The organism is Philodulcilactobacillus myokonensis, assembly GCF_027923585.1.
In the GTDB taxonomy this organism is placed as follows: domain Bacteria; phylum Bacillota; class Bacilli; order Lactobacillales; family Lactobacillaceae; genus Philodulcilactobacillus; species Philodulcilactobacillus myokonensis.
The window spans coordinates 288356-346026 of record NZ_BRPL01000002.1; the positions used below are offsets into that span (position 1 = coordinate 288356).

At 33.7% G+C, this 57671-nt stretch carries 56 protein-coding genes (2 of these 56 running past the window's edge); 37 read left to right on the top strand and 19 right to left on the bottom strand.

Annotation, left to right across the window (positions count from 1 at the left end):
* The 5 genes from WR164_RS01480 to WR164_RS01500 all read left to right on the top strand — a co-directional run.
* A protein-coding gene (locus WR164_RS01480; RefSeq protein ID WP_286135780.1) for a glycosyltransferase crosses the window boundary here: on the top strand, nucleotides 1-867 show its 3' portion. Its footprint begins 762 nt before the window's first position; the window shows 867 of its 1629 coding nt (coding positions 763-1629); the start codon falls outside the window, past its left edge; its stop codon occupies nucleotides 865-867.
* A 4-nt stretch (nucleotides 868-871) separates the two neighbouring features.
* The gene (locus WR164_RS01485; protein ID WP_286135781.1) at nucleotides 872-2398 is read left to right on the top strand and encodes a glycosyltransferase; all 1527 of its coding nucleotides are present in this window, start codon (nucleotides 872-874) and stop codon (nucleotides 2396-2398) included.
* A gap of 146 nt (nucleotides 2399-2544) precedes the next feature.
* Nucleotides 2545-4761, top strand: coding sequence for a bacteriocin-associated integral membrane family protein (locus WR164_RS01490; protein ID WP_286135782.1), 2217 nt, complete (start codon nucleotides 2545-2547; stop codon nucleotides 4759-4761).
* Between the two features lie 5 nt (nucleotides 4762-4766).
* Nucleotides 4767-5420, top strand: a complete 654-nt coding sequence (locus tag WR164_RS01495) for an ABC transporter ATP-binding protein (RefSeq protein ID WP_286135783.1) — start codon at nucleotides 4767-4769, stop codon at nucleotides 5418-5420.
* Nucleotides 5421-5548: 128 nt separating this feature from the next.
* On the top strand, nucleotides 5549-5977 hold the full coding sequence (locus tag WR164_RS01500; RefSeq protein ID WP_286135784.1) for a hypothetical protein: 429 nt from the start codon (nucleotides 5549-5551) through the stop codon (nucleotides 5975-5977).
* On the opposite strand, the gene WR164_RS01505 is transcribed toward WR164_RS01500, so the two are convergent.
* The 3 genes from WR164_RS01505 to WR164_RS01515 form a co-directional block, all read right to left on the bottom strand.
* Nucleotides 5940-7238 carry a pectate lyase family protein gene (locus WR164_RS01505; RefSeq protein ID WP_286135785.1) on the bottom strand — a complete coding sequence of 433 codons (1299 nt, stop codon included), beginning with the start codon at nucleotides 7236-7238 and terminating at the stop codon, nucleotides 5940-5942. The two genes, WR164_RS01500 and WR164_RS01505, sit on opposite strands and share 38 nt — an antisense overlap.
* A gap of 24 nt (nucleotides 7239-7262) precedes the next feature.
* A complete protein-coding gene (locus WR164_RS01510) occupies nucleotides 7263-7439 on the bottom strand; it encodes a hypothetical protein (RefSeq protein ID WP_286135787.1) in 177 nt (58 codons plus the stop codon).
* A 63-nt stretch (nucleotides 7440-7502) separates the two neighbouring features.
* Nucleotides 7503-7910 carry a hypothetical protein gene (locus WR164_RS01515; protein ID WP_286135788.1) on the bottom strand — a complete coding sequence of 136 codons (408 nt, stop codon included), beginning with the start codon at nucleotides 7908-7910 and terminating at the stop codon, nucleotides 7503-7505.
* 96 nt (nucleotides 7911-8006) lie between these two features.
* Between WR164_RS01515 and WR164_RS01520 the strand changes: the two genes are divergently transcribed.
* Nucleotides 8007-8594: a hypothetical protein gene (locus WR164_RS01520; RefSeq protein WP_286135789.1), complete on the top strand. Its 588-nt coding sequence runs from the start codon at nucleotides 8007-8009 to the stop codon at nucleotides 8592-8594.
* 524 nt (nucleotides 8595-9118) lie between these two features.
* On the opposite strand, the gene WR164_RS01525 is transcribed toward WR164_RS01520, so the two are convergent.
* Nucleotides 9119-9766, bottom strand: a complete 648-nt coding sequence (locus WR164_RS01525; protein WP_286135790.1) for a nitroreductase — start codon at nucleotides 9764-9766, stop codon at nucleotides 9119-9121.
* A gap of 171 nt (nucleotides 9767-9937) precedes the next feature.
* Here WR164_RS01525 and WR164_RS01530 point away from each other — a divergent pair, with 171 nt between their 5' ends.
* Together WR164_RS01530 and WR164_RS01535 are read left to right on the top strand one after the other, a co-directional pair.
* Nucleotides 9938-12199: an ATP-binding cassette domain-containing protein gene (locus WR164_RS01530; RefSeq protein WP_286135792.1), complete on the top strand. Its 2262-nt coding sequence runs from the start codon at nucleotides 9938-9940 to the stop codon at nucleotides 12197-12199.
* 40 nt (nucleotides 12200-12239) lie between these two features.
* Nucleotides 12240-12881, top strand: a complete 642-nt coding sequence (locus WR164_RS01535; RefSeq protein WP_286135793.1) for an HAD family hydrolase — start codon at nucleotides 12240-12242, stop codon at nucleotides 12879-12881.
* Nucleotides 12882-12943: 62 nt separating this feature from the next.
* On the opposite strand, the gene WR164_RS01540 is transcribed toward WR164_RS01535, so the two are convergent.
* Both WR164_RS01540 and WR164_RS01545 read right to left on the bottom strand, forming a co-directional pair.
* On the bottom strand, nucleotides 12944-13654 hold the full coding sequence (locus tag WR164_RS01540) for a GH25 family lysozyme (protein WP_286135794.1): 711 nt from the start codon (nucleotides 13652-13654) through the stop codon (nucleotides 12944-12946).
* Nucleotides 13655-13859: 205 nt separating this feature from the next.
* Nucleotides 13860-15233 carry an NAD-dependent succinate-semialdehyde dehydrogenase gene (locus tag WR164_RS01545; protein WP_286135795.1) on the bottom strand — a complete coding sequence of 458 codons (1374 nt, stop codon included), beginning with the start codon at nucleotides 15231-15233 and terminating at the stop codon, nucleotides 13860-13862.
* Nucleotides 15234-15429: 196 nt separating this feature from the next.
* Between WR164_RS01545 and WR164_RS01550 the strand changes: the two genes are divergently transcribed.
* The 3 genes from WR164_RS01550 to WR164_RS01560 are packed head-to-tail and all read left to right on the top strand — an operon-like array spanning nucleotide 15430 to nucleotide 17325.
* Nucleotides 15430-15750, top strand: coding sequence for a PadR family transcriptional regulator (locus tag WR164_RS01550; RefSeq protein ID WP_286135796.1), 321 nt, complete (start codon nucleotides 15430-15432; stop codon nucleotides 15748-15750).
* On the top strand, nucleotides 15743-16336 hold the full coding sequence (locus WR164_RS01555; RefSeq protein ID WP_286135797.1) for a DUF1700 domain-containing protein: 594 nt from the start codon (nucleotides 15743-15745) through the stop codon (nucleotides 16334-16336). Before WR164_RS01550 ends, WR164_RS01555 begins: the two co-directional genes overlap by 8 nt.
* Nucleotides 16336-17325, top strand: a complete 990-nt coding sequence (locus WR164_RS01560; RefSeq protein ID WP_286135798.1) for a DUF4097 family beta strand repeat-containing protein — start codon at nucleotides 16336-16338, stop codon at nucleotides 17323-17325. Before WR164_RS01555 ends, WR164_RS01560 begins: the two co-directional genes overlap by 1 nt.
* 158 nt (nucleotides 17326-17483) lie before the next feature.
* Here the strand turns inward: WR164_RS01560 and WR164_RS01565 are convergent, their stop codons facing one another.
* On the bottom strand, nucleotides 17484-18404 hold the full coding sequence (locus WR164_RS01565) for a DMT family transporter (protein ID WP_286135799.1): 921 nt from the start codon (nucleotides 18402-18404) through the stop codon (nucleotides 17484-17486).
* A 180-nt stretch (nucleotides 18405-18584) separates the two neighbouring features.
* Between WR164_RS01565 and WR164_RS01570 the strand changes: the two genes are divergently transcribed.
* The 5 genes from WR164_RS01570 to WR164_RS01590 all read left to right on the top strand — a co-directional run bounded on the left by WR164_RS01570 (nucleotide 18585) and on the right by WR164_RS01590 (nucleotide 24383).
* Nucleotides 18585-20066: a nicotinate phosphoribosyltransferase gene (locus WR164_RS01570; RefSeq protein ID WP_286135800.1), complete on the top strand. Its 1482-nt coding sequence runs from the start codon at nucleotides 18585-18587 to the stop codon at nucleotides 20064-20066.
* Nucleotides 20067-20194: 128 nt separating this feature from the next.
* Entirely contained in the window at nucleotides 20195-21046 is an 852-nt protein-coding gene (locus WR164_RS01575) for an SDR family NAD(P)-dependent oxidoreductase (protein WP_286135802.1), read from the top strand.
* Between the two features lie 180 nt (nucleotides 21047-21226).
* The gene (locus WR164_RS01580; protein WP_286135804.1) at nucleotides 21227-22063 is read left to right on the top strand and encodes an SDR family NAD(P)-dependent oxidoreductase; all 837 of its coding nucleotides are present in this window, start codon (nucleotides 21227-21229) and stop codon (nucleotides 22061-22063) included.
* 88 nt (nucleotides 22064-22151) lie between these two features.
* Nucleotides 22152-22910, top strand: coding sequence for a sulfite exporter TauE/SafE family protein (locus WR164_RS01585; RefSeq protein WP_286135805.1), 759 nt, complete (start codon nucleotides 22152-22154; stop codon nucleotides 22908-22910).
* A gap of 111 nt (nucleotides 22911-23021) precedes the next feature.
* Nucleotides 23022-24383: an FAD-dependent oxidoreductase gene (locus WR164_RS01590; RefSeq protein WP_286135806.1), complete on the top strand. Its 1362-nt coding sequence runs from the start codon at nucleotides 23022-23024 to the stop codon at nucleotides 24381-24383.
* Between the two features lie 80 nt (nucleotides 24384-24463).
* Here WR164_RS01590 and WR164_RS01595 read toward each other — a convergent pair whose 3' ends face one another.
* Genes WR164_RS01595 through WR164_RS01605 form a run of 3 tightly spaced genes read right to left on the bottom strand, consistent with a single transcriptional unit; the run spans nucleotide 24464 to nucleotide 26412 of the window.
* The gene (locus tag WR164_RS01595) at nucleotides 24464-25105 is read right to left on the bottom strand and encodes an ABC transporter ATP-binding protein (RefSeq protein ID WP_286135807.1); all 642 of its coding nucleotides are present in this window, start codon (nucleotides 25103-25105) and stop codon (nucleotides 24464-24466) included.
* A gap of 10 nt (nucleotides 25106-25115) precedes the next feature.
* Nucleotides 25116-25925, bottom strand: a complete 810-nt coding sequence (locus tag WR164_RS01600; protein ID WP_286135808.1) for a hypothetical protein — start codon at nucleotides 25923-25925, stop codon at nucleotides 25116-25118.
* A complete protein-coding gene (locus WR164_RS01605) occupies nucleotides 25918-26412 on the bottom strand; it encodes a hypothetical protein (protein WP_286135809.1) in 495 nt (164 codons plus the stop codon). Before WR164_RS01605 ends, WR164_RS01600 begins: the two co-directional genes overlap by 8 nt.
* 535 nt (nucleotides 26413-26947) lie before the next feature.
* Here WR164_RS01605 and WR164_RS01610 point away from each other — a divergent pair.
* Nucleotides 26948-27319: a hypothetical protein gene (locus WR164_RS01610; RefSeq protein WP_286135810.1), complete on the top strand. Its 372-nt coding sequence runs from the start codon at nucleotides 26948-26950 to the stop codon at nucleotides 27317-27319.
* Between the two features lie 356 nt (nucleotides 27320-27675).
* Here the strand turns inward: WR164_RS01610 and WR164_RS01615 are convergent, their stop codons facing one another.
* From WR164_RS01615 to abc-f, 3 genes are all read right to left on the bottom strand, one after another.
* Nucleotides 27676-28365, bottom strand: coding sequence for a hypothetical protein (locus WR164_RS01615; RefSeq protein WP_286135811.1), 690 nt, complete (start codon nucleotides 28363-28365; stop codon nucleotides 27676-27678).
* A 166-nt stretch (nucleotides 28366-28531) separates the two neighbouring features.
* A complete protein-coding gene (locus tag WR164_RS01620) occupies nucleotides 28532-29374 on the bottom strand; it encodes a YdcF family protein (RefSeq protein WP_286135813.1) in 843 nt (280 codons plus the stop codon).
* An 86-nt stretch (nucleotides 29375-29460) separates the two neighbouring features.
* Complete coding sequence (gene abc-f / locus WR164_RS01625) at nucleotides 29461-30993, bottom strand: ribosomal protection-like ABC-F family protein (protein ID WP_286135814.1); 1533 nt, start codon at nucleotides 30991-30993, stop codon at nucleotides 29461-29463.
* A 488-nt stretch (nucleotides 30994-31481) separates the two neighbouring features.
* Here abc-f and WR164_RS01630 point away from each other — a divergent pair, with 488 nt between their 5' ends.
* Nucleotides 31482-32303: an SPFH domain-containing protein gene (locus WR164_RS01630; protein WP_286135815.1), complete on the top strand. Its 822-nt coding sequence runs from the start codon at nucleotides 31482-31484 to the stop codon at nucleotides 32301-32303.
* Between the two features lie 356 nt (nucleotides 32304-32659).
* A complete protein-coding gene (locus tag WR164_RS01635) occupies nucleotides 32660-33256 on the top strand; it encodes a hypothetical protein (protein WP_286135816.1) in 597 nt (198 codons plus the stop codon).
* Nucleotides 33257-33343: 87 nt separating this feature from the next.
* On the opposite strand, the gene WR164_RS01640 is transcribed toward WR164_RS01635, so the two are convergent.
* From WR164_RS01640 to WR164_RS01650, 3 genes are all read right to left on the bottom strand, one after another.
* Nucleotides 33344-34267, bottom strand: coding sequence for a magnesium transporter CorA family protein (locus tag WR164_RS01640; RefSeq protein ID WP_286135817.1), 924 nt, complete (start codon nucleotides 34265-34267; stop codon nucleotides 33344-33346).
* A 122-nt stretch (nucleotides 34268-34389) separates the two neighbouring features.
* The gene (locus WR164_RS01645; RefSeq protein ID WP_286135818.1) at nucleotides 34390-35334 is read right to left on the bottom strand and encodes an LCP family glycopolymer transferase; all 945 of its coding nucleotides are present in this window, start codon (nucleotides 35332-35334) and stop codon (nucleotides 34390-34392) included.
* A gap of 264 nt (nucleotides 35335-35598) precedes the next feature.
* Nucleotides 35599-35952 carry a hypothetical protein gene (locus tag WR164_RS01650; RefSeq protein ID WP_286135819.1) on the bottom strand — a complete coding sequence of 118 codons (354 nt, stop codon included), beginning with the start codon at nucleotides 35950-35952 and terminating at the stop codon, nucleotides 35599-35601.
* Between the two features lie 873 nt (nucleotides 35953-36825).
* Here WR164_RS01650 and WR164_RS01655 point away from each other — a divergent pair.
* The gene (locus tag WR164_RS01655) at nucleotides 36826-37155 is read left to right on the top strand and encodes a hypothetical protein (RefSeq protein ID WP_286135820.1); all 330 of its coding nucleotides are present in this window, start codon (nucleotides 36826-36828) and stop codon (nucleotides 37153-37155) included.
* 128 nt (nucleotides 37156-37283) lie between these two features.
* Here the strand turns inward: WR164_RS01655 and WR164_RS01660 are convergent, their stop codons facing one another.
* Together WR164_RS01660 and WR164_RS01665 are read right to left on the bottom strand one after the other, a co-directional pair.
* Nucleotides 37284-38852, bottom strand: a complete 1569-nt coding sequence (locus WR164_RS01660) for a putative glycosyltransferase family protein (protein ID WP_286135821.1) — start codon at nucleotides 38850-38852, stop codon at nucleotides 37284-37286.
* A gap of 379 nt (nucleotides 38853-39231) precedes the next feature.
* Nucleotides 39232-40389, bottom strand: a complete 1158-nt coding sequence (locus WR164_RS01665) for a glycosyltransferase family 2 protein (protein WP_309297712.1) — start codon at nucleotides 40387-40389, stop codon at nucleotides 39232-39234.
* Nucleotides 40390-40711: 322 nt separating this feature from the next.
* Between WR164_RS01665 and WR164_RS01670 the strand changes: the two genes are divergently transcribed.
* From WR164_RS01670 to WR164_RS01690, 5 genes are all read left to right on the top strand, one after another.
* Nucleotides 40712-40966 (top strand): VanZ family protein, encoded by a 255-nt coding sequence (locus WR164_RS01670; RefSeq protein ID WP_507763362.1) that lies wholly within the window; start codon nucleotides 40712-40714, stop codon nucleotides 40964-40966.
* A 426-nt stretch (nucleotides 40967-41392) separates the two neighbouring features.
* Nucleotides 41393-42490, top strand: a complete 1098-nt coding sequence (locus WR164_RS01675) for a hypothetical protein (protein ID WP_286135822.1) — start codon at nucleotides 41393-41395, stop codon at nucleotides 42488-42490.
* Between the two features lie 1055 nt (nucleotides 42491-43545).
* Nucleotides 43546-43743: a hypothetical protein gene (locus tag WR164_RS01680; protein WP_286135824.1), complete on the top strand. Its 198-nt coding sequence runs from the start codon at nucleotides 43546-43548 to the stop codon at nucleotides 43741-43743.
* A gap of 417 nt (nucleotides 43744-44160) precedes the next feature.
* Complete coding sequence (locus WR164_RS01685) at nucleotides 44161-45081, top strand: replication initiator protein A (RefSeq protein WP_286135825.1); 921 nt, start codon at nucleotides 44161-44163, stop codon at nucleotides 45079-45081.
* Between the two features lie 630 nt (nucleotides 45082-45711).
* The gene (locus tag WR164_RS01690) at nucleotides 45712-46248 is read left to right on the top strand and encodes a DUF2335 domain-containing protein (RefSeq protein WP_286135827.1); all 537 of its coding nucleotides are present in this window, start codon (nucleotides 45712-45714) and stop codon (nucleotides 46246-46248) included.
* A gap of 293 nt (nucleotides 46249-46541) precedes the next feature.
* Here the strand turns inward: WR164_RS01690 and WR164_RS01695 are convergent, their stop codons facing one another.
* Nucleotides 46542-47612: a D-alanyl-D-alanine carboxypeptidase family protein gene (locus WR164_RS01695; protein ID WP_286135828.1), complete on the bottom strand. Its 1071-nt coding sequence runs from the start codon at nucleotides 47610-47612 to the stop codon at nucleotides 46542-46544.
* A gap of 134 nt (nucleotides 47613-47746) precedes the next feature.
* Here WR164_RS01695 and WR164_RS01700 point away from each other — a divergent pair, with 134 nt between their 5' ends.
* The 12 genes from WR164_RS01700 to WR164_RS01755 form a co-directional block, all read left to right on the top strand.
* Nucleotides 47747-48265: a hypothetical protein gene (locus WR164_RS01700; protein ID WP_286135829.1), complete on the top strand. Its 519-nt coding sequence runs from the start codon at nucleotides 47747-47749 to the stop codon at nucleotides 48263-48265.
* 73 nt (nucleotides 48266-48338) lie between these two features.
* Nucleotides 48339-49820, top strand: coding sequence for a collagen binding domain-containing protein (locus WR164_RS01705; RefSeq protein WP_286135830.1), 1482 nt, complete (start codon nucleotides 48339-48341; stop codon nucleotides 49818-49820).
* Nucleotides 49821-49872: 52 nt separating this feature from the next.
* A complete protein-coding gene (locus WR164_RS01710) occupies nucleotides 49873-50535 on the top strand; it encodes a class A sortase (RefSeq protein ID WP_286135831.1) in 663 nt (220 codons plus the stop codon).
* Between the two features lie 85 nt (nucleotides 50536-50620).
* On the top strand, nucleotides 50621-51082 hold the full coding sequence (locus WR164_RS01715; RefSeq protein WP_286135832.1) for a hypothetical protein: 462 nt from the start codon (nucleotides 50621-50623) through the stop codon (nucleotides 51080-51082).
* 11 nt (nucleotides 51083-51093) lie between these two features.
* Nucleotides 51094-51432 (top strand): hypothetical protein, encoded by a 339-nt coding sequence (locus WR164_RS01720; RefSeq protein ID WP_286135833.1) that lies wholly within the window; start codon nucleotides 51094-51096, stop codon nucleotides 51430-51432.
* 75 nt (nucleotides 51433-51507) lie between these two features.
* Complete coding sequence (locus WR164_RS01725; protein ID WP_286136877.1) at nucleotides 51508-52623, top strand: M24 family metallopeptidase; 1116 nt, start codon at nucleotides 51508-51510, stop codon at nucleotides 52621-52623.
* Nucleotides 52624-52639: 16 nt separating this feature from the next.
* Nucleotides 52640-53431, top strand: a complete 792-nt coding sequence (locus tag WR164_RS01730; RefSeq protein WP_286135835.1) for a LiaF transmembrane domain-containing protein — start codon at nucleotides 52640-52642, stop codon at nucleotides 53429-53431.
* A gap of 130 nt (nucleotides 53432-53561) precedes the next feature.
* Complete coding sequence (locus WR164_RS01735; RefSeq protein WP_286136878.1) at nucleotides 53562-54197, top strand: MgtC/SapB family protein; 636 nt, start codon at nucleotides 53562-53564, stop codon at nucleotides 54195-54197.
* Between the two features lie 12 nt (nucleotides 54198-54209).
* Nucleotides 54210-54704, top strand: coding sequence for an O-acetyl-ADP-ribose deacetylase (locus WR164_RS01740; RefSeq protein WP_286135836.1), 495 nt, complete (start codon nucleotides 54210-54212; stop codon nucleotides 54702-54704).
* Between the two features lie 103 nt (nucleotides 54705-54807).
* Nucleotides 54808-55842, top strand: coding sequence for an oxidoreductase (locus WR164_RS01745; RefSeq protein WP_286135837.1), 1035 nt, complete (start codon nucleotides 54808-54810; stop codon nucleotides 55840-55842).
* A gap of 96 nt (nucleotides 55843-55938) precedes the next feature.
* Nucleotides 55939-56451, top strand: coding sequence for a type 1 glutamine amidotransferase domain-containing protein (locus tag WR164_RS01750; protein WP_286135838.1), 513 nt, complete (start codon nucleotides 55939-55941; stop codon nucleotides 56449-56451).
* Nucleotides 56452-56579: 128 nt separating this feature from the next.
* Nucleotides 56580-57671, top strand: partial view of a metal-dependent hydrolase family protein gene (locus tag WR164_RS01755; RefSeq protein WP_286135839.1) — the 5' portion only. It continues 108 nt past the right edge of the window; 1092 of the gene's 1200 nt are visible here — the first part of the coding sequence; it begins with the start codon at nucleotides 56580-56582; its stop codon lies off the right edge, out of view.

A 57671-nucleotide genomic window follows, 5' to 3' on the forward strand; every position in this document is an offset into this window, starting at 1 on the left:
CATCTTCATAATTCACATGCCGGAAATGCTCAAAAGCCAAATACTTCCATCATGAATGATAATTATGAATACAGTTTGATTAATGGTGACCGCTACGATGCCATTATTTCAGCTACCCATAAACAAACCCATGATGTGAAATACCGTTTTGACCCGAAGTGTGATTTATACACGATTCCAGTTGGTGTCATTCCAGATGCCAAGTTTAAGCAGAAACGGATTCCAATGTCGGACCGTGATCCATACAGTATCGTTGCGACCGCCCGAATTGCCCCCGAAAAGCAATTTGATCAAGTTATTCGTGCGATGGGATATGCTAAGAAACAAGTGCCGAAGATTCATTTGGATCTTTACGGATACGTTGACCATTCCCATCATGATACGGCGATGAAACGGATTAAAAAAGCCGAAAAGGATACTGGTTTAACCGACCAAGTCCACATTCATGGGTATACCCAAGACGTTGCCGATGTTCAAAGAAAAGCCCAACTTTATGGTTTAGCATCCGTCATGGAAGGATTTAACTTAGCCATGATGGAAGCTCAATCAGAAGGGGACGTTGGTGTTACCTACGATGTTAACTATGGACCGAATGAATTAGTTCAAAATAATCAAAATGGATACGTTGTTAAGTATGGCGATGAAAAAGCACTTGGTGCCAAAATGGCATACCTCTTTACCCATCCCAAAGAACTTCAGAAAATGTCTGATCAAGCCTACGAATTATCGAACCGTTATTCCGAAAAGAACGTTTGGAAAGATTGGAAGAAATTATTAGATGGTGCCGATCAAAAATGGGCTCACAAGATCAAACTTTACCAACCTGAAATTACAAAGGGAATCGAACAAATGGATGAAGGAGTTTAATTAAATGAATAACAACATGTATTATTTTGTGAACGAAAACATTTTTACCTTTAACTCTGGAACTGAATTTTCTGCCATGAACCGCCAGAAATTATTTAATAAGTATGATGTTAATTCTAAAATCATGACAAGGAATTACAACCAGGGATTACACCAAGAAATTAGAAAAAACGGCCTTGGTGACGATGATATTATTAATATGTATGATTATTTCCAGCATGTCACTAAGGTACCTTATCACCACGTAAAATTACGTTATTCTAAGATGATTGATAAACGTTACTACAAGATTCGTGGAATTGATAACAATAAGTCGATGATTTTGCTTCATGGCCATAAGGTTGCGACCGTCCAAATTTTCCCATCGACCGTGGGTGAAATTGGGAACGTCATTTACTATGATGATTTTGGTAATGTTACTAGCAAGGATATTTGGGATGCACGTGGCTTTAAATCCAAGACTCAATACATGCATCCGGATGGCCAGCTCGGTCATGAATTAGTCTATGATTACCATGGCAAACCAGTCATGGAAATTGCCCACATGAATATTAATGGTAAGTTATCACCAACTATGTATAAATTGTTGGATTACAATGGTCATAACTTGCGATTCAATACCGAAGATGATTTATTTGTGTTCTTCATGCAGGAAATTTTGAAGAAACATCCTGGTGTCTTGATCAACGACCGTCCAACTTTGACCGAACCGGTTGCTAAGGTTAACAATGCTGAAAAACGTTATCAATTACTACATAACGTTCAGACGACCGATGCTAAATTATCTGGCAGTCCCAAGGGAAAGTTGTTCCCAATTTTAGAACAATTCTTCCATAAGGATATGAATAAATATGATGGCATCATCGTTTCAACCGAAGACCAAAAGCGTGACTTTAATAAATTATTCCCATCCCTCCGTTGTTACGCGATTCCTGATGTGGCACTCTTTAAGGATCACGAAAAGGAAATTCAAAAGGGCTTGAAACCGGTTGATAATGATAATTTGATTTACATTGGCCGAATTGCGGAAGATAAGCACATCGATCATTTGATTCAAATTGCTAGTTTCGTTAAGAACAAGATTAGCGATGTGAAATTAAATATTGTGGGTTACTTCTCATCACCAAAGTATCAAAAACAGCTTGAAAATCAGGTTAAAAAGTTGAATTTGAACGATGTCGTTAAATTCAAGAATTATTCAATTGGAAAACAAAAGGCAAAGCTTTTAAGTAATTCTAAGTTGATGCTCCAGACTTCCTTTGGTGAAGGTTTGAGTATGAATTTGGTTGAAGGGCTTGAATACGGCTTGCCAGAAGTGGCTTACGATGTTCACTATGGACCTAACCGGATCATTAAAAACGATGTCAACGGTTATCTGATTCCACAGGGTAACATGCAAGAAGCTGCTAATAAGATTGTCCGCATCCTAAGTGATGATGATTTGTACAAACAATTTTCGAAGAATTCTTTGGAACATGCGAAGGACTTCTCGGCTGATAATGTCATGAGCCAGTGGAAAAAGTTAGGATAAATGATAAAATTTAAGATAATAATGAAAAGCCACCATCCAGTGTTAGGACTGGGTGATGGCTTTTTTAAATAAATTTTATATTGACATTTAGTCTGATTTTCTATTTAATACATATAAGAGATATTTATTTTTTGGAGGTTGAACATTTGAAATATAAAAGTAAAATATTGAATGGACATATTCGATTGATTGGGTATGTCCTTATTTTAATCCAAAGTATCTGTCTTGTATTATTTGCAACTGCAATGCTTGGCAACCGGTATCAAGATGATTGGAATACTTATTTAACAAGTGCAACGAATCATAATTTTTATTTAAATAATGTTTCGTCTAAGAAAACGTCCCAATTTATAGATTATACATCTCGAATTACTCGTCAACATCATTTACTAATTTTAAGAAAAGATAATCAGAATTATGCTGATGATCAGAATAACTTGAATATTGGAATGATTGGAAATTCTGAAAATAAAAATGTTGACTTTGCATATTTAAATCATAATATTATTAATCAAAATGATGTTAATAAATTATTAAATGATTCAAATCAGAATGCCACCCTCGGTTTAGGGAAAGGCTCCATTAATCAAATTAAAAATATTTATCAGTTCCCGTTTTCTGATCCAGTTACAATCTATCAGTTGGGGACTTTAATAAAACAAAGCAATACAATTAATGGAAATTATGAAATTGTCGGAATTCATAATAATGCTGAATATAATCAAATTATAAAACAAATTTCAGAGATTACTGGACAAAAGCAATCTAATTTAAAAACGCCTAAAGTTGGAATGGCTTTAGAAAATAGCCTCGCAATTCCGATTTTAATGGTAGCAATAATAGTCTGTTTCTTAGCATTACTTAGCCTCTTCTTAATTATGTTTGTTCAATCTTCCAAACGGATTGGAACACTTATTTTATTAGGATGGTCTAAATCTGAAATTCTATTTAAATTTTTATCACCATTCTTAATGTTTAATTTTCTGTGTTTACTGATTTTATCATTACTAGGTGCATTAATAATTGATTATGGTGCCTTTTTTATGACATTATTGCAATTTTACATTTTTATAAATATTGTTAATATCATCATGACTTTGATTGCATTTATATTATCTTCATTTGTGATGATTTTAATTAAAAACATTGATCTAATTAAAGGAAAATTTTCAAAAAAAGTATTATATACTTTTGCAATGTCATTATATGTTTTTATTAGTATTGGAGTTGTGGTAGTTAGTTATATCACTGATCGTCCGATGGATAGCATTATTAATAATCAGCAAATCGCAAGAAATTGGTCAAATGTTTCTCAAATGAACGTGTTGAGTAAAATTGAAAATAATGGTGATATTCAATCAAACCAGTTAGATCAAAATATTTATAATTTCTATAAGAGTATTAGTGATCATAATGGTGTTTATATCATTAATACTTCTTATTTATCCGAACATTGGATTAATAATATGAAAAATGCTGGTACTTATAAATCGCTTCCTAATCGCCCATTTTGGCAATTTGATTTTTCGCCAAATTATGCTCAAAAAGTCGGAATTAAATTAACTGCAGATGAATTACAAGCTGCTAAACAAGGGCAGAGATTGTATTTAATACCTGATTCTTTATCAAATCAAGACTTTAAAGCTGATACCAATTTCTTAAAGGAAGATGCACTCTTAGATATTGGCGGAAATGATGTACAAACACCATTTTTAAAACAGAAGAAATTTAAGTTTGTTAAATATAAATTCAATTCAGATCATTCATTTTTTACCTGGGACGATTCAGGGAAGAATGTAGATTCAACATCGCAGCCAGTTATTATGATTGCAACACCTGCTAACATGACCTACGTTGAGATCGGTGGCTTGTATGCAAACGGATTAGATGGTTATTTAAAATTTGATAATCAAAAAATAATGAAACAAAATATAAATAACAATAATTTGAAAAAGTATAATTTAATTAATGATCATTTACAATTTGCGTCGGTTAAACAATATATTGATGGTCTTCAAAAGGACTTAATGCAGACACTTCAATTATTCTTGGTTGTTTTTGCTATTTTAATTATGCTACTAGTAATCCTGTTATTGATTATTATCACAGTATTCAATACCGCCAATGAGAAAAAAATTGCTGTGAAAAAATTTCTTGGCTTTTCATTCTTTAATCTTTACCGCTTGCCATTAATAGTTGTAGCTTTAACGACATTGTTGCAATTACTAGCAGTTACAATAATGAAGTCTAGAATTGGCTTTGTTCTAATTTTAATCAGTTTTATTATTCAAATTTTAGTATTTATATCATATGTAAACAGGAATCAGTTTAAACAGATTATTAAATTATTTAAGGGGAAGTGATAATTGTGGATGCGATTACTGTAAAGAATATTTCAAAAAAATATGGTCATCGAACCATTTTAAACTCAGTTAATTTTTCCGTTAAGGAAAAGGAATTTGTTGCCATTGTTGGACCATCAGGTGCTGGAAAATCAACGTTACTAAATATCTTAGGATTGTTAGAGACACCATCTTCTGGATCAGCATTCCTATTTGGAAAATTAATTCCTAAAATTAACAGTAAGAAAGCAACGATGATTAGAAGAAATGATGTGAATTATCTTTTTCAATCCTTTGCATTAATTGATGATATGACCGTTTTTCAAAATTTATTGCTAGCAATGCATTTTACTGATTATCATTCCCGTGATAAACGTAAATTAATTGACCAAACTGTTCAAGAATTGGATTTAAAACAACTAGAAAATGCAAAAATCAATACGCTTTCTGGTGGTGAGCAGCAGCGGGTTGCGCTAGCAAGAATTATATTAAAACCGGGAAAGTTAGTTTTTGCTGATGAACCAACCGGTGCATTGGATGAAGAACATGCTGATGAGGCCTTTAACCAAATTGAAAAATTAAGATCTAAGTATGGAAAAACAATTATTATGGTGACCCATAATATTGAAGAAGCTCAAAAGACCGATCGAATTATTAATATAAATGATATTCAGAAATAAAATAATTGAAAAAAAAAAGTTACTAGGCTTAATGCCAATAACTTGTCATTTATAAAGATTTAAAAGCGAGAATTCATTCTCGCTTTTTTATTTATAATTATTATTTTTTCACAAAAATGATCGTATATATGACAAATAGAACGGGGGATGCCATTAAAAGCATCATATACAAGAAAACGGTTAAATTATTTGGAAATATAAATACAGGTGTGATGATGCAAAATCCAATTCCAATCATTAAATTGATCCACTTTCTTGTGGGAACAAAGAAAAGAACGGTTTCTAAGATTAATAGGAATAAAATAATTAAACCGTATATATTTTCCTTCGATGAATCATCGTTAAATGAAAGAATCATGGGTAAAGCAATATTATTGAAAATAATAAGATCAAATGCGATTGCAAATCCCCTCATAATTGCTTTTAGGTTGTTATTAATAGATATTTCACTGCTTTTTTGTCCAAAATTAAAAGGAAAGTCACAGCTTAAAACTGCAGACTTGCTTTTAATTTTATTTTTTAACGATTGCCCGCATTTTTTACAACGTGGGCTTTAACTTGATTGGTTGGTAAAATATTCTTAATTGATTTCATGTGGTTAGATGGTAATTTAGCTATTTGATTCAAGTTTTTAATGGCTTTGCCATTTAAAACATTGCCAGATGCACGAAATGATTTGCCACCTAATTTACTGATTAAATGATTGGGCTTAGCATCAACATTTAGAACGTTATTTTGAATATTGACTTTGGAATTCTTGCCAATTCCCCATGCATAGCTAAATTGATAGGCACCTTTGGACTGATTATCATAATAATTATTGATAACGTTCACGGTTCCATAACGGACGCGGGGCGTTCGCTGGACAGTATTCTTAAACTCGTTGCCAATAATATTAACGTGTAATTGATTGGCATCACTATGCTTACTGTCACTACTTCCAATTAAAATGGTTTTATCATGATTTTGGTAGACATTATTGGAGAGGGTGACGTTGTTAGCACCATCGGTAATATCGGTCATCCCATCATGATGCTGGTAGTCACGACCAAAGTATGTGCCTTCATTGGCATCTGAATATGGTTGATCGTTAAAGGTATTATGGTCGATCCAGACATTGCTAGCACCCTTTACTGAAATGCAATCGTACTGTGAATTCCAGTTGCCAGTACTGCCATCGGTTGGATCCCACTGTGGAAAATCATCAACGGGGGATTGGAAATTTAAATTCTTGATAATCACATTATTGTTTTCAACCATTAAATTGGCGTTCTTTAGATGGGCGTTTTTTAATCCAATGATGGACGTATTGGCAGGGACATGGATTTCCACGTCCTTAGCTTGTTGTTCCTGAGCTTTATGACGGGCTTTTTCCTGGACACCAGATACTTCCTGTCTGCCATAGGTATCAGGATTATACTCATCTAGATACTGTTGAAAATCGTATCCGGTATTTTGGGCATAATCATCAGCAGTTTTGCCATCCTGCATGTCAATCGTCCCTTTAATATAAACGGTTCTTGATTGAACGTTTGCTTTGATGGCTTTTCTTAATTGAACAGCTGAAGTTACAGTAAATTTCTTGCTACCTTTTTGATTACCGCCAGTAGTTTTAAAGCTGGGTTGGTTAAACAATGTTTGTGAAACTTGCTTACGGTTATTTTTCCGATGGAACTTAGTTCGACGCTTGGAACGTTTAATTACTCGTTTGATAGCGTGTTCTTGATGATGAACTTTAGCGTTAGCGGAAACGGAACTCACCATCATTCCTGATAATACTGCCAGTGAAGCTAAAAAGATAACGTTAGTTTTTTTCAAAAAATAAATCCTCCCTGAAGTTGATTATTTCTTTAATTTGTTGTCTGATGATAAGCCCTTGTTATGAAGTCTGTACCAAGGGTCATTTTGGTCGTAATTATCGTCAGAACTAACTTTTTTCCACCATTCGTGGGGATCAGAATAAGTCTTTAAGTGTTCCTTTTGTTCTAAATTTTGGCCTTTTTGATTTTCGTTTGCCATATTAAAAGATCTCCTTTTTAAAAATTGATAACTACTAAATCATATCATTATTTTATGAGAATGCTAAATGAGGTGATTTAAGTCTAAATAGTGATTGAAAAACGGTGGGATCAGCGAATCCTCAAGCACAATCGAGATTTCCATGAATTGAAAATGCTCTGAAAAAATATAGATTAAAAGCGAAATTACAATCACACTAACGACTTCGTACATGAATTTACGTTGGCCTAAATTCTTGGAATTAACTTTTGTAAAATTAAACCTGATCGCACCCACCAATAATCTTAGCGTAATCAAAGTGTATATAATTAGCCAGGTAATTAATAAAAAGCGACCAAATGGCTGTGAAAAAAATTTGCCATATTTGGAAATTAAATAATTACTTGCAATGACGTTAAAAATCGGTAAGGCTGCAATCACAATTACCGTGATGGTGATGGGAATTTCAGAGAATAATTTTTTGAATTTCATAGTCTAAAAAGCTCCTTATTAAATGATACTCAATTTCGTTTTTGAAACATTATATGTTATTTTAAACCCATGCGATTGACAAGGGGAGATAATTGAATGAAAATAAATCAAATTGTACGAAGAATTATGGTGGGAGTGGCAGCATTATCAGTTGGTGGCCTAATGACCAGTAATGTTTCTGCCCATTCACATTATCATCATAAACGAACTCATCGTTCATATAAAAAAATTAGGCATCATAAACGCCGTTATGCTCGTAAAAAGAAATCGGCAGTTAAACATCATCAAGCCCGACTAGTAGTTAACAAATGGTATGCGGGGGTTCCGCATGACACTTTGGGGACTTGGTATCACAACGATAATGATCTTAGTAATTGTGCATACATTACATATCAAGCAAAACAGACGTCCGGTAATTATGTTGTTGATGATAATGGAAAATCACAATTGAATGCTGGCAGTGGGATATTAAATCCGAAGTATCGTTATCTCGGTGGTCATACTTACCAAATCCGGGGTGTTGAATACCAGCGGGATGCTGCTAATCCCCAAATCTTATCTGAACACATGTATTATTCTTACAAAGTTGACGTTTATAAGAACCGGCTTCATTTCCATTTAGGCCACGGTATTAGAGATTATGTTAAAAATCCCAATTCAACGATTAAAAATTTTGAAAAGTAAAAATAAAACTCAAGATGTAAAATCTTGAGTTTTTTTGATCTAATTTAGATAACTCTGTTTTTATTTTTTAAATATGATATATTATTTTAAACCGATGTGATTAGCAAAAAGAGTGTACTTAAACAGGGGTAAAACAAAAAATACGAACAGCTGTAATTAAATATCTGCTCATATTTATTGGTATTATTAATTGAAAATTTTGTACAATAAAAGGACTAGCAAAATCAACCAGCCCTAAAATAACCTTAAAACAATTTAACATAAGTGACCGGACTTATGTTTTAAAAACAGTATAACAGGTGACCAAACCTGAAAATTAGAGTATCAACAATGTTTCTACTTTTTAACTATTATCAGATTTAATTTTACATTTAATGTTAATGTATCATTATCATTTGCAATCAGTATTGCTATGACCATGACAATCAAATTTGCATTTCACATGATATTCGATTTCTTCAAAAATCATAAACATTAAATGTTAAACAGGCACTTATTTGTGCCTGTTTTTTGTTACTAATGATTTATTTTTTAAAATGAAGGATATCGTTAACATCCATTCTCGGTGAATCAACGTTATTGATATCAGCGTTTGGGTCTTCATAACCTAAGCCAAGTCCCATGACAACTTCTTCATTATCTTTGATATTTAGATTCTTACCCAAGTGCTTTGGATATTTAACGAATTCAAATGCCGGCATTGAATCGATTCCCTTGTCGTATGCGGCGACCATAATGTTTTGGGCTAATAAACCTAAATCAAAAACGGACCATTCTGAATGATGCTTTGGTAATGTCAAATAAACGACATTTGGTGCGTAGAATAAGTTGTCTGATTCATCACCATGACCATTCGGCCCAATGTGTTTGTGCTGGACTTTTTGGAACCCACTCATGTTATCTTGCGATGTTTGATCCCACTTGCTGACTGGAAGTAGTGGAATCACAGCGTTACCATTAACGTTTACGTCATGGTTTAATTGGGCGTGTTCCTTCCTAATCTTTGCTAATGTATCACCACTAGCTGCGTAGACCCGAGCTTCTTGAGCATCAATCCATGAAGGAGCCTGTTGGGCAGTATGAATAATGTCTTTAATGTCATCGTCACTAATCGGTTCATCTTTAAAGTGACGAACGGCATGACGACCAAAAATTGCTTTCTTAGTTTCCAATCCTTTCACTTCCTTTTAGTAAGAATATTCTAAAAATATCATAACAAGCATTGATCAAAAATTGAAGAATTTGGCTTGGTAAATTAATGCCTCATAGTTTGTATTATTCAATATGTATAGTAGAATTGTTTTATCGGACTTAATTCGAATCTATCAAACGGGGGAATATAAATGACAGAGAGTAATACTATTGATGTCTACGATGCCCACCAAAATAATTTAAAGAATCTTAATTTAAAAATTCATAAACACGCAATTACTGTTTTCACCGGTTTATCCGGTGCTGGTAAATCTTCATTAGTCTTTGATACAATTGCCGCTAATTCAAGACGGGAATTAAATGAAACTTTTCCAAGTTTTACCCAACAGTATTTACCTAAATACGGTGCACCTGAAGTGGGCCACATTGATAACTTACCGGTTGCCATTGTGATTCAGCAGAAAAAGATCGGGAAGAACCCACGTTCAACGCTAGCAACTTATACCGGCATTTATTCACTAATGCGGTTATTATTTTCTAGAGCTGGAAAACCATGGGTTGGTTATTCTGATACCTTTTCATTTAACTTGCCACAGGGAATGTGTAAGAATTGCCAGGGATTAGGCTATGTTGATAACATTAATCCTGATAAGATTGTTGATTATAATAAATCATTAAATGAAGGGGCCATTACTTTCGTTAGTTTTGGACCCCACACTTGGCGTTGGAATCGTTATGCTCATAGTGGTTTATTTGATAATGACAAACCATTAAAAGATTATACCAAAGAAGAATTGCATACCTTATTATATGCACCTCAGCATCATTTGAAACACGCACCCAAAATTTGGCGCAAATCAATTTTATATGAAGGTTTGATTCCAAGAATCAAACGGTCCATTATCGAAAGTCGCGAAGGGCAGCATCATAAGCAAGCCATCGCTGAAATTGTTGATCGCGAAGTCTGCCCAGTTTGTCATGGTGCTAAATTAAGACAGCCGGTTCTAAAATGCAAAATTAACGGCAAGAACATTGCTGACGTTTTGCAAATGGATCTAGTCCACGCTTTAAAGTTCTTGAAGGATATTAAAACACCGTTAGTTCAAAACTTGTTGCGTGAATTAGATACTAAAATTGAATCACTGATTGATTTAGGATTAGGCTATCTTACCTTGGATCGAAATACCGAAACGATGTCTGGTGGTGAAACCCAACGCATTAAAATCGCTAAATTCATGAACAGTTCATTGGTCGATATGGTCTATATCCTAGATGAACCCAGTGTGGGCTTACACCCAAACGATATTCAGTTGATCAAGAACGCTTTAGTTAAATTGAAAGATAAGGGTAATACCGTTTTAATTGTTGAACATAATCCTGAATTGATTCCAATTGCTGATTACGTTGTTGAAGTAGGACCCAAAGCCGGTAAAGGTGGAGGTCACATTACCTTTAACGGTACCTATGATGAAATGCTGTATTCAAATACGATTACAAGTCGTTACTTGAAAGCTAAATTATCATTTGATCATAATCGGCCGGTAAAATCAACACTAGATTTGAATGATGTTAGCAACCATAACCTAAAAAATGTTAGCGTTAAGATTCCGATGGGTGTTGAAACGGTTATTTCTGGGGTTGCTGGCTCTGGAAAGAGTTCTTTGATTGATGCCGTTAAAAGCAAATTAACCCAGCCATACATTGATTTATCACAGGATGCAGTCGGTGCTAACATTCGTTCCACGCCGGCGACCTATTTAGATATTTTAACTGAAATCAGAAAACTATTTGGAAAAGCCAATCATGTTTCACGGGCTTTATTTAGTTATAACGGCAAGGGCCGTTGTCCTAAATGTAAGGGGCGTGGTGTCATGATTACTAATATGGCATTCATGGATCCAGTTATTCAAACTTGTGAAATGTGTCATGGTAAACGGTACAGCAAGGAAGCTTTGCAATACAAATACCATGGTAAAAACATTAGTGAAGTTTTGACCATGTTAATTCATGATGCGGTAACCTTCTTTAAGGACACTCCTGATATTCACGATAAACTATATAATATGCAACGGGTGGGTCTAGATTACCTATCACTCGGTCAATCATTGAGTACCTTATCTGGTGGTGAACTTCAACGGCTAAAATTAGCGGTTCAATTGAATCAGACCGGAACCGTTTATCTATTGGATGAGCCAACTGCTGGACTTCACATGCAAGATACTGCTAAAATGATAAAATTATTTGATGAATTGGTCGACGCTGGTAATACTTTAATTATTGTCGAACATAACTTACAAGTTATCAGTAAAGCAGACTGGATGATTGATGTTGGCCCCCATGCTGGTAATTACGGTGGTCAAATCTTATTCTCTGGCAGACCTCAAGCTGCCTTAGATGATCCAAAGTCAGTAACTGGTCAAGCATTGAAACGATATAATCAAGCAAGAAATTAATGAACTAAAAAACGTAGATTAAAATGAGAGGGGACTTTAAATGGAAAATTACATTTTTGATGTTGATTTAACACTAATTGATTCACATAAAGTAAATCTTTTATCAACCCAATCAGCATTTCGACAAATGGGTTGGCCCGCTCCTAGCAGTGCTGATATTTTGAAATATACTGGGATGTCGATTGATCGCTCATTCCCCAAAATGGCACCTGCTAACGCTAAACCGGCTGACTTTCAAAAATTGTTTCCAATTTTTGTTGATAAATATAAGAAATTAAAGAATAATAATATTAAATTGTTTGATGGAATGGCAGATATTTTAAAGACGTTGAGTGAACGTGGTAAAAATTTATTTATTGTTACCAGCAATAGCCATGCCATTGTCCTAGATAATTTTAAAATTCTAGGGATTGCCCAATACTTTAAGGAAATCGTTGGAAGTGAAGACGTTGAACATTCCAAACCATATCCAGATGGTGATTTGAAGATTGTGCATGATAATCATTTGGATCCTGATCAAACGATTATGATTGGGGATGCTACTTATGATCTCAAAATGGGAAAGAATGCAGGCGTCCATACTGCTGGCGTTACCTGGGGTGCCCATCCGAAATCATTATTAGCGAGTGTTCATCCTGATTATTTAATTGATCATCCGAAAGATCTTTTAAATATCAAGTAAATGAGAACGTAAAAAAGAGCTGACAACTAATTATTGTCAGCTCTTTTTACGTTTCAAATTAATTATTTAACGACGATGGTGTGACTCTTTTGACCAGTCCAGAATGATAATGGTTTGTTACCAACCATGACTGAAGCATCAACACTTTCTTTCAAACTTTTACTCTTATGATTGTCGGTATATTGCCAGAGGTCATATTTAAAGTTAGTTCTTGGTTTAGAACTTGAATATGAAGCTAGCCAAATGGCATTATATGATTTTTTAGCATTTCCAACGTTTTGATTGATAAAGTATAGACCACTGTATAAAACAGCTGGGCGACTGGTTAAACGATGAATTTCTTTTGCCCATGCTTTAGTAGCCGCATTGGCATGGTTATGAGCTAAGTTTTGTTCAAAATCGTTAACATAGAACTTAGCTTTAGGAGCACGATGGTATAAAGTCTTGGCTTCATTTCTAGCACTTGCTGAAGAAGTATATTGACTATAACTGTAAACACCATAAGGAATATGGTATTTCTCCATCATTTTAGAATTATGCTTGAAGGTTCGGTCTTGGTAACTACTACCAAATTGACCCCTTAAAATCACAAAACCAACTTCATGCTTTAATTTTTTAGCTTTTGAACTGCTAATGTTTGATTGCCATTCTGATAAATCATAGGCTTGGTGGCTGCTAGCACTTGCAACGTTATGATTAGCAAAACCAGCAAATAAGCCAATTCCTAAGCACGCAACCGCAATTAAAATAATTTTTTGATAAAATTTTTTCATTGATTAATTTAACTCCCTTTGCTTAGATTTTTCCTAAATTTTTATTCGTAATTATTTATCCGTATTAATCATTCTTTGTAAGTATATAATATAAAGAGCAAAATGTACGCAACTTAACCGAATCTTAATCAAATGTAAAATTGATGTAATAAAAAAGCCCCACAAAGTTGATTGTGAGACTTTTAAAGGGAAAATTATCGATGAATTATTCTTTGGTGATGCTGACTAATTTCTGATTTACGAATGATTTAATTCCGTTAGGGCCTAATTCTCTACCATAGCCAGAACGTTTGATTCCACCAAATGGTAATTCAGGATAAGCAACTTGAGTCATACCGTTAATAAAGATCATGCCAGTGTCAATCTTGGATGCCATCTTAGCACCACGTTTGTGGTCACCAGTTAAGATGGAACCACCTAAACCGTAGTTAGAATCATTTGCGATTCTAATGGCATCGTCGTCATTTTTAGCAACGTAGAATTGAGCAACTGGGCCAAAGAATTCTTGGTAATATGCAGGGTTCTTTTGAGAAATATTAGATAGGATGGTTGGGTTATAGAAATCACCTTTAAGATCAGGAATGCCACCACCATATTCTAACTTAGCACCATTCTTGACAGCGTCCTTGACTTGTTGATCTAATTTTTCTTGAGCACCTTTAGATGATAATGGAGCAAGGGTGGTGTTCTTGTCCATTGGGTCGCCTGGTTTGTATTTAGCAAATTCAGCTTTCAATGCTTTCATGAAAGCAGGGGCGATACTTTGTTCAACAATGTATCGTTTAGCAGAAACACAAACTTGACCAGCATTCCATAGACGAGCATAAGCAGCTAATTTAGCGGCTTTTTTAATGTCAACGTCATCTAAGACAACCATGACATCATTTCCACCAAGTTCCATGGTGCTCTTCTTCAAGTTTTGACCAGCTTCGGCAGCAATGTGGGTACCAGCTTTTTCAGAACCAGTCAAAGCAACACCTTGAACTCTTTTATCAGCAATAATCTTTGCAATTTGATCATGGCTGACAAATAAGTTTTGGTAAGCAGCTTCTGGTGCGCCGGCTTCTCTAATAATGCTTTGGAATGCTAGTGCACAACCTGGACAATTACTTGCATGTTTGATCATGACTGGGTTACCAACCATGAAGTTCGGTGCAAAGACTCTCATTAATTGATAATATGGGAAGTTCCAAGGTTCAACTCCCATTACGATGCCGACCGGGTCATTTTCAACCCATGAATTACCAGCACTGGTTAGTAATGGGGTTGGTGCTAAAAATCTTTCACCATTGTCAGCATAGTACTTAGCAATGGCAGCACTTAATTGAACTTCGGCGATGGCTTCTGGATATAATTTACCCATGTCATGGACAATTGTCGTTGCCAATTTATCCTGGTTTTTAAGCATCAATTGTGAAACCCGTTCTAAAATTGGTTTCCTAGATGCAACAGCATTGTTTTTCCATGATTGATATAGTTGACCAGCTTTATCGATAGCTTTATCAACATCTTCATCACTCATTGGATCATATTTTCTTAAAACTTCATTTGTGTATGGATAGGTAGTAACATATGCCATTATTCAGACCCCCAGAATTAAATTATCATGCTCGTGAAATCGCTTTCACTCACTTGACAACTATATAGTAATGTAATCGTTTTCAAATTACAAGATATATGACCAATGTTTTTACTTTTTTTGACAAATTAGAAAATATAAGCTATATTATTTCTATAAGTATATTATACGTCATATAACATATGGAGATGATCATATGGCAATTAAGATGAGTTCTGAATTGCTAGATGGGTGTGTTCTAGGAATTTTAGAGCATCAAGATTACTACGGCTACGCTTTGACTCAGCGGGTTCAAGAGTCAGCGGATGTATCAAAATCGACGATGTATCCGGTTTTAAGAAGATTAAAAAAGAATCAATGGTTGACGACTTATGATAAACCGTATCATGGGCGGAATCGTCGTTATTACCGCATTACCCAGTCCGGCAAGGATAAATTAGTTGGGATTAAAAAGGAATGGAATCAATTTCAAGCGGGGATTAATAATATGTTAGGAAGTGGCGAGCAAGATGAATAATTACATTGATGAATTATCAAAAGATCTGAAAGCGTTAAATGAACAGGATCGCCAGGATATTATTGAATTCTATACTGAGTACCTTGAAGATGGCGGTTTTAAAACTTACGATGCCTGTCTACAAGAACTAGGTTCACCAAGAAAGGTTGCCTTGAAGGCAATGGCCGACCGATCGACTAGAGCTAGTGATGAAACGGGTCCAGTCAACAATAATTACCGGGGCAATTCTAAGACGGATGCCAAAGTAATTTGGATTGTGTTATTGGCAATTTTGTCATCACCGGTAACAATACCACTAGCTTTATGCATAATTTTATTCTTGGTTTTTATTCCAGCAGTAGTCGTTTTGTCGATATTGTGTGCGTTAGCAATTTCAATCTTTTTTATTTTTGCTAGTGCAATCAATTTAATATCAATTAGTTTTATTTCTGGATTGACGATGTTAGGAATTGGATTCGTATTTATTGGTATCCTGCTATTATTTATCGCGTTAATTCAATTGATTATTCATTGGATTCGAATTTTTGTTAGTTGGATTTATCGAAAATCGACTTCCAAAGGTAAGACAGAGGGAGGTAATGATTAATGAATAAAATAATGAAATTTTTATTATATTCCGGATTAGGCTTTTTAGTTGTCGGCCTGGTACTCATGTTTATTGGTAAGGTAGGACATGGTTACCAAGGCTTAAATCGACTTTCGAATTATGAATACGTTCCGTCAGTTTCTAATCCATCCAAAGGAAAAACAACTTTTGATAATGTTAATGCATTTAATATCAATGCTGGTATTCCAGTCACAATTCAATCGGGAAACGTTAAAAAGACTGAAGTGGTTGTTAATTCTAGCCAAAAGAATAGTGGTGTTCAGCTGAAACGTGACGGTCAGAAACTAAATATTATGACAAAAAAGTCTAAACTCAGAAATGATGTCCACATTTCATTCCATAACTTTTTGATTGGAAGTGGTAGTGGAAGTGGCAATGGTTATCCAACCAATTCTAAAGTAACTATAACCGTTCCCAAAAATGAAACGATTAAAAGTGTAAACCAAGTTAAACGTGGTGGTGCCCTTCATTTAAGTAACGTTCATATTGGTGCCATTAATTCTAATGGAATTAGTGATGATAATAACTTTGATAATGTAACTTCAAATCATCCCATTAAATTACGCGAAGTTAAGCGAATTAATAAAGTTACCGCACCAAGTCTTGATATTGATGATTATAAAAATGATTTTAATATTACTAACAGTTCGTTTACCAAACAAGCTAGTACAATTAATGTTCACAGTGATGACGTTGATTTGAAACATAATCGTTGGAACAACCTAATGTTGATTAGTAATGATGGTTATGTTTACTTTAATGATCAAACGACTGAAAATAATTTAACAATTCAAAATAATAGTGGTGACATTACAGGTCATATAAAACCATCTAAACACAATATTATTAACACCAGTACTAAGAGCGGTGATAATAACGTTTATAGTCACAATGATTTTGTGAATGTGAAACCAAGTTATCATTATAATTTCTCAACTAATGGTGGAGATATCAATATTAAAAAATAATTTCCAAAACCAAAATAAAAATGCGAACGGCAAGATACCGTTCGCATTTTTTAATCGTAAAGAGAAATAAAATTATTGAAATGAATTTCCTAGGCTCAGATAGCTTAGATAATACTTTTCAATTCCATTATAAACTAAAAATCTTAATTGATAAGCTTTTAAAACAATTTTATTGCAGCTACGCCGATAACCATAACAATTAATCCAATGTATTGATGCGGATCGACCGCCCGTTTAGGTGCATTCCAAATTCCAAAACGATTGATGATGATACTACCAATGATATTCCCTAACAGTACTAAAATAACGGTTGTTCCAGTTCCAATTAGTGGTGATAGGAATAAATTCCCTAAGACTAAGAGGCCACCTAAGACCCCGCCAAGCCAAATCCAAAGGTGGTTATGACGATTAAAGGCTAATTTAATATTGCTAGGATGCTGTCTGCCCATCAAAGTTCCAATCGTAATGACAATTGCACCAGTAAAGAATGAAATAAAGGATGCGTGAATCGGAGCGTTTAAAACTTTGCCAAGGTGACCATTAATTGCCGTTTGCGCAGCTAATGACATTCCAGATGCAACGCCAAATAGTTGCCAGAAAATTTGACCACCTTTTTTCATTTTAAAGGCACCTGGTTGATAAATAATCATTAAAATTCCAACTAGTAGGACGATAATGCCAATTAATCGAAGGAACGTGAAGGGATGGGTCGGAAGGTCAAACCAGCCAAAGTTATCGACCAGCATACTAAAAATAATTTGACCAACAATTGGCATGATGACAGTCTGAATGGCACCTAAATGTGGAAACAATAAAATGTTTGAAGTTCCAGCAATTAAGCCGAGAACCCCGCCAATCCAGATCCATGCGGGTTGTGATTGGATTAACGACATTGGTACACCAAGTGGCTGACCACTAATTAACGTTACAATTCCTAGAAAAATGGTCCCGATGATAAACGCAATCATTGCCGCTAAGTATGGGGACTTAACTTTAAATCGTAATCCAGAATTGGAAGATGTTTGAAGTGGCAAAGCAATGCCAACTAAAATACCAATAATAATGTATATAATTTCCAAATTATCCCTCCGTTTAAAAATGTGTGAGCTTTTCTTACAATTTTACTTACTAATTGTTATAATCATCTTGAGCTTTTAGGAAACTCATGAATTTGTGCTGTTAATAGTCTATAATGATTAGTATTATATCTATTTTATCCGATATAATACTGATAGTTAAGTATACAGGAGGAAATGAAATTGCCAACACGAAATAAACCTGATTTAACTTTGCATACTGACTTCTATGAATTGAACATGATGCAGACTTATATTAGTCAGGGACGTCAGAATCAAAAAGCAGTTTTTGAAATGTTCTTCAGAAAAATGCCTTTTGGTAATGGATATGCAATTTTTGCTGGATTACAACAAGTAATTGACTATATTCAAAATTTACGCTTTACAGATAGCGATATTAAGTATCTAGAAAGCTTGCATGATTTCACACCTGAATTTATCGACTATTTAAAGCACTTTAAATTTAGGGGAACCATTCGTTCAGCCGTTGAGGGTGACTTAGTCTTTAACCATGAACCAATCTTACAAATTGAAGGAACATTGCCAGAATGTACCCTAGTTGAAACGGCAATCCTAAACATGGTTAATTATTCGATTTTAATTGCCACTAAAGCATCTCGAATCAGATTGGCCGCTGATGATCAACCGATTATGGAATTTGGTTCTAGAAGGGCTCAGGATGTTGATGCAGCTATTTGGGGAACTAGAGCTGCTTATATTGGCGGTTTTGATTCCACTTCCAATGTTTTGGCTGGTAAGAAATTTGGGATTCCAGTTGCCGGAACGATTGCCCATTCATTAATTGAAGCTTATGGAAATGAATACGAAGCCTTTATGGCCTACGCATCTACCCATAAGAACTGCATTTTCTTAGTTGATACTTTTGATACGATTCATAGTGGAATTCCGAATGCTATTAAGGTTGCTAAAAAGATGGGCAATAAGATTAATTTTGTTGGAATTCGACTGGATTCTGGTGATATGGCTTACCTATCTAAGAAAGCCCGTAAAATGTTAGATGATGCCGGTTTTCCAAATGCTAAAATCACCGCTTCGAATGGTTTGGATGAACATTTAATCTTAAGTCTAAAGATGCAAAAAGCCCGCATTGATTCATGGGGTGTCGGAACTAAATTGATTACTGCTTATGATCAACCATCATTAGGTGGTGTTTATAAGTTAGTCGCCGTCGAAGATCCAAAGACCCATCAATTACGTGACAGTATGAAAGTTTCCGATAACGTTGAAAAGATTACTACTCCGGGATTGAAACAAGTTTGGCGCATTACTGAACGGAAAGATGGTAAATCCGAAGGTGATTATGTCACCACCATTGATGAAGATCCTAGGAAGCAGGATCATGTTTACATGTTCCATCCACAATTTACCTATATTAATAAGACAATTGATGATTTTTATGCCAAACCGGTTTTAAAGACCATTTTTAAGGATGGTAAATTGGTTTATCATCAACCGAATATTAAAGACATTCGAAAACATGCCCAAAATTCAGTATCATTATTATGGCCTGAATATAGCCGTTTGATGAATCCACAGACTTACCCAGTCGATTTATCGAAGAAGTTATGGACGAGAAAACAGAATCTTTTGAAGCATATTCATGATAATGTTGAAAAAATGCAAAAAAATAGCAACGAAGAATAATTAATAAAATTAAAGCACTGAACTTTCATTGAAGTTTAGTGTTTTTCTTTTAATGGGCAAAATATTTTTAATCATCAGGATTAAGTGATAATTTTAAAACTAGTGATAAATTTAAAGGAGTGATTGTAATGAGTAAGACATGGTTAGTAACTGGAACTTCAACTGGTTTTGGACGTAGTTTAGCCCGCTTTTTAGCCAACCAAAAGAACGTTAATTTGGTGGCTACCGCCCGCAATACTGATAAATTAAGTTATTTAGATCAATATGACCACGGCCAAATTTTGAAAGCTAAGTTAGATGTTACCAATAAGGATGAAATTAAACAGGTCGTTAAAGCTGCTGTTGATAAGTTTGGCGGCATCGATGTCTTAGATAACAACGCCGGTCTCGGTTACATTTCATCATTTGAAGAAGCTGATGATAAGGATGCCAAGTACATGTTTGACGTCAACGTCTGGGGATTAGTCCACATGACCCAAGCTGTATTGCCTGTGATGCGAAAACAACATAGTGGCACCGTTGTTAATATGTCATCATTGGCCGGAATTCACGGTGCCCCAGCATTATCATTCTATAATGCTACTAAGTACGCAGTTGAAGGCCTAATGGATTCTTTCAATAAAGAAGTTCAAGGGACTGGCATTAAAGTAATGCTTGTTGAACCCAGTGGTTTCAGAACCGACTGGGGTGGCAGATCATCCAAAAAGAAACCATCTAAGGTCAACTTCTATTCCAACGTAAATGAAAATATGCGTGGGATTGAACAAACAGCCGGTCACGAAGCCGGGAATCCCGATACTGCCGCTCAAATTGTTTACAATCAAGTTACCTATCACTTTGCGGATTTACCATTGCACTTACCAATTGGTAAATCATGTGTTGAAAATGCCATTAAGCATTACTCTGATCTAGCTGATCATTATAAGAAGATGACCTATCTAGCAATTTCTGCTGATAATCAAGCTCCATTAAAGAAATAATGAATTTATGATTTTGAAGAATGCCGAATTCACGGTATAATACAATATGCCTAATTAAATAGGCGACATCAATAATATCATTACACTAAAAGACAATTTTGATTTCAAAATTGTCTTTTTTATTATTCTCATTCGCTTTATAATAAAGTTATTATCGTTATAAAATTAAGGAGAATTAATATGAAAACATGGTTGATTACTGGTGGTGCCAATGGTTTAGGTAAAAGTATGGCAACGTTACTTGCTAAAAAGGGCAACGTTAATCTTGCTGTAACTTCACTTAAAATCCATAATATTGATTTTTTAGATCAATATAATCATGGGCAAATTTTAAAATTACAATTAGACGTTACCGACAAAAATGCCATTCAAGATGTTGTTAGTAAGGTTCAATCTAAATTCGGTCAGATCGATGTTTTAGATAATACTGCCGATGTTGGTTACTTCTCTTCATTTGAAGAAGCCGATGAAGATAAAGTCCGTCGGATGTTCGACATTAACGTCTGGGGAACGGTCGACATGAGTCGGGCTGTCTTGCCGATGATGCGGAAACAACGTTCGGGCTTGATCATGGCTTCATCATCGTTAGCCGGCATTATTTCGGATGCTTCACTGTCATTTTATGATGGAACTAAGCATGCTCTAATTGGAATGATGGGCGCGCTAGCACAGGAAGTTGATCAGATTGGTATTAAAGTCATGATTGTTGAACCTAGTCTGTTCAGGACCGATTGGGACGACCGCAAGTCGCATAAAAAGGAAACGCAGATTTCTGATTACCAAGTTGTTGATGATCACATTGCAGCCATCGAAGATTATGACGGGAACGAACCGGGAAATCCAGATAAAGCCGCTCAAATCGTTTTAGAACTAATTCGAAAGCATTACAATGAACTACCGCTGCACTTGCCACTTGGAAAGGCCACCGTTGACCGTGGTATTAATTATTACGATCGAATGAAGGATCATTTCAGACGCTATCGCAATATTGCAAAATCAGCTGATTATCGTAAATAAATTATTAGACTCAATTTCACATTAACAGGCGTTAATTTTGAAATTGGGCTTTTCTTTTGATAAATTCTACATGGAAGGATCGGATAAATTGTCGAATTTAATCTTTTTAATCGTTGGAATTGTCGCTGGAATCTTGGGCACCGTTGTCGGAGTTGCTTCATTAGCATCATATCCGGCATTATTAATGGCCGGGATTCCACCTGTCTATGCCGACGTGACGAATTTAACTTCTCAAATTGGGATTGGTATTGGTTCGTTCTTTTCATCATTGCGTGAATTAAAGCATCATGGTAAAGAGACGTTCATCTATTTCGTCTTAATGTTCTTTGGTGGTTGGATTGGTAGCAGTATCGTTGCCGTTGAATCCAATGCTTCATTTTCCAAAATCGTTCCATTTTTCATTTTAGTTTCCGCCATTTTAATTTTATTGCCAAAGAAAAGGCGGCAGATTGGAATGAAATTGGGTGCTAAACGCGATCGTCTGATTCAATTTGGTCTGTACATATTTGTCCTGCTATTAGGAATCTATTGTGGATACTTTGGTGCAGCATCTGGCGTTTTATTTATCGCTGTGTTCTCACATTTCAGTGAGGATTCGTTCCCAGTCTACAATGCGATTCGAAACGTTGCGATTCCAGGTGCCAGCGTGATTTCAATTATCGTCTTTCTGCAGCACTTTAGCGTTGATTGGAAGGTCATGGTGCCGCTTGCTATCGGGATGTTGATCGGCGGATATATCGGTCCGATTATTGTTCGACATATCAATGAAAAAGTGTTGAAAGTCTTTATTGGCTTGTGTGCGATTGCGCTATCCGTTGGTTTATTTATCAAGGCTTATCACATTTAATCCTATTTAGATTAGTTTTTAGATTGTAATGATTATAAAATGTGATATAATGACCAATGTAGAAATCAAATTGTGAATCATTTATAAAACTTATAGGAGGCATTCGGTACAATGAAATATATTGTCGTTGGATCTTCACATGGTGGTTACGAATCAGTTCGTGGAATCTTAAAGGAAGACCCGAAAGCTGAAATTCAATGGTATGAAATGGGTGACTTTATCTCATTCCTATCATGTGGAATGCAATTGTATTTAGAAGGCGTTGTTAAAGACGTTAACAACGTTAGTTATGCAACTCCAGAAGGTGCTAAAAAGGCTGGCGTCCATGTTTTTGAAAAGTCAGAAATTAATCACGTTGACCCTGACAAACACACCGTTCACGTTTTAGACCATAATAATGGTTCTGAACGTGACGAACACTATGATAAGTTATTCTTATCAGTTGGTGCCGTTCCAAATCACTTACCAGTTAAGGGTAACGATTTGAAGAATGTCTACGCAATGCGTGGTCGTGACTGGGCCATTAGATTGAAGGCAAAGACCGTTGATCCAGACGTTAAGAACGTTGTCGTTGTTGGCTCTGGCTACATTGGTTTAGAAGCTGCTGAAGTCTTTGCTAAGGCTGGTAAACACGTTACCATGATTGACTTGAACAAACGCGTTCTTGGTAACTACTTAGATTCAGAATTTACTGACGTTTTAAGTAAAGTCATCGAAGACAACCACGTTACCTTAGCCATGGGTGCTCCTGCCGGTGAATACGTTGATAACGGCAAGGGTTACGTTAAGGGTGTTACCGCTAATGGTAAAGAATACCCAGCTGACTTAGTCGTTGAAACTGCCGGTGTTAAACCCGCAACTAGCTTCTTAAAGGGTGCTGTTGACTTAGACGGCCACGGTTTGATCAAAGTTAATAAGTACATGGAAACTAGTGCAAAAGATATTTATGCTGCTGGTGATTCCATCGAAGTTCCATTTGCACCAACTGGCAAGACTTCATACATTGCATTAGCTTCTAATGCTCGTCGTGAAGGTCGTACCGCTGCTTTGAATGCATTTGGTCACCACGTACCAATGACTCCTGTATCTGGTTCATCTGCACTATCCATCTTTGGTTACAAATTTGCTTCCACTGGTATCAAAGAAGGCACTGCTTCTAAATTTGGTTTAAAGACTGAATCAGTGGTTGTTACCGATACTAAGCGTCCAAAGTTTGTTCCTGATAAAGATGGCAATGCTAAAGTTTGGTTCAAATTAACATTTGATCCAAAAGATGGCCGCGTTCTTGGCGCTCAAATCATGTCTAAAGAAGACGTTACTGCTAACATCAATACCATTTCATTAGCCATCCAAGCTGGCTTGAAGGTTAACGATTTAGCATATGCTGACTTCTTCTTCCAACCTGGTTTCGACCGTCCATGGAACATCATGAACGTTGCTGCACAAAAAGCAGTTGATAAATTAAACAAATAATATAGTAATTTATTAATTATTTTATCCATTACGCAAAATAGCCTCCAGACTGGGTCTGGGGGCTATTTTTTGTATTTTATTTAAAGTGATACTGGATTCAATTTAAAATGATTAATTTTATAAACTTTATCGCATAATAAATTAATATCATGCATATTATGACTGGCAATGAGGATTGTAGAATGATTAACATTAGCCAATTTTAATAGTATCTTTCTGATATTATTAACGCTCTCTTCATCCAAGGCGTTCATTGGTTCATCTAATATAATTACTTTGGGATTTTCCATTATTGATTGCGCAATCCCTAATTTCTTCTTCATGCCTAATGAATAATTTTTAACTTTCTTTTTTCGATCTTTCCATAAACCGACTTTTTTAAGTGCTTGATTGATTTTATCTTTATTAATAATATTTTTGATACTTGCTAACATATCTAAATTATCAAAACCGGATAATCTGGGTATGAATCCCGGTTCTTCTATTAGTGCACCTAAATCATTGGCAAATTGGCCGTTCTTCAAACTTTTTCCATTAATAATAATTGAGCCACTTTGTGGAATGATTAATCCTGATATGATTTTAAATAACATGCTTTTTCCAATTCCATTAGGTCCAATAATTCCAACAATCGATCCATAGTCAGTCTTTAATGATAAATGATGGAACAGCATCTGATGATTAATTTTGAAGTTTAAATTTTGAATGTTCATACTTTGCATTTTATTACTCCTATTTAAATTGTTTTCGCCGATAAATTATCATTAGTATAATGGAACTAATCGAAATAAGAATTACCCAATATAAAATATCAATCCAGAATTTTTGATAAATATTAGTTAAATGGAAAATATCGCTTGAAATATCTGAGTATAAAAGAAAATAGTTTTCAGGGAGTATTTTTACTAAATAATCAGGAAATCCTGGAATCGTATTAACTTTACCCTGGAAGATTAATAAAAATGTGACTATGAAGATAGGGGTCGCTTTATTTTTAAACATACTGGTCAAGATTTGATTCACTATTCCCCAAAAGAGTAGAAAAAGTGAAAACAATACAATCGACATCAAAACTTGAACGATTGGGATGCTATGAAATGGTGAAAGTCCGTTAAAAGAAGATTGAAACGAATTGATACTACTTGAATTCCAATTAGTTTGAATATTCATAATCGAAAATGATAATAGCAATATTATTAACGTCATCGTTATGATAAAATTAATTGTATTTAACAAGATGACTGATATATTTACTTTCCAAATATTAAAACGATTCGATAATCTAATTGTGATTTCATCATTGATCAATAATTTAGACAGTAAAGTACTCGTTGTTATAATAAAAAGAATTGGAATGACAAAATTAGCAGTTAGAGGTTGGTTCAATGCATAAATGATCCAATTCCAAAAGAATTTCTTACCGATAAAATCCGTTCGGTAATTATATAGATTGATAAACATAAATAATCCAATGAGTAAGTATATATACAAGTACATTTCTTGGTATGATTTCAATATAAAATAATTTAAATTCTTAATCATTAATCTTTAATAACCTCTTCATTTTTAAATATCCAACGATAATCGAAAGAACTAATATAGTGAAAAATTCTAGATTTATTTTTAACGGGGTGGTTAAATTATTCTCGGAATAAAGGAATAAATTAGTAAATCCTAAGCTCCCAAGATTAATGATAGATAGCAGTGGTTCTGAAAAAAGGTAAACGATTAATGTCACAATCGTTGGTGCATATTTGTTGTTCCAGAATAAGGTTGTTACCATTCCCAAGATTGAAAAAACAAATCCAAAAATAAAACTATTGATGATGAAAATGATTGAATATAATATTTTATGATTGGGATAAATTGAAGAAAACGCTCCTGAAATCATATTATTTAAAATGCTTTTTGGTAACTTTCCGAAGTGAAGCGAAATGAGTAATAATAAAAGTAGTAGGAATGATAGAATTAAACCACCTAAAAATCCGGTTGATAATGTTCTGGTAATAAAATATTTTTTGATGCTCATTCTTGTTAAAATATTTTTTAAATAATTATGATTATAATCGTCATAAAAAAGCAATGAAGAAGGCAAGATGGCAATGAAAATCGCCGAAATTGTTAATATTCCTGATCCTGTAATTCCATTTAAGAAGAGAAAAACATTTGAATTATCAGTATTATCAAATCTTAAATTTAAATAAACACTGATAATAAAAATACAGGTTGCGAAAAAAATGTTTTTTAAGTTTATATATTTAAAAGTCGTTTTAAGAAAATACATCATGATTTAGTTATCATTGCTCCATTTATTAATGATTATTAGATTTTTCAATTAAAAATAATCCCTAGATAAGATTCTAGAGGCTATTTATTAATAATACTTTTCATGTTATCAAAATTAAATATGCAACGCAAAGAGCAATTGTTCTATATAATAATACAAAATCATCGTAATTTATTAATTATTTTAGGATTAAGATTAATTTGAAATGTATGATTGAAACGTTTAAAATTTATGATAATTATTAAATGAAGATTGAGAGAAATGAGTGAGCATATAAATGTTTAGAAAAATCATTCATCAAATATTTATCATAGTTTCCATATTATTTGTAATGTTATTATTTTTTGTGATTCAAACTGGGTCAGATTTATATGAAGATTTTCAATCTGAACAAAAATTCGAATTAAATATAATGAACAAATTTTATAAGAATATTAACGATAATTATAGTTTGAAAAAAATATCTAGCAATAGAGAAACATATCAATATGTTAGAAATAATCGAAAAAAGAAAATGTTTCAAATGACAGATGATCAAGGATCTGAAGATCTATTTTATTACTCAGGTTTCTTAGGCAAAAAAACGGTGGGAATTGAAGGAATTACAAGAAACGGAAATAATAAAATAACTAAAATATTTCTAAATTGATGTATTAATTGAAAAGATACAAAAAAACCATCAAGGCCGACAAACGTTGATGGATTAATTAGATAAATTATTTAATTCAGCAAGGCGAATTGGCTTACGCTAATTTCCTTGGAAAGGGGATACCAATGACGGTTGGTATCCTTTTCTTATACATTTATTATATATAATTTTGATTAAATGTAAATAAATATTTATGAAACAAAAAAGACTGGCAAAAATGCCAGTCTAAGATGTGAAGATACAACAAAGCAATTAACCAATATTGTTAACTTCAGAGCATTTGCATGCTTTTTTAATCACTAATTTCATAATATCACAATTTTTATATTCAATTTTATTTTAAATGTAAAATGGTATTATTTAATGCTTTTAATAATTTTATTCACTTTAGTTAAATTCCAATCATTTTCTCTTGGACCTTGATTATTTCCTGAATAGTCAGGAATTCTAGTTATTAAATAATGGTTATTATTATCATTGAATTCAAATTGACGATCGCTAATTACATTAATTTTATTATTATGATTATGATTTTTTAATTCATTAAAATAATCCTTAAATGTATTAAAAGCATCGTTCCCAATGGCAATGAATTTGATATCATCATTATTATTAGTAGTAATATTTAATTGTTTTAAACGATCAAATAAATGTTCGACATCTAATATTTTTGCTTTAACATTTGAACTATTACTATTATATTCGTGATTTAAATCAGTCATAAAAGCTCCCCAAAAATTGGTATTGTATAGTGCAGCTGCTAAACTTGCATCATTACTTTTACCTTGGATATGAAATGCTAATAAAGTATGATTATCTATATCTTTACCTTTGTCTCCAGGGTTTTTTCCAACGATTATTCGATCTTTTTTCATTCCATGAATCATTGTTTTTATAGATGATCCATCTAACTTTTTTACAGTATTTTTTGTTTTAAAGCATTTAACTTTTTCTTCATCATTCAAATTGTCAAAATTATTTACGCTATTCTGTGGTTCCCATATAGCAACACTATCAAAATTAGTAAAATCATTTTTAGTTAGCATGATTATTGACTCCTTATTTTAATATTATCAATAAAACATCAATCAACTTAATAATATCATTATTAGTAAAAGTATGAAATGCTTTAATGATGGTGACATTGATTAACCACTTTGCCACTACATCACATTTGGAGCTGACGTAATGCCAGTCTTTTTTGTTTCTCAATTAAAAATAAAACACCATAATATTCGTAATTATAATTAAAACCCCAATCAATACTTGAATCCACGGATGAAGCAGCATTATTGCAATCCACTCACGGATGGTGGCGTAAGGCATGAAATACCGGTTTGTTTTGGATCCGATGCCGTAAATCTTTAAGCCAACTTTGCTAGCATCAATTCCAGCCCTTAGAATGTGGTAGTTGCTGGAAACATAAATGCCTTGATTTAAACTCAAATGGTGTTGCTCAATGATTTTTTTCGAATATTGCATATTTTGGAATGTGTTTAGAGAGTTAGTTTCTGCAACGATATCATTAGCTTCAACGCCATGTTCGATTGCGTATTGTTTCATAACCAAACCTTCAGGAACACTTTCATCGCTACCTTGTCCGCCAGAACAGATGATTAAGGGATGGTGATGCTGTTGATAAAATTTGATTCCAGTATCGATACGACTAGCTAGTAATCTTGAAATATGGTCGCCACGGATCAATCCAGCACCTAGAATAATAATAAACTGGGGTCGGATTCGAATTGGCTTGCGGTTTAATAACCAAGAAGACGATGCAAACCAAATAAAGTTTAAAATGAAATAGGCAATTAATGACATGATGATTGATGCAACCAACATTTCTAAGTGATTGAGTGGCTGCCTAAAAAACACATTGAATATGATTGGAAATAACACAATGATGGCTGCAATGATGACCAATGGTTTCGCAATCCAATGCTGTTCAATCCACCATTTTAAAAGGGCGCGCCAAATGCCACGCCAGTAGTAGATGAATAGTGTAAATAGTGCAATCACAATTGCAAAAATAATGGTGAATAATAATGCTGACAAAAACATCATTACCCCCTCCTTAAATTGAATAACCACTATCATAAACGCAAAACGGCCGAAATGAAATACTTCCGGTCGCTTTTTTATTATAGTTTCTTTATCCTCTGACTGATTTTCTTAAAAGCCTGGTTTAAATGCGGATTATGTGGATCCTCGCTAAGTTCGTTAATTAATGATGATTGGCGATTCTTAAGCAACATTAACCATTCCTTTTGATCATCATGATTGTGACTGCTCTGGTTTTGATACCGTTCATCAATCAAGCGATGATTTTGAATTGTAACCTTCCTAGTTGCAACCTGGTTTAAGAAATACCGGTCATGTGAAACGAACAGCACCGTTCCAGGATAATTCGCCAGTAATTTCTGAAGGGCGTTCATCGCACTGATGTCTAGGAAATTAGTCGGTTCATCTAACATTAATAAATTAGCATCGCTCAAGAAGATCTTCGCTAAACTAACTTTGACGCGTTCGCCACCACTTAACGTCGCAACACGTTGATTAATCATATTAGATTTGAATCCTAGTCTTGCAAGAACAGTTCTGACCATTTCATTATCTTGAAAACTGGTGGAAGTTACGTTCTGCATGATAGTCTGATGAACATTTAAATCTTCTAGTTGTTGTTTAAAGTAGCCAATTTTAACCTTAGAATGAATTGCTATTTTTGAATCATTATGTTCATCAATCACATTTAAAAGGGTGGTTTTGCCACTGCCATTGGATCCCATGAGGGCGACCTTGTCACCACCATTAATCTTGAAATTAATATCCTTGATTAATAATTTGTGATTACGTTTTAAATTCAAATGATTAATGGTTAGGATACTGCCCTTATTAATTGCATCTTCCTGGTTTACGCTCATTTTAATGGGCTTTTCAATCTGCGGACGATTGACTTGGGGCATTTTATTCAACCTAGTCTTCATCGCATTTACCTTGTGCTGCATCCGACCTTGTTTTTGATTGTAATATCCCTTCTCTCGTCCGGATTCATTATTGCCCACTTTTTGGCGCGGTACCTTAGTGGAACGATTAGTTTGAATTTCTTGGACAACCGTGGCATGTTCAAGCTGTTTGCGTTTAATCTGGTCTTGATAATAATTCTTCCATGCCAATTCATTTTTATGTTTCTTAGCATTTCGATAATAACTGTAATTGCCATGATAAACATTTAGATGATGGTCTTGAAGTTCCCAAATGGTATTAATCGTATGGTCTAAAAACGTTCGATCATGTGAAATCACAATAATGGTTCCCTGATAGTGTTTTAATTGATTCTCTAAAAATTCAATATTGTGAATATCTAAATCCACTGTGGGTTCATCTAAGAAAATAATGTCCGCATTGCTGGCAAAGGTTTGGTCTAGATATTTTCTGACAATTTGACCACCGCTTAAGTTTAGATTCGGTTTGATTTGTGGTAATAAAAATTTTTTAGCATCTGGGGTTAACGGACTATGATCTGATGATAATAATTTTAACAATAGGGTTTTACCAACGCCATTGTTACCGATTAAACCAATCCGGTCATTCTGATGGAATCCTAAATGCTTAATTTTAAAAATGTTGCTTGCACCGATATTTTTAGTAAGGTTATTTGCTTGATAGTATGTCATAAAAAATCACCTGTCTTAAGAGCGTAAATAAACTAGCTAATATTAATTAGTTGTTTAGTAATTATTAACGTCTATTTTTAAAACAGATTAGTTCTTCATGGTTATCTTTAAAATTCCTCTTACTTTCGTTAAATTAAATTTAGAAAATTCCTCTTACTTTCGTTAAATTAAATTTAGAATAGTGGATAATTAAAAATAAGTCAAATTGGGGTTGATTTTCCACCACTTAAGCATATAATGAGGCTCTATTATTTGCGAAGGAAGGTTGTGATATTCTGGATAGTCTAGAGCACCGCCAGTTTTTAGGTAAAGTCATCAATGGAAGTGAAATTGATGTTAAACACGGGTTAGTGGACGTCTCCGGCATCTTTTATCATTATCAGATTAAGGATAATGAACCGGTCAAGGCCTATGCTAAATACAAGATCGTGCAAATCAACGGCAATCAATTTCAATTAAAATTAATTCAATAGGAAGAAGTGGTTTGAATGTTAGGGGTAAAATTCGTTAAACAAAATACCAAGGGGTTAGTGGAAACTTTCGGTAAATATAGTCATAGTGTGAATTCTGGAATACATATGTATATTCCGTTCTTTCAGAAAATCAGGATTGTGTCGTTAGCCATGGCACCGGTATCACTGCAGCGTTACTCATTGATTACCCGTGATAACGCCGAAGTTAAGGCTAGCGTGACTTTGAACTACCACGTCACTGACGCGGTTAAATATTCGTATGATAATACTGATTCGGTGAAATCAATGGAACAGCTAGTTCGTGGTCATTTGCGGGATATCATCGGAAAGATGACGTTGAACGAAGCGTTAGGATCAACCAAACAAATTAATTTAGATCTAGCGGATGCCATCGGTGATCTAACGAACGTTTATGGAATCAACGTCGATCGGGTCAACATCGATGAATTGATTCCATCACCGGACATTCAAAAGGCAATGGAACAGCAGTTAACTGCTGACCGGAAGAAACAGGCTGCTATTTCCCAAGCAGAAGGGGAATCTAAGTCGATTGAGTTAACGACGAAAGCTAAGAATGAAGCTATGATTGCGACTGCCAAAGCCAAGGCTCAATCAACGAAAACGGAAGCCGACGCCGAAAAGTACCGGATCGATACGATTCAGTCCGCTTTAGGGGAAGTTAATGACAAATACTTCCAGAACCAGTCCATCAATGCCTACAAATCATTGGCAGATTCCGATACCAACTTGGTGGTCGTCCCATCCGATCAAGCTAACCAGTACGGTCAGGTACCAGTCATGAAGAAAATGTTGGAACAGGGAAAAGATAATAAATAATAAAAATGTGCTCACGGATTTGATCTGCGAGCACATTTTTAGTCTAATTTTGGAATAAAAAATCGGCTGCCTAAAGTGGCAAGCAAAGTGAACCTCTAAAGTTGGACAATAAAAATTGTATACTTTGGTGGTTCACTTCAATTACTGTTTTTACTTTATAGCTAAATTTTACTTCTATAATTTTAAATTTCTGTGATTTGAATTTATAGCTTATTTTTTACAGAAGAGGCTCTACATCAACATCAGCGCGTGTGCGAGCAGATGTAATGTATAAATGTAAATTAAAAGTACATCTAGTCATGATCTTCAATATAAAATATGCTAAACATATATTATATTGAGGGAGTTAATTAATTATGAAAAAGTTCAATGTAAAGAAATTATCCAAGAAAATCGTATTAGGGGCTGCAGGGGTTGCACTCTTCGCACCGATGGTTATTGGTTCTATCCAAGCTCATGCTGACATGTCTTTACCAAGCCAAGCAGAAATTGATAAAGAAAATAAGGAATCCGCCGCTAATGACAAAGCTGCTGAAGCTTGGGGTAAAAAACATGCTCACTACACTGGTGAAGATGATAGTGGCCACGATGTTGACATTAACAGCTCTGGCGATATTAAAGGAGCATATGACCACAGTGATACTAACTCTACGCCTACTGTTCATCATCATGCTAAGAAACATGCAGTCAAAAAACACGTTAGTAGAAAGCGTAAGGCCCGTAAGAGCAAACGTCATACTAGAAGATTAAGTAGAGCTCAAAAGAATGCGCAACGCTTAAATAAGTTAGCAAGATACTTGAAAAAATGGCAAAAGAAAGACATTCACAAATTAACCCGCAAGCCGAACCGGTTACATTCTAAACGTAGTAAGAAAGCTTTACGAAGAGTAGCTAAATATACCCATAACAAGAGTTTACACAATCAATTAAATCTGATCATCAATCAATTATAAAAAAGAAGCTGTAATTTAATTTTCATTTCTAAATTGCGGTTTTTAATTATTTAAAGTTTGAAAATTATTTTTAAATTTAATGATTTTTTACAACCAATGCTTCTTGTAAATCCACCAAATCACCAAACTAATGATAACCGAAATAATGATTGTTAATTCCCACGCAATCGGTGAATTGGCGAACGGCAAATTCACGTTCTGCCCATAGAATGCAAAGATGATATTCGGAATTGTCAGTAAAATTGAAAAGACGGTCAAAATTTTCATCGTCGTATTCAAACTGCTGTCTAACAAATTGGAATAAGCATCGGCGACTTCCTGGGTCACGGTACTGGCAATCTGCGCCATCGTCAATTCCTGGTTGTTCTCGACCAGAATATCGTCGACCCGTTCCAATTGGGTTTCGTTCAATTGATCCTTGAACTGGCGCTTGATGTTCGTCAATAATTCGCGGTTCGAAGTCAATGAAGTTAGGTAGTAGACAATCCGGGTCTGCAAACCTAATAATTGCGTAATTTCACTGCGACTGGCTTTGCGACTCAAGTTCTGTTGAATGTTGGTCCGCATCGCGTTGATCCGGTTGATATGGTCGGAAAATGGAATCGTAAGCTGATAGAAAATTTCTAGTAGCATGTTCCAGACGTCTTCCGGTTGTGGCTCCGTTTGGTCATCATCCATCATATTCTTGATGACTTTTTTCACGATGTTATTAGTATTTTCACTCCGCGTTCTAGTGAATGTAAACAACTTCCGGTCCTTGGTGACTAGAATGCTGATCGGTTCGGCACTGAGGTCACCTGAAAAACGGGTGGTGACGGGAACGTCGTAGATAAACAAGAGGTATGATTGCTTTGGATTCGTTTCGATCCGCGGGCGTTCTTGAATATCTAGGGCGTAGTTTAAAATGCCTTTTCTAATTTTATATTGGTCATGTAGTACTTTTCTATCATCATCAGTCGGATTATGAACCTGAATCCATTCTAAGTGTTTGATTTGTTTGGGTGTTATCAAGAAATAAACTCCTTTATTAAAAAATAGTTTATCTCCCATTATACACGGCGATAAAAGAATAAAAAAATCGGCTTCTCTTAGTGAAAAGGGAAGTCGATTTTTATTGGTTTTATTTTAAAATTTTATCTGTAATCATATTTGGTTCCAGTTTGAGCAGGCTTTAAATCTAAATTCTTTCTTACTAAATTAGTAATTCGTTGTTTTTCATTCTGAGGGACAACTTGAAAACTAACGCCGTTGATCATATCGCCATTGCCCTGAAGGTAAGTTGAATTAACGTGTTGGTTCGTATCACGGTAATTTATGGCAAGGTCAGTTAGTTTGCCAAGGTTCAAATTGGTTTGAGCTTGGGTTGATAATGAGTTAAGAAAACCACTGTTCAAAATGGATTTAATATTAACACTCTTCTTGATGAGGGCGGTCAATAACTGACGCTGACGTTCTTGGCGTCCATAGTCACCACGTGGATCCTGGTAACGCATCCTTGAGTATTGTAATGCCTTATCGCCATCGAAGTGGGTCATCTGACCTTGCTTGTAATGGTATCCAGAGTAACTAAAGGTTTGAATCGGTGCAATATCAATGCCACCCACTTCATTGATGGCTTTCTTTAAACCACCCATGTTGATTAATCCAAAGTAATCGACGGGTACATTTAACCATTGGCTGACGACGTTCATGGCTGAACTGGCACCGTTGTAAGTGTAAGCTGAATTGATCTTGACGACACCATCGCCGGGAATGTTAACGACGGCATCACGGGGGATGCTGACCATGGTAGTGGTCTTAGTCGATGGGTTCAAAGTTACGAGCATCATTGAATCGGTCCGGCCTTTATAATCACGGCCCAATGCACCAGTATCAGTCCCTAATAGTAGAATTGAGATGGGGTGCTTTTGATTGACCGCATCAGGTCTCGAATTTTTGGCAGTTGCCGGTTGATAACTATTTTTGCTAGCTTGGTGCAGATTATGCATCGCATAGCCACCCACGCCAATAATGGCGACGATGATGACGGCAAGCACGATTAAAATTGTATTTCTAATTTTATGACTTTTCTTTGGCATTTCGTAACCCTCTTAATATTATTTTTTAGCCGTACATATTGTACATATTACTAAAAACTCATTATAGCATTAATATAAAATTATTTTCATTCTTTTTATTTTAATGAATGTGTGAGGTTAATATTGTTTAATTTGAATATTATTAATACTAGATGATATAATACTTATGGTTTAGAAAAACATAGATGTTGAAATTAAATGTTATTTTAATATTTATAGAAAAAAAGGCAGAGAACCAATTTAAAATTTGATTCTCTGTCTTTTTTAATAATTTAATGTTGAATTAAATATTTTTGGCAACTTTTTTAAATTTCTTCTAGTTCTGTTTAATACTTTTCTAGCATTCTTTTTAGTTCTCTTACTGTGTGCTTTCTTTAAATTAGTTTCTGCTTTAAATAATTTTTTATAAGCATTAACTAATTTATTAGCTAATTTTTTAGCCTTACGGTTATTAGAATTTTTAGCAGCAGCTAGTGCTTCTTTAGCAAATTTATATCCACGTTTATTAGTTTTAGCTAATTTAGATACTTTAAGATCAGAATAAGCTTCCTGTCTATAAGCAGTTCTTAATGCCTTACGAGCATTTCTTCTAGCCTTATATGACTTAGCTCTTGCCAACCTTGTTTTAGCATTCTTAACATTCTTAGCGGCACTATTTTTGTTATTTACAGCTTTAGTGTAAGCACTAACTTTTTTGCTACCATGTTTTTTAACAAGAACTTTCTTGGATTTTTACAATTTATTAAATTTAATAAATGGCTGGAATTATCAATTGGAATGACATTATTAGTATTAACTCATGTTATAAGTACATTTATACTTTTCTTATTTTTTATTATATGGATTATTCTTGACTATAAATTAATTAATTTAAATAAGATAATTATTTTATTTAAAGCAGTAGTTGTTACACTGTTAAGTAGTAGTTTATATTGGCTACCTGCTATTAAATTGGTTCTTATGAATAAATTAATTAGACCATTTAATATGGGAATGCCAGGAGTTAATAGTGATATAATTTTAAAGGATAGTTTATTCCCCCTCAAATTATATTTCAGATTCTCAATTTATACACTTTACAGTAAATATTATAGCTTTAATTACAGTTTTACTGGGATTTATATTTTTTAAGAAATTAACAAAGATTAATAAGAAATTATATATATGTAGTGTTATTATTATTTTAATTTATAGCAATTTATTTCCATGGAACCTTTTTCTAATACTTTCTTGAATATTATTCAATCTCCATCTAGATTTTATATTATTCCACAATTATTATTGGACTATCTTTTTTCCTGTATCATTATAAATAATTTTAAAAAAATAAGCATTTATTTAAAATTATTTTTAATTATTGTATTTTGTTTGATTTTTCAATATAACATTCAAAGTCAATATATTAATCAAATTGTTTATAGTAATTCTAACAATAATATTAGTGTAAATAATAAAAACAGTCATATTACTAATAATAGATTTTTTAATTTAATGGGTGATAATGATTATTATCCTAAAGCAACTTTAAATGATAATATTGTACAATATATTATAAATAATAAAGAATCAAATATAAATAATGTTAATTTTAATAATTATGGAAATGGTGTTATTCATTTTGATAATCAGCAGAATAATAAGTATGTTGTTTTACCTTACCTATATTATAATGGAATTAATTATGATGTATCTATTAATAATAAGCATTATAAAATTCATCATGATCAAAATAGCCTTTTGAAAGTTCTTAACTTTCCTAAAGGAAAAGGAATTATTATTGTAAAAAGTAATATAATGTTAACTAATATTTTATGTATTTAATGACTATTGTTGAATTAATTATATATATAGCAAAATATTTCAAATATAAATTCTTTAAATAGATGCAAAAAATCCTCTAAAAGATTTGGCTTTTAGGGGATTTTATTTATAATTTGTATTTTATACGATTATTTTTCCAAATTAGCACTAGCAATGCTAATCATATTTTTACCTTTAGGTAAATTCTTTAGTGTTAAACGATAGTTATTGTATGTTAATTTCTCATTAATATGACTATCAGATAACCGGTGATGATTTAAAGTAAATTTATATTTGATTCCCTTATAGATATAAATGGGGTATTCAATATTCTGATAACCCTTATTGTTAATAATAATTCCCTGTTTAGTGGGTTGATAATTAATAATGTGATTTTGGTTATCATTCTTATCATATATCTTTGTTTTGAAATGCATATCTAAATGGAGGTTATTTTTTACAATTGGATTTGGTGCATAATCGTATGCATAATAAAAGTGTTGTAGATTTTTATAGCTGGCAGCATTAAATTTAAACTTATTATAATAGGTATCATTAGATTTGGATTCAGCATAATACATTTTGGAAACTGTATCTACTAAATATCTATTATGCATTAAAAATTGAAATCCATATTCATTGACAAATGGGATACAGATGCAAAAAGCAACAAATATATATTCAAAAGATTTAGGAAAACTGATTGCATCATTATATTTTCCCGTAATTAATTTTGTAGCTAAGAATGCTAGAAAAATATGAGCAACTAACATAAAACGAAATGCAAATTGGAATTTAGAAATAAATGGAGTATATGTTGAAAGAAAATTTCCAATATATTTAATATTAATAACAAAACAAATAATTCCAATAAACCAGCTTATTAAATCTAATTTAGTATAATTTTTGCTTTTAATAAATAAGATGCTTGCAAAACCAATAATTTCAGTAATTCCATAAACATAATTAGCCGGCTTTCCTATATATTCATAGATGCCATCAAGTATATGGCCAAAATTACTTGGTAAATTAATGTTATTTAAATGAGATAGTTCAAACATTGGATACCAAAAAATGCTGGTTAATAATATTATTGTCATTAATGATGCAAATAATTTTAATGATTTTTTATAATTAATCTTATTTATATAAAATATTCCAATAATCAATAAAAATAGGGATCCGATTCCACCAGTTATAAGATGACTTGATAAAGCTAATAATATTCCAATAGTAAACATAATAATATGTTTACCATCTTTTAAAAAGCTTATAAGTCCAAAAAAAGCAAGTGGAAAAAAAGCCATCGCTAAAGTTGCACCAATATCACCGCTGTAAAACGCCCAATTAAAAATTAAAGAACTATTAGTATACAGTATAGAATATACGAAAGCATTACTATTTGAATTATTGATTACTTTAGATCCAAAATAACTTGTCATATAAGTAATAAATAAAATGATACCAATTACTGAGTAGAACAGGATGACACCATTGGGTATAAAAAAAGAAAGTAAAATAAATGGAAGTAATGTAAGCCAAGGATAAAAAGATAAAACTGTTCCATAGGGGACGGTGGTTCCTTGATTAATAAAAGGATAGTTTCCTTTTATTAAATTATATTTGATTCCATTAATTCTACTATAGTGATATATAAAATCTGGGTTATTATAAACTTGGTTAAAGTGAAGTAAGTAAGCCACACTTAAAAAAGACATGAGAATAAAAAAACATATCATAAATATTTTGTTGTGCTGATTAAATAATTTACGAATTGTTAATGTCATTAAAAAATCATTCCTAACTTATAAAAATGTGAATTAACGGGATAATGAATGTAATTAAAATTAAAATTATAAAATTGATGATCATTAATACTATTAACCAGGTTGAATAATGGGCCCCATCTTTTTTATCAACTTTTTTGCTATAATTCCAGTCATGATCTGAACGAAATTTATTATAAAATACATGAATGATTTCCATAATTGACAAAATAAAATAAAAAATGGAAAAACTTGCAGAAATATAATATAAAGATTTGATGGTAATATTAAATGGTAAAATATTCATTAACATATGATAGTCACTTCAATTCTATTTTTGCTTCTTTTTAGAATTCCAATATATTTTATGTTGATCAATATATGATTCTAAAGCCCATAAATATGCTATTTGCAGTAGTAAACTGTACCAAAGCCATCCCATCATTGACATTGAATAAAAACGATCGAACCAGGTACCGAATTTCCAAGTACGAACCGTTTGATCAATGATAAATATTATTCCGATTGTAAACCAAAAAGAAGTTAATGAGACGTTATTAGTTAGATAAAGATAAATGGACATGCCAATAAATAAAATATATGAAAAAACAGATATGAATAACATTATTTGTTGAAAAATATAAGTAAGCATAACGCGATTAATTTTTCGTTCATTAACCAATTCGATGGCACCTAGATACCATCTTCTTCTTTGACTGAGTAAATCTTTAACACTACCTTTGGTGGAGGTATAACATTGGCAGTCAATAGGGCTGATTAGTCTAGCACCAACTTCTTTTAGACTAATCGTCATTTCAAAATCTTCGGTAACTGTTTTTACGTTATAAAAATATTTCTTATGATTCTTTTGATATACTTTATTTAGCATTTCTGCGCTGATTAAACTACATGTTCCAGTCAATACGAACACTTTTTGTGATCTTTCAACTTTACCCGCGTATGTAATCCATTCTAATTTTTGACCCTCTTCTATATTAGAATGAACGTGTCGTGGGGCTTTAAAAATGGAACCGACGCAATCATATGCTTTATTAAAAAATAATCTTTTGTATTTTTTAAAATTAAATAATTTTAAAATTGTTTTTCTGATTGGATTCATATTCATAAGTTTTCTACTTATTTTAGGACGGTTAGGGTAGACTAAACTTTCAGCTTTTTTAAACCAAAGTTTGGGGTCGACTACTTCGGTATCAGCGTCCATGATTAAGAAAAATTGATTTTTAATTGAAAAATCAGCATATTTGTCAAGGGCCTGATTTAAAGCACCTGCTTTTCTGAAGTTATTATCAACAGTATTAAATGCAATATCTGCTCCTGATTTTTTAGCAATTTCTAACGTATTATCACTACAATTATCACAAGCAACGATAATGCAATTAACATAATTTCTGATTGAATCGATTGCTTTTTTTATACCATTTTCTTCATTATGAGCAGGTAAAATTGCAGTGATGTATATGTTACTAATAAAAAATCACTCCTTAAAAAGCTTGAATAAACATTGAATAAATAATATTGACATTTGATATAATTTTGGTTATATTATATATTGTAGGAATATGTCAAAATATTGAAAATAAAGACAAAAATATAGAAATAAATCATTAATTAAAAATAAATCCTACTTCATTTTATTTTATCATAATATTATTTATTATTCATATATTTTCTGATGATTACTTCTAGATGCTACTTCATTTGAAAAGTAGGGTGAATCTACTTCAGCATAGATTATGGCTTGAAATGCATCAGTTTGCTATGTCCCGTTTCAAGAAATCTCCTGGTTGAATGTGATCATGACGATGCCAGTTGGTGTACTACTGTTATTGATTGATAAGCACAAGGTAAAATTTAGGTTGGTACTGTCATTAGGAATTGGCATTGGGTGTTTTATTGAAGCAACTCAATTTGTATTGGATAATACTGTGAATGGATTCTTACGGTATGTTGATATTAATGATGTGATATCGAATGCACTGGGTGTTGTGTTAGGGTATTATGCGTTGATGATTTTCTTTAAGATTGTGAATAAAATAGTTAAATAGATAAAAAAATCTTCTAAAAGCAGTGGCTTTTAGGGGATTTATTTGTATTGTTAACTGCACTTGGGTGATAATGTGGTAGAATTATTATATATTAAATTTCTTTCATTTTATTAATGATAGAAATTTTTAATAAATATAATTTATTAAGAGGACAGTAAATTAGTGGTAGTTTATGAAAATACGGTCATCATCTTCTAATGAGATTAAATTATATGTGTTTGGACTACCATCATTATTAATTTAAAGACTATTATGAAGTTAAAAATGATGACTTCTACAATATTATTTTTAAAGGAGTTGTAAAATATTTTAAGTGAACAACAACATGATTATATAATGAACGTTTTTTATGATTCAAATTATATTTCAAATATTTATAATAGTAAATATAATAATATTTATTTTATTATGTTTGACAGACCCAACTTGGAAAATCTTGAAGCCAAACCAATAAAAAATGTTGGCAAATACCATGTTAGTCAACTTTCAGATTATACCAATACTATTATTTTAGATCCTAATTTGTTAAAAGAAAAATATCCAATCATTAATTCTTATCGTCCCATATTATCAACGGGATTAGATTCTAATATAGTTGGAAGGCTAAGTAAAAAATTTGATTTAAACAATGATGATGACAAAAAATTTATAAAATACTTAACTGATTTAAAAAAGTATCGTAATAATATTGATTGTAATCCTTATTTGATAGAAAATATTTTAATTGACAGCGAAGATGAACATGTACTTAAATCTATAATTCCGTTTACTGGTTTTAAAAATACATCTTATAGCGATATGATTAATTTTAAAAAAAATATTGATAAAAATGAATCTAAAAAAATATTATCATTATTTGATGAAGGTAAAAAGAATATGAAAGTATCTGAATATTATTGGATAATGTATATTATACTTTTACTAGCTACGAGTGAATTACTCTTTGATCATAAAAGCATTGTTAAAAAAATGAAGTTTATTTTAGATTTTATTGCTAGTGAAAAATTACCATATTTAGAAGCAGAATTATATTATGCTTATTTAATTATAGATAGAAAAAATCATAAAGAAATTCAACTATTTGCTAAACCATTACAATTAGGTAGTAATTTAATTAACATTAAAAAGAGATTGAGAGGAATGGCTCGTGATATATCATTGATAAAATATGAAGTTTTATACATGAGTGATCAAAGTAATCCATCAAAGCATAAATTTATTCTTCGTGAAATTGCTACTCAAGATCAAGGATTAAATAATTTATTAAAATTAAATCCAATAAATGCTATTGCTATCGTTGATAATGGAAATGGTAATCATGAATATAGATTGAAATATAAATATAATATATGGGAAGAACTTAATAGCAAAAAAAATGGTCTTGGAATAGAAATGATGAAAAAATTTCAAAAAAATCGAGGAGTACCAGATTTTAATAATTTAGATAGAATTAAACAAATAGCATTAAATTTAGAGTCAATTGTTTTCGATAGTCTTAATAATTTTAAAAATATAAAAAGATGATTTTATTTTAAATGAATTTAACATCTGGTAAGTGATAAGGTGACTTTTAAATTCATATTGTTAATAATTTAATTGTTATATTAAATTAATTGAAAGAAGAGGGTAATTATTTATTAAGAAAAATGATGTTAAATCATGTAAATGCATATGTAATTTTAATAAAAAAAGGTTAACCAAAAATCAAGATTATTAAAAGTAATGGTTAATACTTTGATTAAGTTTATCACTACTTTGATTGATTCTTTTTTGTTTTTTATTTTATATAGTGCCATTTTTGTTTTGATTTATGCTTTTATAGCAGTTTTTAATAGGAATCAATTATTTGTTAATATACTTTCATTGAATAATATTATGATAAATTATGGTGCTACTATGGTAGTTATATATATTATTTTAATTATATTTATGTATTGTTGGATTAGATATGAAATTGATGATTATTCTGATGATTATATTATTAAATATAAAATATTATTAAATTCTTCAAAGAAATTTAATTTAAAACGTATAATTGAAAGTGTGTTTTTATTTATATTCCTTATATTATTTTATTGCTTTATTAACAGTGCACTTAATGTAAAGAATATTAAAAAAGTTGATCCTTATCTCCCACTATACGTTATATATATTTCTTTTTACTTATCTTACCATTATAAAGTTTTAATTTATAAAATCAATAATATGCAAGACAAAACTTTTATAGCATTTATAACCACGTTGATTACTGCAACTGCTACAATTATTGGTGCAATAATTGCTGCTATATTTGAGAATTAATATACTTAACGTGTTTAAAATTTTATTAATGATGAAAAATTTATCTTTTTTAAATGATTATTGTAGTTTATAAGATAGATAAGCCTGGTAAATATTTATCAGTTTAACTACTTATTAATTAATAATTATAATGCTGATTATGTTATTGCTTTCAAAAATTCTTGTAATTTAATTCCGCTATTGATTTAGGATTATTATTTGATTTTCATGACGAACTTAAAAGTGTTGATTACAGACTTGCTTCTGTTTTATACGTAACTGAATTTAGGGGAAGTTTCATGACAGATTTAGGTTCTGAAAATAATAGTAAATCCAATGAGGTTCAGTTAACAACAAATGATGTTAAAAAATTTTTTAAACGTATTGATTCAATTGAAATTGCTCCCAATGCTGAAATTATTGCATTAGGATCGGACGTATTTAATGCTTTTCTTGAATATGCTGGAAAAAAGATAAAGAATTTAATCCATTTATGATTAATAATCATCGAATTAAGCGTGTATATCATTATTCAACTGAAAATGGTCATTGGAAATGGGATATAGTTAGAAAACAAGTTTTACGCTAAATTTAATTTTCAATAATAGAAAAGTTTTGCTCAAATAATGGGCAAGCTCTTTTTTAACTTCCAATTGACACCCCGCCACCACAGTAGTAATATTACTAATGTATATAAAAAGTCGCCCAAAATGTTTGGACGGCTAATAAAATTGAATAATAAAAAGAAAACTAATGATGTATTTGTTTTTGGTAGAACGACATCATTAGTTTCCCGCTAGTATTAATATACCAGTTATCATTATATGCTGAATGAATACTAATTTCAAATACATACTAGCAGGTCCGAATGGAATATTCAGGCCTTTTTTATTATTCCAAAAGGGGAATAATAAATGATGAAACAATGCTTACTTGTCGATATGGAGATTGCGGACAATTCGGAATTGAACATGAATGAAGTGGTGGCTTACGCTCGTTTGGCTGATCGATTAAAATCTTCTATGAAACGCAGCAACTTTTATGATGCTAAAATGAACGCTTACTACGTCATCTTCACATTGGATGAAATGGCGAATAAATTACGGGTATCGAGGAGAACCGTCAGCAAGATCTATGCGCATTTTAAGCGTTTAGGTTTAATCGTCATCAGACACCAGTTCAATCATGCTGGCAAAATCTTTTTACCGCGGGTGGTAAAATCTGCAACTCCTGAAGTGCAGAATGTGCAACCTAATCAAGAATACTTTAATCAATACAAGGGTAATGGAACAGTTAACACAGAACCGGCACATTTATATCAACGTGAAGATGAATCGACCCGGTGGATCAAGTCGACCAAACAAATTGGTCTAACTGAACCGACACTCCAGTCCATTTTGAAGTTTGCCAAGTGCAATCTGAAAAATTGTCACAAGATTGTGCGGATTATCTTGAATGCTAGGAACGTGGTGGCAATGAAGGCAAAAATTGCGAAGACGGCAGTGACCCAGTTTGAAAGTAATCAGAATCTGCAGAGTGGGCTGTACGAGCAGTTGAACCACATTTTTAGCTATATTATTAAGTATGGCTATCAGACGTACTGGGGCTATTTGACGAATGCGCTGAAGGATTTCTTTTTAGATGCATTTGGTTTGAAGCAACCGGTGAAGACGGTTAAGCCAACAAGGCAACGGATCCGATTTGGAAAGCGACCTGTGATCCATGAAACGTTGCCAGAGTGGGCGAATGATGATTATGAGCCGCATTATAAGAAGGCACCGTTGGCGGAAAGATTGGCGGTGAAAGCGAAGTTAAGAAAGTTAAATGAAATGTAGGGTTAGTGAAATAAAAAATCCTCTATCATCATGTGATAGAGGAAAATACTAATTATTCTTGGATGAATATGCTTTGTAGGCATTATCTTTTACTTTCTTAAAGTTGTTTTTAATTTCTTGATTGATTAAATCCATAGCATCTTTTAATTGCTTTTGTGACATGTTTGATCACCTTCCTATATGGATTAATTTATCTCTGTTTAATCCCGAAAGGGATTGTTCAAGCGAAACGTTCCCAGAAGCTCTGAATTTCAATCCCGATGTAGTTCACTTTAATAGTGTACATTCTACTATTATCTAAAGTATAAATAAATTGATATTTAAGATAATCCTTATTATTATAAATAAAAGGGGGATATATTATTATGATCATAGTTAAATTAATTAATTCAATATTTATTTTTTCAAAGTTACTTATAAAATTAATAAGTAGAACCATATTTTACCCAATTGACTTGGTTAATAATAAAATTGATAAAGTAAATAACAAAATTGAATCATTATTTTCAAAAAACAATAATTTGAATTATTTATACGAGTTTCCAAAATTTTCTATAAATAATGATTATCATGAGATTAATAATGATTATAAAAAAATTGGAAAGGATATGTACAAGTCACTAAATAAATATGAAAGAGACAAAAAATTCCCAATCACCCCAATTGCATCCAGATAGTAAGGTTAGAAAAAATTCTAATTCTGAAATAAAATCTCACAAGGATTTTAAAAAATTACCTCCTAATTTGCAACATCGTTTGATAAAAATTCAAGAAACGAGAACTTCTAGCCCGTTCCCTAATCCAAAAATGCTAAAGGGATATAATGAAATAAATCCTGGGATAGCTAATAAAATCATTGATAGTGGGATTGAAGAATCTAAATATAGAAGAAATCTTCAAAAATCCTATTTTGAAATAAGAAAGAAAAATGCTGAAAGTTTAAATGATTCAAGAAGAAGAAGAGAATGGTTTGCTTTCGTAATTGCTATAATATTAGTTTTATCAACAATAATTTTGTTGTTTACAAATCATTATATTGCGGGGACACTTTCTGGCTTTGGATCTTTAGCTTTAGTTGGTAAATTTATGTATCCTAATTATGAAAATAGTAATTTAAATCATAACAAGAAAAATGCGTCTAATAAAATGGCTAAAAACAAAAAATGATTTTTATTAGTATTAGATTATAAGAACTAAAATTAATAAATATTTACTTACCAACCAAAGTAATATATAATAAAAATGAATAAAAAAGGATACCGACTGCAATCGGCATCCAGTGAATTGATTTATATAAGTTGATTCATCTTGCTAAATTAAATAATTAAATTATTCAATAAAGTCGTCGGTGGTCGTCAACCTTAGCGGCTTTTTTGTGTCTTTATTTTGATAACTACTACATTTCAAACTAAAATAAACCGCATCCCATCCGGACGCGGTTATTTTTTACATTTTAATTATTATTTTGCCATCTTAACCTTGTGCTGCTTGACTGCCTTTGGCTTGGTCTGTTGTGGATTATTTCGGTACAATTCCTTCAACATTTTGGCGGAATTAGTAAAGATCTTCTGGTCATTTAAGACAACTAAGATGATCCGGTGCTTGCCTTTCGGGTGGGCGGTCCCCACGAAGCACAAACCGGCCGAATCGGTGAACCCAGTTTTCAGGCCATCAACATTCAGACCATCAACTAGGTCAGCAAGCGAACCATTCTTCAAAAGGGGATTAACGTTAACCAGAATCTGACCCGCTACTTTTTCACTACTTTGGGAAGCATCTTTCAAGATATCAGGATGATCCTTCAAAATATTACGGGAGATCACGGCGGTTGCTAAGGCCGAGACTTCATTCCCGGTCTTATTCTTACCGGTGATCTTGAAGCCGTATTTGGCAAGGTCGTCATTCTCTAAGCCGGATGCGGAGACAAAGTGGGCGTTCAAATGCCATAGTTTCGCCTGGGTATTCATATCCTGGATGAACTGTTTATCACTACCAGCAACCCATTCACCAAGGGCAATTGTGGAACTATCGGAAGAACCAACAATGGCAGCCTGGTATAGCTGGCGAACGGTATACGAATTGGCTTTAAATTTAAAGCCACCATTAAACTCAGAATTATGACTCATTCGGCGTAAATTAGGATTAGTGACATCGATTCGCTGATTCCAATTATTATGTAGGTGATGCACTTTTTTAGCAACTAGATAAAGCGTCATTAGTTTAGCCAGTGAGGCAATTTTAGTATTTTGTTTAGCATTCTTTTCGTAGATAACTTTATTGGTATCGGCATCTAAAGCGACAACTTCCTTGGCGTCCTTGGACCCATCCAGTTGACGTCGCATTTTATTACCATTAGAAACGGTATTGATGGTTCCTTTATCATCATACAGATAACTTTGTTTAACACCCTGACGGGAAACGGGGGCCTTAGCATTCTGATGTGAAGAAGAATGAAAATGAAGGACCCCAATTATCCCAACACAGATTACAATTAAACCAATTACAATCATATTCAAACGCTTGTTCCGCATATTAATTTCTCCTAACCCCAATAATATAAATCTAATTATATATAAGAATATCATATTTATTACCAATTGTGTTTACGATTAATTTACATTTTAATGGTAAAATAGATTCAATTAATTATTTTAGGAAGTGGATCATGCCAATTTACGGATATTCATTAATTTTAATGGTGGTGTTTGCAATGGTGCAACTAGCATTCGACTACCAGATTAAACATCATTTGAAATCTAAATTCAATGGTGCAACTAAATCTAAATTACTCCTTCATCATCAACATTTGAAAAGCTATCGTTATAATGGTTCTCTGATCAACATCAAACGTGAAGTTAATTTCGCAAGGGTCACCACGATTTTATACCTTTTATTCGGATTTATCATCGGTCTGATGACCATGAATATCGAAAATTTTAATCTACAGATTTTTAACGTTCTAAGCTGTTTAGCTTTGATTGTGATGACATTGGTGTCTTTGAATCGGGAAGTTGATATGGTTGCTGAACGGAATTATTTTGCGGATTATTTACAGCACCATCCCAAGAATGAATTGAACGTTGCTTTAAAATCAAAGAAGTTATTGTTTACAAAATTAACGATTACTTTGTTAACGACACTTGTTGGAGTAGTCCTGTTACTATTTGCTGGTTTAATAAATTAAAAAATGATTGCAAATATTAGAAATATATATTAATCTTACTAAAAAAGGGTTATTAACTTTTGTAGGTGATGAGATGAAAAAGATATTTCTAATTTTATTCGGCATGATAACAATATTAATCTTTAACGGTTTGAATCAAAATTACGTTCATGCCCAATCAATTAATGGGGCAACTATTAAATCCAGTATTACTGATGAAAATGGTAAAAATGTAAGTGGTCAGGATCAATTAGATCGTTATAGTAATTATAAAGTTCATTGGGATTGGACAATTCCTGATAATGTTCCTGTTGATGGTAATCAGATTAAACTGCAGTTACCCCATAACGTTATGTATAGTGGCGATGGCACGAGTTTTCCCATTATTAATGATCACGGTCAAAATGTCGGCATGTTTTCAATTAACAAGGGAAGTAACTATGGAACTTTAATATTTAATAATGGCTTAGATCATCGTAATGACCGCCATGGCGTGATTGAATTGTGGGTAAATGGAACTAAAATTGATCCATTTCATAAAAACTGGTTCATTAATAAGCTTGGTTGGGTTGCAAATCAAAATAATACGATTACTTGGAACGTTTCATTTAATCCGAATCTTAAAAAGATTAATCATGTTGACCTTCAAGATACTTTAGGAGCCGGTCAAACCTATGTTAATGGTTCTTTAAAATATCAAATCGGGACATACGATGATCATGGTAATTTTATACCGGATTCCAATCAGGATGTTTCCGCCAATATTACTAATAATAATCCACAAATTGATTTACATTTTAATAATGTTATTAATCATGCTATTAATTTAACATACCAAGTGAAAATTGATGGAAAACGGAACGATTATGGGAATGAGGCCTTGATTCATTATATGGATGTTACTAATAATTCATTACAACCTGATTCACATTCTCAGACCGCAATGGTTTCATCAGTTGTTAAAACGGGTGGAGATGAAACTGGTAATGGTTCGATTCCTAACTCAACGACTCCTAGCAATCCAAATGGCAGAACAACGACGCCTAATCATCCCGATAATAACACAACGCCAAATCAACCGAATGTTCCTAACCAACCCAATAACAACAATCAAACGCCAAATGCACCGAATAGTGGGACTACGACACCCAATCAACCTAATCAGCCGACGACGCCGAGCCAACCAAATTCGACCACTCCAAGTAATCCCAGTGGAAATAATGTGACGCCAAATCAGCCAAGCACACCGAATCAAACACCATCGAAACCCAACCAGTCGGGTCAAAATCCGGTAAAACCGGCACAACCGAGTTCAACTAAACCGCATTCAACACATATTGGATCAGTTCCATCTCATCAAAATCATGTCACTGATCATCATGTTGGAAGCACACCGAATATTTCAAATCAACCGAGTGAACAACCATCAACAACTAGGGCTAGTCATCATCAAGAATCATTACCACAAACTGGTGATAATACTCATTATGGCTGGATGACGGCAATTGGTTTAACCTTGATGAGTTTAGCATTACTGATTCTGTTTGGAATTAAATTCAAGAATCATAAATCATAATTATAAAAAGGTGGCATTTTGATGCCGCTTTTTTAATAGGAAGTCTGAAAGCATGAAGAAGAGATATTTAATTCCAGCCATTATCCTATTCTTGATTGGGTTAATCCTCGTGTTTTACCAGCCCATTCAAGACAGTTTGATTGCTGAAATGACTAGCAATCATCTTAGTGATCAGACAGTAAGAGTAAACCGTCTCAATCGGAAGCATGAGTCTAATTTTAATTTACAGCGGGTGAAACCGGTGGATGCCGCGACGGTTTCGAAAGCACTATTTGATCACGACGATTCAAATGTAATCGGTAAAATTGTGATTCCGGCCGTTGCGATGAAACTACCGATTTTTAACGGCTTGAATAATAATGATTTGATTAAGGGTGCTGGAACCATGCATCCGGATCAGAAAATGGGCAGCGGCAACTATGCTTTAGCCGGTCATCATATGAGTGACAACGGGATTTTGTTTGGTCCACTTAGCAGGGTAACCACTGGTGATTTAATCTATCTATCTGACGGTTCAAAGTTATATGAATACCAAGTAACTAAAAAGATCATGATTGATAAGCACCAAGTGAACTGGATTCAGCCGACGAATAAACCAGTAGTGACGCTGATTACCTGTTCTAGTGGGAATGAAGGCGAACAACGGCGGATCATGGTCCGTGGTAAATTAATTCAAAGTCGGAAATTAACTCGTAATGATCAAAAATTATTTTAAAAAATAGGATGGCTTAATCACATTGATATTGAGCCATCCTTTTGTTATCCTTTAGTTTCATACTTTGAGAAGTGGGGATGGTAAATTGGATACCAGTGTTTCAGATTTAGGCGACCATGTAGTTGGCTTTGCAATTGTCTCAATTATTTTCATGTTTCTATTAGTCCTGACGGTGATGATATTTCGTGCCCATCATAAATGGTACGGATTATTAATGGTGATTGGATTATGCATTAGTGGAGGATTCATGGGCTTATTTGCTGATACTTACATTAGTTTGTATCAGCAACAGTCTGATGCTCAATATCAATTAAATCATGATTCAAATTGGACCAAAATGAAATTGGCAGAAGATAGATACACTATAAAATATTTTGCTGATCATCATTTTCACGTTCAATTGGCTGACTATGAGGTTGACAAAGAGGGTAATGAAACGGATTATCCAGTTATGATTAACCATAATCATTGGTCGTCGATTTCAATTGTTTATCAAAATGGTCATAATCATATTAAATCGATTTCGATTGGTAAACGTAATCATTAGGAGGGGTATATATGCTATTAAGAATTAAAGGAAAATGGTTAGAAATTGGCGTGGCCCTGTTTTTAATGATTGGACCCTTCGGATTGGAAAATTTATTTCTTAGTGATTTGGTTTGGGGACATTTTTTTGATCGGATTAATAACGGTTTAGGTAATTTCTTGTTCGTATCACCGATGATATTATTATTACTAACCAATATGTACATTCCGTTTACCTATATTCATGACGATTTCAAACACCATGGGAAGGGAACCCCTAAATACCGGAAATTTCTTGCAGGGTGCAGTATCATGATTCTTTTCATGGCATTAGTAATCCTGTGCATGTTTGAAAGTAGCATTGGTGCTTAAAGTGATTTACAATCAGCATTGATTATTAGAATTATTCTTACTATAATGTAATCAAGTTAATAAAAAAGGGTGGTTATTTTGAATCAAGATAAATTAAAGCAAATTGAGCAGTGGACCAACGATCATCATTATGATTTTACATATATTAGTGATCCCAAGAATATTGAATACTTAACTGGTTATTATACCGACCCGCACGAACGGATTTTTGCACTGATTGTTTTTCCAGATCACGACCCATTAATTTTTGCACCACAATTAGAAGTGGAAGACATTCAAAAGAGTGGCTGGTCATTTGACGTTGATGGTTATTTAGACCATCAGAATCCTTGGCGGATGATTGCCAAAGATGTTGAACAACGGGTCCATGAACCGCACCATGCTGCTTTAGAAAAGAGTAGTATGCAGTTCCCCGTTCATAACTTTGAAGCCTTGGCCGGCGCATTATCCCACGTTACATTTGACGGGGATGTTTCTAATCTTTTGGAACAGATGCGTTTGATCAAGACACCGGAAGAACTAAAGGAATTGGCTGCGGCCGGTAAAGAAGCTGATTTTGCAATGCGAACCGGTTGGCATTCTGTCAAACCCGGGGTATCAGAGACTAAGATTGCCGCTGATCTGCAATACGCTTTAATGAAACGGGGCGTTATGGAAATGAGTTTTGGCACCCTCGTTCAAGCTGGCAAACATGCTTCAGAACCGCATAGTGTTGCCGGTAACAACAAGGTTGGCAACGATGAACTCGTTCTATTTGATTTAGGAACCATGCATAACGGTTACGCATCCGATACATCCAGGACCGTTGCCGTTGGCCATCCCGATGACAAAAAATTAGACATTTATAAGACCGTTCAAGCAGCCCAATTAAAGGCCATGGATTTCTGCAAACCAGGGATCACCGCTGAAGAACTGGACCACTGCGCTAGAAAAGTCATTGATGATGCTGGCTATGGAAAGTACTTCATTCACCGTTTGGGTCATGGGATTGGTTTAGGTACCCACGAATACCCATCGATTATGCAGGGTAACAAGATGGTCTTGAAACCGGGAATGTGCTTCTCCATTGAACCGGGCATTTACGTTCCAGGCGTTGCCGGGGTTCGAATTGAAGATTGCGTCCACGTGACTGAAAATGGCTGTGAACCATTTACCCATAACACTAAAGATTTAACCTATGTTGATAAATAGAAAGTAGGCTTTTTAAATGAAATACAAATATTCTTTTCACCGCCCTAATACATTTTGGGGCGTCGTGTTGATTCTGGCGGCCGTTTTACTAATTTTAAGTAAATTGAACATGTTCAGTGTTCATTTAGGTTTGATCCAAGCCATCTTTACTTTGATTTTTTTGGCAGTCTTGATTCGTAGTGTCTTTCGCCTGCGGTTTCCTGGCATTATTTTCTCCCTTGCGTTTTTAGCAATTATTTATGCTAAACCACTGGGGATTAGTCAGTTATCGCCATGGACGATTTTAATCAGTGCGATTTTATTAAATTGGGGATTAAGTTTGATTTTCAGACCATTTCCACACCTATCAAAGTATTTCGGCAATGACTTTGTTGAATTTAACTATGATACTAATCATAATCATCGAAATCAAAACCAAGATACTTTTGACGGTGATTTTAAAGAAGTGGATGGTGAACAAGCAAAAAGTGACCATTCTTCATCGGTCAAAATTGACAATAATTTAGGTGGATCCACCCGCCGCGTTGATACCGATGATTTCCAACATGCTGAAGTTAATTCCAGCATGGGTGAAGTCACTTTATATTTGAATCAAGCCAAAATGAAAGCAGAAAAGGCTGAGATCAATCTGAATGTTTCAATGAGTGACGTCAACATTTATTTGCCAACGAATTGGCAGGTCATCGATCAAGTTGAGCATTTTATGGATGATAGTGATACAACTGAAAATGGCAAGGGTCATTATGATAAGACCGTTTACTTAACTGGCAAGGTATCGTTTTCTGATTTCAATGTTTATCATATTTAATTAATGCTAAATGATAAAAGCATTCTTGAATCTTTTGTATAATAGGTTCAAGAATGTTTTTGATTATATTTATGGAGGTGAAAGTTTGTTACTAACAAATTTAGATTGGTTTCTTCGTTTAGTTCTTGCTATGTTCTGCGGTGGCCTAGTCGGCTACGAACGTTCCAGACAGTTAAAAAGTGCCGGAATTAGAACCCACATGGTGGTTGCTGTTGGTTCTGCACTAGTCATGATCGTATCTAAATACGGCTTTTATGATATTTTATCGCTTCATAATATTGCACTTGATCCATCCCGTATTGCCGCCCAGATTGTCAGTGGGATTTCCTTCTTAGGTGCTGGAACCATTATTATTGGTCGCAATCGGGTCAGCGGTTTAACAACGGCTGCCGGAGTCTGGTCGACTGCGATGATTGGCATGGCCGTTGGTGCCGGAATGTATTTTATCGGCATTGCCGCCACTATTTTTATCGTGGTGATTCAATTTGTCTTTCACGATGATTCTATTTTGAACATTTTAATTAACCGGATTCATATTCGTTTAAATTTAGAAATTAATAATGATGGGCGCGCAATCGAACGAATTGAAAAAATTTTAGGCCAGCACCACGTTGAATTAGTTAATTTACAAGTCACCTCGGCGGATGAAACCCGTTTGGGGGTTCGCATTGATGGGATGATTAATCACAAAATTAACCCCAGCAAGATTATTTTAGCGCTGGAACGTGATCATGATGTCGTAAGAATTACTTCAGAACATCGATAGGGGTGATTGAAGATGGCTGATTTAAAAATTACTTTAGGTGATATCACTAAATCAAAAGTGGATGCGATCGTGAACGCTGCTAATACCGGCTTAGTCGGTGGTGGTGGCGTTGACGGCGCCATTCACCGGGCAGCTGGAAAGGCCAAACTAGATGCTGCCTGTCGTAAACTGGGTGGCTGTCCAACCGGTGAAGCTAAGACGACTCCTGGTTTTAATTTATCTGCTCAATACATTATTCATACGGCCGGACCGATTTGGCGTGACGGTTCGTTTGAAGAGGATAAACTACTAAAAAATTGTTATATCAATAGTTTGAAACAGGCCGTTGCTCACGATTGCAAAACGGTTGCCTTTCCGTCCATTAGCACCGGTGTCTATGGCTATCCACTGGACCGGGCTGCTAAAATTGCGGTCAAGACGATCAAAAATTTTGATGCACCATTAAAAGTAGAGATGGTCTGCTTTGATCAGAAGACTGAAGAAGCCTATTTAAAGGCTATGAAATGAATTGATTCCTTGGATTTTGATCTAAGGAATTTTTTCTTTGACTTTTGCAATGAATCCTTATATCATTTTACTTACAATTAATAAGCTATGGGAGGTTGATTGAATGTCATTACTATTATCACCCACTAATGTTGGCGGTTTGTCATTAAATAATCGGGTTGTCATGTCACCAATGTGCATGTATGAAGTTAAAAAAGAAGATGGAATTTTGACGCCGTTTCACTTTGCTCATTATGGGATGCGTGCCATTAGCAAAGTTGGTTTGATTATTACCGAAGCCACGGCGGTGGATCCGGATGGCCGAATTACTAAGTATGACTTGGGTCTATGGAATGATGAACAGGCGAAGCATTTTAAGAAATTAGTTGATTGGATTCATTATTTAGGCGGTAAAATTGGGGTGCAATTAAACCATGCTGGCCGTAAAGCAGCTGATGCCATTCATCCCGTTGCACCTAGTGCGATTGCTTACAGTCGTGATTATCGCACACCCAATGAATTAACAATTGAACAAATTCATCAGATTGTGAATGATTTTGGCACAGCTGCTAAACATGCAAACAATGCTGGCGTTGACGTAATTGACATTCATGGAGCTCATGGCTACCTACTAAATCAATTTTTATCTGCAGTAACTAATCATCGCCAGGATGAATATGGTGGCAGTCTAGCTAAGCGCTACCGAATCGTTCATGAAGTCATTCAAGCAATCAAACAAAATTATCAGGGACCATTATGGATCCGTCTTTCATTAACTGATTATGATGATAGTGGTTTAGAAAACACGATGGATGATTGGAAGCAAGTTGGCAAATGGATGGAAGCTGATGGCATTAATTTAATTGATGCTTCTACTGGTGGTTTGCTTAACAAGGCGCCTAATTTTCCAGTTCATGATGGTTACCAAACCTCGTTTGCGACTAAATTAAAGCAATCACTTCAAATTCCCGTTTCCACCGTCGGGTTATTGGATAATCCCGGTTTAAGTGAATATATTTTACAGAATCACCAGGCTGATTTGATTTTTGAAGGCCGGGCACTATTAAGAAATACAAATTGGCTATCCGATGCCGCTAAGGAATTGCATGACCACCATTTCAAGCCGTTTAATGATTCATACCAACGTGGTCAAAAATAAGCGGTTAACTAAACGTTTGTAAGCAAAATGTTTGGAGTCGTGTGAATTTTTCTTGTAGAATTATGTCTGATGAATTAATTAGAAGGAGGAGATTGTATGAGTAAGATTGCAGCTGTTGTTACAAGCGGTTACGAAGATTCAGAACTAACATCACCTAAAAAGGCTTTAGAAGATGCTGGCAACCAAGTTGACCTCATTGAAGAAAAAGCTGGTAATAAGATTGCCGGTGAACATGGTGATCAACAAACCATCGACGTTGCCATTGACGATGCTAAGTTTGATGATTACGATGCACTATTGTTACCAGGTGGCGGATCACCCGATGCACTTCGTGTTGACCCTCGTTATGTCAACTTTGTAAAGCGCTTCTTAATGGCTAATAAACCGGTCTTTGCAATTTGCCATGGACCACAATTCTTCATCCAAACTGGCTTAGCTAACGAATTGAAGCTAACAGCATACACAACCATCCGTTATGATTTATTCTATGCTGGTGCTCAAGTCTTAGACAAACCAGTCGTTGTTGATAAGAAACATAAGTTGGTTACAAGCAGAACTCCTGATGATTTGAAGTACTTTAACCGCGAAATGTTAAACTTATTAAAATAATTGAGATTTAAAATAATGAAGACGTTAGTGATCAAATCAAATCACTAACGTCTTTTTTGCTTTAACGGTTGATTAATATAATCATTAGTTTTATACTAATTAAAAATTAATTAAAAGGGGCAATTAAAATGACAAAAGTACTTTTTAATAACTTTAGTTTGTTTAATGGTAAGGATAACCAATTAAAATCAAATGCGTGGTTATTAGCTGATCGAAAAACTGGCAAAATTGTTTCAGTTGGTTCTGGGGATGAACCCAAAGCCGATCAGTACATGGATTTGAATGGTAAATTTGTCATGCCCGGATTAATTAATGTTCATACTCATATTACATTTGATCCATATTCTTCGACTGGTAATACCGATGTAGACGAAGTTCAATCCACTGTTCGTGCTGTTAAGCATTTACACGAACTATTAAAATCAGGTGTTACTACTATTCGTGAATGTGGTGCAACATACGACATTGATATTGTTTTAGAAAAATTACGTGAAGCGGGCCAATTGAAACACGTTCCAACCATCATGCCATCTGGTCGGCCATATGGAATTACCGGTGGTCATTCGGATTTACCGAACTGGGGTTATCACTGTGATTCAGTTGACGCCATGCGCCATGACGTTCGGGTTGGCATTAAAAAGGGTGCTAAGGCCATTAAAGTCATGGCAACCGGTGGTGTCATGACCAAGCAAGATTCAATGTATGATCCCCAACTAAGTGCTGAGGATATGCGAACAGCCGTTGTCGAAGCTCACCATAAGGGCTTGATTGCGATGGCTCATGCTGAGGCTAATCCCGGAATTGCGAATGCCATTAAAGCTGGCGTTGACTCAATCGAACACTGTTTTGAAGTTAACGATGATGAAATTGACTCCATGTTGAAGAAACATATCTTTCTAACGGCGACCTTACAAACGGCTTGGGCCATGAAGCATTATGGCAAAGGCAAGTTACCACAATGGGAAATGAATAAGATTGATGCCTGCTGGAAGATGTTAACAAAGAATATTAAGCATGCTTGGCACCGTGGGGTTCCCGTTGTAGTCGGCACCGATGCCGGTTGTCCATTTGCTTATTTTGATACCACTGCTAAAGAATTTGAATTAATGGCGAAATACATGGACGTTACTAACTATGAAGCCCTTCTTGCCAATTATCATTCTGCCGAATTATTAGAACGCAACCAACAGTTTGATCCTAAGGTCGGTGTCTTAGCTCCT

Coding starts and splice junctions, on each gene's coding strand:
- WR164_RS01485 (WP_286135781.1), top strand. CDS start 872: ATGAATAACAACATGTATTATTTTGTGAACGAAAACATTTTTACCTTT.
- WR164_RS01500 (WP_286135784.1), top strand. CDS start 5,549: ATGACAAATAGAACGGGGGATGCCATTAAAAGCATCATATACAAGAAA.
- WR164_RS01510 (WP_286135787.1), bottom strand. CDS start 7,439: ATGGCAAACGAAAATCAAAAAGGCCAAAATTTAGAACAAAAGGAACAC.
- WR164_RS01515 (WP_286135788.1), bottom strand. CDS start 7,910: ATGAAATTCAAAAAATTATTCTCTGAAATTCCCATCACCATCACGGTA.
- WR164_RS01520 (WP_286135789.1), top strand. CDS start 8,007: ATGAAAATAAATCAAATTGTACGAAGAATTATGGTGGGAGTGGCAGCA.
- WR164_RS01530 (WP_286135792.1), top strand. CDS start 9,938: ATGACAGAGAGTAATACTATTGATGTCTACGATGCCCACCAAAATAAT.
- WR164_RS01535 (WP_286135793.1), top strand. CDS start 12,240: ATGGAAAATTACATTTTTGATGTTGATTTAACACTAATTGATTCACAT.
- WR164_RS01540 (WP_286135794.1), bottom strand. CDS start 13,654: ATGAAAAAATTTTATCAAAAAATTATTTTAATTGCGGTTGCGTGCTTA.
- WR164_RS01545 (WP_286135795.1), bottom strand. CDS start 15,233: ATGGCATATGTTACTACCTATCCATACACAAATGAAGTTTTAAGAAAA.
- WR164_RS01550 (WP_286135796.1), top strand. CDS start 15,430: ATGGCAATTAAGATGAGTTCTGAATTGCTAGATGGGTGTGTTCTAGGA.
- WR164_RS01555 (WP_286135797.1), top strand. CDS start 15,743: ATGAATAATTACATTGATGAATTATCAAAAGATCTGAAAGCGTTAAAT.
- WR164_RS01560 (WP_286135798.1), top strand. CDS start 16,336: ATGAATAAAATAATGAAATTTTTATTATATTCCGGATTAGGCTTTTTA.
- WR164_RS01575 (WP_286135802.1), top strand. CDS start 20,195: ATGAGTAAGACATGGTTAGTAACTGGAACTTCAACTGGTTTTGGACGT.
- WR164_RS01580 (WP_286135804.1), top strand. CDS start 21,227: ATGAAAACATGGTTGATTACTGGTGGTGCCAATGGTTTAGGTAAAAGT.
- WR164_RS01590 (WP_286135806.1), top strand. CDS start 23,022: ATGAAATATATTGTCGTTGGATCTTCACATGGTGGTTACGAATCAGTT.
- WR164_RS01595 (WP_286135807.1), bottom strand. CDS start 25,105: ATGCAAAGTATGAACATTCAAAATTTAAACTTCAAAATTAATCATCAG.
- WR164_RS01600 (WP_286135808.1), bottom strand. CDS start 25,925: ATGATTAAGAATTTAAATTATTTTATATTGAAATCATACCAAGAAATG.
- WR164_RS01605 (WP_286135809.1), bottom strand. CDS start 26,412: ATGAGCATCAAAAAATATTTTATTACCAGAACATTATCAACCGGATTT.
- WR164_RS01610 (WP_286135810.1), top strand. CDS start 26,948: ATGTTTAGAAAAATCATTCATCAAATATTTATCATAGTTTCCATATTA.
- WR164_RS01615 (WP_286135811.1), bottom strand. CDS start 28,365: ATGCTAACTAAAAATGATTTTACTAATTTTGATAGTGTTGCTATATGG.
- abc-f (WP_286135814.1), bottom strand. CDS start 30,993: ATGACATACTATCAAGCAAATAACCTTACTAAAAATATCGGTGCAAGC.
- WR164_RS01630 (WP_286135815.1), top strand. CDS start 31,482: ATGTTAGGGGTAAAATTCGTTAAACAAAATACCAAGGGGTTAGTGGAA.
- WR164_RS01635 (WP_286135816.1), top strand. CDS start 32,660: ATGAAAAAGTTCAATGTAAAGAAATTATCCAAGAAAATCGTATTAGGG.
- WR164_RS01645 (WP_286135818.1), bottom strand. CDS start 35,334: ATGCCAAAGAAAAGTCATAAAATTAGAAATACAATTTTAATCGTGCTT.
- WR164_RS01655 (WP_286135820.1), top strand. CDS start 36,826: ATGGGTGATAATGATTATTATCCTAAAGCAACTTTAAATGATAATATT.
- WR164_RS01660 (WP_286135821.1), bottom strand. CDS start 38,852: ATGTCTTTTTTAAGTGTGGCTTACTTACTTCACTTTAACCAAGTTTAT.
- WR164_RS01680 (WP_286135824.1), top strand. CDS start 43,546: ATGACAGATTTAGGTTCTGAAAATAATAGTAAATCCAATGAGGTTCAG.
- WR164_RS01685 (WP_286135825.1), top strand. CDS start 44,161: ATGATGAAACAATGCTTACTTGTCGATATGGAGATTGCGGACAATTCG.
- WR164_RS01690 (WP_286135827.1), top strand. CDS start 45,712: ATGAAAGAGACAAAAAATTCCCAATCACCCCAATTGCATCCAGATAGT.
- WR164_RS01695 (WP_286135828.1), bottom strand. CDS start 47,612: ATGCGGAACAAGCGTTTGAATATGATTGTAATTGGTTTAATTGTAATC.
- WR164_RS01700 (WP_286135829.1), top strand. CDS start 47,747: ATGCCAATTTACGGATATTCATTAATTTTAATGGTGGTGTTTGCAATG.
- WR164_RS01705 (WP_286135830.1), top strand. CDS start 48,339: ATGAAAAAGATATTTCTAATTTTATTCGGCATGATAACAATATTAATC.
- WR164_RS01710 (WP_286135831.1), top strand. CDS start 49,873: ATGAAGAAGAGATATTTAATTCCAGCCATTATCCTATTCTTGATTGGG.
- WR164_RS01720 (WP_286135833.1), top strand. CDS start 51,094: ATGCTATTAAGAATTAAAGGAAAATGGTTAGAAATTGGCGTGGCCCTG.
- WR164_RS01730 (WP_286135835.1), top strand. CDS start 52,640: ATGAAATACAAATATTCTTTTCACCGCCCTAATACATTTTGGGGCGTC.
- WR164_RS01735 (WP_286136878.1), top strand. CDS start 53,562: ATGTTCTGCGGTGGCCTAGTCGGCTACGAACGTTCCAGACAGTTAAAA.
- WR164_RS01740 (WP_286135836.1), top strand. CDS start 54,210: ATGGCTGATTTAAAAATTACTTTAGGTGATATCACTAAATCAAAAGTG.
- WR164_RS01745 (WP_286135837.1), top strand. CDS start 54,808: ATGTCATTACTATTATCACCCACTAATGTTGGCGGTTTGTCATTAAAT.
- WR164_RS01750 (WP_286135838.1), top strand. CDS start 55,939: ATGAGTAAGATTGCAGCTGTTGTTACAAGCGGTTACGAAGATTCAGAA.